The organism is Campylobacter sp. JMF_14 EL1, assembly GCF_027737585.1.
Classification (GTDB): domain Bacteria; phylum Campylobacterota; class Campylobacteria; order Campylobacterales; family Campylobacteraceae; genus Campylobacter_B.
This window is the reverse complement of record NZ_JAOVTW010000003.1, coordinates 1-57,671: the sequence shown is the minus strand read 5'-3', so window position 1 is coordinate 57,671 and position 57,671 is coordinate 1. Positions and strand designations below refer to the sequence as shown.

The following is a 57,671-nucleotide window of genomic DNA, read 5'->3' as shown; positions in this document are numbered from 1 at the left end:
CAAGCACGGTGCCGTCGTGTTCGCACCAGTTTAGCAGTGAGCTTTTGCGATAAATCAGCCCCTTTTCATACATTTTTATGAAAAATTCCTGCTCCCATTTTGTATAAAGCGGATCAGAAGTAGCTAATAATCTACGCTTTGAAAAGCTAAAACCAAGGCGGTCTAGCTCGTTTTTCATATAATCAATATTTTCGTAAGTCCATTTTTTGGGGTGAATTTTGTGTTTAATCGCTGCGTTTTCTGCTGGCATACCAAAGCTATCAAAGCCGATTGGTTGGAGCACATTGTATCCTTGCAAGCGGTAGTAGCGTGAGAGCGCATCGCCGATAGCGTAGTTTCGCACATGCCCCATGTGGATACGGCCACTTGGGTATGGAAACATCGAAAGAATATATTTTTTAGGTAAGCTATAATCGTCCTTTGGCTCTGCTTCGCCCTCATCGTTCCAAATTTTTTGCCATTTTAACTCTATCTCTTTGCTATTATAAGCCATTATTACTCCTAAAATTCATCTTTTGATTTAGCTGATTCTACGGTGATTAGCACTAATGAGAAAATCACAGCAATCAGCGCGCCGATACAAAGCGCGGTTATGACAGAGAGATCGCCTGGATGAACTATCATAAGCACAAACGCTGGAATTAGGTGCAAATCAGCCACAAGCGAGCTTGCGAAAAGCTCGGCTGAGAGCATATTGCGCACACCGACTTTAAGTAGCGTAGAAACCGCATTAATACTAGCAGCGATAAAGAGCAAAAGCTCGTGTCTTTCGTAGATAAATCCAGCGATTGTAGTCGCACTCATCAAAGCAAAAAATATGTATGTTACTCTTCCCCAGTTCATTTTCTATCCTTATACAGTGCCTTTTTCATACATTGCGCGCATTTTTTCTTTTTCTTTGGCGCGTCGTTGTTTATCAGCCAAAAACGCGCGGTATTTTTCCACATCGAATCCGAATAAAATCAAAAGCGGTGCAGCGATGAAAACCGAGCTAAATGTTCCAGCCACGACGCCAACAAGCATAACAAGGCTAAATCCATGTATCATAGCCCCACCCCAAACGAACAAAATCACAATTACAAGCAAGGTCGTAAATGATGTCAAAAATGTCCTTGAAAGCGTAGCTGAGATTGATTCGTTGATAACCTCGGTTAGCTTAATGGATTTGCTAGTGCGCACACCCTCTCTAATCCTATCGAAAACGACGATAGTATCGTTTAGCGAATAACCCATAATCGTAAGAAGTGCGGCTAAAATTTCAAGGTTAAAATCGATTTTAAATAGTATCAGCGCACCACATGCGATAATGACATCGTGCAAATCCGAAATCACCGCCGCAATCGCAAATCTCCACTCAAAGCGAATTGTGATATAAACCAAAATCAGCGCAAACGAAACGCAAAGCGCCATAATTCCCTTTGTGCGTAGCTCGCTACCGACCTTTGGACCCACCACATCGACCTTGCGAACCTCGAAATTTCCACTTCCTTTTAAAATTTCCTTTGTCGCCAAAGCTGGATTATCGCCAAGTGAATCGCTACTGCCAGAGTATCTAATAGTAACTTCTTCTTCGCTTCCAAACTCTGTTACATTGATATTTCCCAAATTTGCCGCTTCAAAGCGAGTTCGAATTTCATCAAGCGGGGCTTTTTGATCATATTTGACCTGAATTAGCGTTCCGCCACTAAAATCAATACCATAGGTAAAACCTTTGACTAAAAATAATCCAATCGAACCTATAATTAAAATCGCAGATATCACAAATGCGATATGTCTAAATTTCATAAAATCATAAATTTTATCACTATCAAATACCTGCATTTTGCGCCTTTCTGACCTTGTAACCTAGCCAAAATTTCGTATTTTTGCTCTTTTCCATTTTGCCCATTACCATCTCAAACATACCATGAGTGCCCAAAATCGCAGTAATCATCGAAGCAATAATACCTATACTCATAGTTACCGCAAAGCCCTTAACAGGGCCTGTGCCATACGCATACAAGGCAGCCGAAGTTATCAGTGTAGTGATATTTGCATCTACAATCGCGCTCATAGCGTTTTCGTAGCCTTTGGTGATACTTTGGCTAATGGAAGCTCCCGTTTTTAGCACTTCACGAATTCTTTCGTTTATGATGACATTGGCATCGACTGCCATACCCACGGTAAGCACGATACCAGCCATACCAGGCAGGGTCAGTGTCGCCCCAAACAGCGCCATAAACGCTATCAAAAATAAAATATTTACAATCAAAGCGATATCTGCAAACACGCCCGCCATACCATAATATAAAACCATAAAAATCAAAATTACAATCGCCGCGAAAGTTAGGGCTTTCACGCTTTGATCTATGCTATCTTGTCCTAGGCTTGGTCCGATACTGCGTGATTCGCTCACGCTAACAGGCGCCAAAAGCGCACCAGAGCGTAGTGCAATCGCCACATCGTGGGCTTCTTGCACGCTAAATCCACCACTGATTTGTCCGCTTCCACCACCAATTCGCTCATTAATGCGTGGAGCTGAATAAACCTTGCCATCAAGCACGATTGCAAGGCGTCTGCCGACATTTTCGCCTGTAAAATCGCCGAAAATTTGCGCGCCTTGTGAATTAAGCGTGAAATTTATGATCGGTTGATTTGTGTTTTGATCGAAAGCCACCCTAGCATCGACTAGCATTGCTCCGTCAAGGACTGGAATTTCGTTGATTAGGTATTTATATTCTGGATTTTTCGCGTCATGGTAAATTACATCGCCGTAGCTTTTGGCCTCTTCTTCGCTCATCGTTAGGGCTCTGTCTTGGCGAATTTCATCAAGTGCCATGAGTTGCAAATGCGCTGCTTTGGCGATTAAATCTTTGGCTCGTTGCTCCTCTTCTGAGCTCTTAATTCCAGGAAGCTCGACTAGAATATAGCTCTCGCCCTGTTTGGCGACCGTTGGCTCAGCAAGGCCGAATTGATCCAAGCGATTGCGTATGGTATCCACAGCCTGAGCGATCGCGTATTCTTTGGTGCTAGCGATCTCTTCTGGCGTTAGGCTTACGCGGTATTTCTCGCCAGTTTTGGCGATTTCAAGCCCACTAGCAGCAGAGTGTAACAAAGCGTCAAATTTAGGCGCTTCATCAGGGTCTAAAATTTCAAATTCGAAAAAATCGCTATCAAGCTTCAAGCCGTCCATTAGCAAATCATCGCGCTTAGCAGCGTAATTTACGCTAGCTGCGATTGATTTGATTTTCGAAGTTATCGCCTCGTCGCTTTGGACTTCGAGCAGCATGTGAAGACCGCCCTGCAAATCAAGTCCGAGGTTGATTTTATCGCCCTTTTCGCTCTGCAAAATCGAAGGCATAGCAAAAATCAAACTAAAAATTGCCGCTACTAAAAAGGCAATCAAACGATATGTAATCTTACTACGCATCTAACCTTCTTGCGATATAAAGTTTGTCTAGTTCGACGATAACATCATCATTAAGCTTAACTGTGATAAAATCCTCACTTGTTTTTACGACTGTGCATTTTAGTCCGCCACTTGTGACGATTTTATCGCCCTTAGCGAGCGCATCAACCATAGCTTTATGCTCTTTTGCTTGTTTTTGTTGCGGTCTGATTAGCAAAAAGTAAAAAATCCCAACAAAGACAATTAGAGGTAATAATGTTCCAAAAAGACTTCCTTGTTCCATCGTTTTCCTTTGTAAAAAATTTAAAAAGAGAGTATTTTACATTAAATAAAATAAATAACGGCTTTTTTCTTGCGCTTGGAGTTTCAAATTTTATATTTGTTGAAATTTTAAGCCAAAATTTAGGTGGAATTTTATCGCTTGTGGCTGAATTTTTCTCGCCACTAATCGCGATTTTTGCGCTATTTGTGCTTTTAAAAAGCAATAAGCAAATTTGGTTTTGGTTTGGGTTTTTTATCGGCGCGATTTGGTTTTATTGGATTAGTTTTAGCCTGATTTATTTTGGACTTTCGTTTTTAATCCCGGTCGAAATTTTAGGAATTTGCCTGATTGCGGGGGCGATTTTTCGTATTTTTGCCATTTTTGATGAGCCGATAGCGCGCGCGCTCTGTTTGGCGGGGCTGAAATTTATCCACCCATTTGGCTTTGATTGGCTAAATTTCGAGCTTTTGTTTTCACATGGAATTTTTAGAGCCGAAATTTTCGCTTTTTGCGCGATTTTGGCTGGAATTTGCATTTTGATAAAATTCAGGCACAAAGCCAAAATTTTGCTTTTTTGCGCTTGCTTGATTTGCGCGCTAGAATTTAAAGAAAAACAAGCCGAATTTTTACCACTTAAAATCAAGCTTGAAAACTCGCAAATTTCGCAGTTTGACATCTGGGACGAGGAGAAAATTTTAGGCGCGATTAGAGAAAATTTAGCCAAAATCGACGAGGCGATAGAAAGTGGCTACGAGGCGATAGTATTGCCAGAGAGCGCATTTGCACTCTATCTAAACAGAGAAAAAGAGCTAAGCCAAATTTTGATAGAAAAATCACAACAAATCACTATCGTAGCTGGTGGCGAAGCCTATGAAAACTCCAAATTTTACAACAGCGCGTATGTTTTTGAAAACGGGAATTTGCACAGATTCGATAAGCATATTTTGGTTCCTTTCGGCGAGCAAGTGCCCCTGCCTGCGCCAATTAGAGATTTTATAAATAACACATTTTTAGGCGGGGCTAGCGATTTTTCGATTGCGCCAAATTTTAGCTTTTATAAAATCAAAGAAATTCCCGTAAAAAGCGCGATTTGCTACGAGGCTACAAGGGGCGAGTTTTACAGCGATAACCCAAAATTTGTCGTGGCGATTTCAAACAACGGCTGGTTTATCCCCAGCTACGAACCGCACCTGCAACGCCTAATAATCCGCTATTACGCCACGCTAAGCGGGGCAAGTGTGTATCACGCCATAAACGCAAGCCCTAGCGAGATAATCACACCCAAAAAACTATGGGTGAAAAAATTTTTGGCATTATTTAAAACGGCGTAAAAAGCTATTTTTAAACGAGTTTTAGATAACATAATCAAATTTTTTCAAGGAGCATTAAAATGGCAAAATTTAATCGTGTGCTCGTTAAATTTTCAGGCGAGGCACTGGCTGGAAAAGATGGTTTTGGAATAGATAGTGAAATTTTAAAATTTATAGCCAGAGAGATTAAACAGCTCGTCGATAACGGTATCGAGGTAGGTATCGTAATCGGTGGCGGAAACATAATCAGAGGCGTAAGCGCGGCAGCTGGCGGTATCATCAAACGCACAAGTGGTGATCACATGGGCATGCTAGCAACCGTAATCAACGCAATCGCTATGCGCGAGGCACTCGAATACAACGGCATAGATGTGCGCGTGCAAAGCGCGATAAAAATGGAAGCGATCTGCGAAACCTTCATCATCGGCAGAGCCAAAAGACATTTGGAGAAAAAACGGGTCGTAATCTTTGCAGCAGGCACTGGAAATCCATTTTTTACCACTGATACAGCAGGCACTTTGCGCGCGGTCGAAATCAGCGCAGACGCGATTATCAAAGCGACAAAGGTAAATGGAATTTATGACAAAGATCCGCATAAATTCGATGACGCAGTGCTTTTAAATACCATTACATACGATCAAGCCTTGCACGATAATATCAAGGTCATGGACGATACTGCAATCGCCCTAGCCAAGGACAACAAACTTCCAATCATCGTATGCAATATGTTTGAGAGCGGAAATTTACACAAAATCATCAATAACGGCGATTTAAGCCAATGTTCAATCGTAAAAAACTAAAAAAGGAGAATTAATGAGAACAGAACAAATCATAGCAAAAGCGTTGAAAGTCACAGGAGGCGATCGCTACAAGCTATCACTAATGACTACTAAACGCACAGAAGAGCTTGCCGCTGGGGCAACTCCGCTTGTCGAAAACATCGACACACGCAATATGAAATTTGCAGATATTGCGATTTTAGAATTAGCAGAAGGTAAGATTACCCTAGATGGAATCATTGACAAGGATTAGTGACGGCTATTTAGAAAGCCTTATCGAAGATATTGTCGAAACAAAGGAGATCGAGGACGCCAAACGGCTACTTTATAGCCTAAAAGAGCCGACCCCGCTACTTGTAGATGCGATAAATTTATGCGTTACGCAGCATGAGGGGCAGTTTCGCAAAAGTGGCGAGCCATACGCAATCCACCCGATTTTAGTGGCGTGTTTCGTCGCATTTATGGGCGGCGATGACGCTATGGTCATTTCTGCACTTTTGCACGATGTGGTCGAGGATACGGATTTTAGCACCGAGCAAGTCGGGGATAGATTTGGTGAAGATGTCGCAAAAATCGTAGAGGGTATGACAAAAATCGTAAATATCCGTGAGGATAAACTAGCCCCTTCTGGCGATAAAAACGCTAAACTTCGCACTACGGCTCTGACATTTCGCAAAATGCTGATGATCTCTATCGAAGATCAGCGCGTTTTGGTGGTCAAACTCTGCGATAGGCTCCATAATATGCTAACCCTAGAAGCACTCCGCCCAGATAAACAAAAACGCATAGGCGAAGAGACACTTCTAGTTTATGCGCCAATCGCGCACAGGCTTGGAATTTCATCTATCAAAAATATCTTAGAAGATTTGAGCTTTAAATATGTAATGCCAAAAGAATACGCCACAATCGCAAACTATGTCGAAGAGCACAAACAACAGCTCCAAATAAATTTAAGCAAATTTAGCGAAACGATTAGCGAATATCTGCTCACAAATGGATTTAGCGAAAACAGCTTTGAAATTCAAAAGCGTATGAAGCATTACTATTCGATTTACCTAAAAATGCAAAGAAAGGGCATTTCGATTGAGGAAGTTTTGGATTTGCTAGCTATCCGCATAATCGTGCAAAAGCCGATGGATTGCTACCTAGCACTTGGCGTAATCCATACCAAATTTAACCCCTTAATTTCGCGATTTAAAGACTATATCGCCCTACCTAAACAAAACGGCTACCAGACGATTCACACTACCGTTTTTAACGACAGCATGATAGTCGAGGTCCAAATTCGAACTACCGAAATGCACAACACAGCCGAGCTTGGCGTGGCTGCGCACTGGAAATACAAATACTCCGGTTCGCTAAATCCTAAGCTTGATTGGATTAGCGATATTGGCTTGCAAGAAGCCGATGATTCAAACGCCGATGATTTATACGAATATGCCAAAGATAGCCTTTATATCGAGGATATCGCAGTATATTCGCCAAAGGGCGGAATTTTCACACTCCCACGAGGCGCGACTGCGCTTGATTATGCTTATGAAATACACTCACAAGTCGGTCTTAAAGCCGTCGAAGCCTTTGTCAATCGCATAAAAGTCCCGCTTCTAACCGAGCTTCAAAACGGCGATATCGTCCATATCATCACAGGAAACAACCCGCACTATCGTTGCAGCTGGCTAAATTCTGTCAAAACAGGCAAGGCAAGAGCCACAATCAAGGCATTTTGCAAACAAAAAATTCGAGATGTAAATCAAGAAGTAGCAATCAAAATTTTAACTGCGATTTTCGCCACGACCGAAGAGAGCGTGATAAACTGGGTAGAAAAAGAAAATTTAATCAAAAAAGTCGGCAAAGCAAGCTATGATTCGGTATTTTTGAAAGATGTCGTAAATGCGCTGAAAAAATACCCGCTCAAAGAGAAGCTTTTCAATATGAAATTCCGCGATAAATACAGCGTCGAAAAGCAAAAATTCGACAATATCGTGGTGTATTCAAACTACAAAATCAACGAAGTAGAGTTTGATTATTGCTGTAATCCTAAGCGTGGAGACGATATCATCGGATTTCGCAACGGACACAATGTCACAGTTCATCACAAGCTTTGCGAAAGAGCGGCAAATTTGATGAAAAGCGATGAGATGATTTTCGTCAAATGGACGCGAAACGCGCCACACAGATACAAAATCATACTAAACATAGAAAACAAGCGAGGCTCGCTGGCTGAGTTTTTAACATATTTGGCTAAACTAAGCGTCGATTTAGTTTCGATAAATTTGAACGAAAACAACGAAGCTGTGTCTGATTTTTTCGAAATCATTATAGAATTAAACGAAAATTTAGACCACACTTATATCAAAGACAGATTAAAAAATAGATATAAAATCGCTGATTTTATATCATTAGATGATGTGTATAAAAACTAATAAAAGGGAGAATAAATGGCTGACATTAAAGATATAATGGCAAATTTCAAACGCGGAGTAAGCGAGATAATAGGCGAAGAGCAAATCGAGGCTTTGATTACTAAATTTTACGAGAGTGGCGAAACATTTTTGGTAAAAATCGGCATGGATCCAACAGCACCTGATTTGCATTTAGGACACACTGTCGTGCTAAACAAACTCGCATTTTTGCAACAACACGGCGCAATCGTGCAGTTTTTGATCGGTGATTTCACGGCTCAAATCGGCGATCCAACAGGCAAAAGCGAAACTAGAAAAAAACTTCCTCACCATGTCGTAATGCAAAATGCCAAAACCTACGAAGAGCAAGTTTTTAAAATTTTAGACCCAGAAAAAACAAAGGTAATGTTTAACTCAGAATGGACAAATCGCTTAGGCGCTAGCGGTGTAATCGAGCTATCAAGCACATTTAATGTAGCCAGAATGCTAGAAAGAGATGATTTCGAGAAACGCTACAAGGCCGAAATGCCAATTAGCATTAGCGAATTTTTATACCCGCTTTTGCAAGGCTATGATAGCGTATGTATGAAATGCGATATCGAATTTGGCGGCACTGATCAAAAATTTAACCTTCTTATGGGACGCCAACTCCAAAGAGTTTATAATGTAGGCAAAGAACAAGCCGTCGTTATGATGCCACTTCTTGTAGGCACTGACGGGGTAAATAAAATGAGCAAGAGCCTAGGAAACTATATCGGCGTAACAGACGCTCCAAACGATATGTATGGCAAGGTAATGAGTATCAGCGATGATTTGATGTGGGATTGGTATAATCTACTATCACAAAAAAGCAACGAAGATATCGCACTAATCAAACAATTCGTAGCAGACGAAGCTGTGCATCCAAAAGCCGTAAAAGAGGAACTTGCCACAGAAATCGTTACGAGATTTTATGATGAAGATGTCGCATTAGAGGCAAAAGAGGAATTCGATAGAGTTCATGGCGGAAACGAGCTTCCAGCAGAAATCCCTGAATTTAGCGTTTCAGCCCCAGCGTGGATTGTAAAGGCTCTGCTTATTTGCAAGCTAGCCACTTCTAGCTCAGATGCAAGACGCCTAATCAAATCAAACGCCGTCAGCGTCGATCAGACCAAAATTTCAGACGAGCAACTCCAACTAAGTGCTGGCGAATACACCTTACAAGTAGGAAAGAAAAAATTTGCTAAATTAAAGGTAAGATAATGAGCGTTAAAATCGGCAAATACGAGATCAAACACCCTATTATCCAAGGCGGAATGGGGCTAGGGATTAGCTGGGACAAGCTAGCTGGAAATGTCAGCTTAAATGGCGGTTTGGGCGTGATTAGCTCGGTAGGGACTGGATATTATGACGACCTTAAATTTTCAGAAAAGTGTATCCACGATAGACCATTTTCTTCGCTAAATTTTTATAACAAAAAAGCCCTTACTCAAATCGTAAAAAACGCTCGCGAAATCTGTGGCGACGCACCACTAGCGATGAATATCATGTGCGCGGCTAATGATTATGAGCGCATTGTAAAGGATTCTTGCGAAGCTGGGATAAATATCATCATCAGCGGGGCTGGACTTCCTACGAATTTGCCTGAATTTACCGCTGATTTCCCAGATGTCGCGCTTATGCCTATCGTTTCATCTGCCAAGGCTCTAAAAATCATAGCCAAGCGTTGGAGCGGCAGATACAACCGCCTGCCTGATGGCGTCGTGCTAGAAGGCCCACTAAGTGGCGGTCATCAGGGCTTTACCTACGAGCAATGCACTGACCCAGAGTATCAGCTAGAAAAATTAATTCCACAAGTAAGAGCCGAAATTGATAGCTGGGGCGAATTCCCGCTATTTGCAGCGGGCGGAATTTGGGATAAATCCGACATAGATCGCGCCAAAAGCCTAGGCGCAAACGGCGTTCAAATGGGCACTAGATTTATCGGCACATTTGAATGCGACGCCCACGAGAAATTTAAAGAGGTCTTACTAAAAGCCACAAAAGAAGATATCAAACTTCTAAAATCCCCAGTAGGCTACCCTGCGCGCGGAATTCATACGAATTTGCAAGATATGATTGCCTCTGGAAGCGCACCGAAAATTTCATGCGTTAGCAACTGCGTGGCACCTTGTGAGCGTGGCAAAGGCGCCAAACTCGTCGGATACTGCATAGCAGATCGCCTAAGCGACGCCTATCTTGGCAGACAAGAGAGCGGGCTGTTTTTCACAGGCGCGAACGGCTGGAAGCTAAATGAAATCATTTCTGTAAAAGAATTAATGGAAAAACTCGTAAATGGCGAAGATAGTTAAAATTTTATGCGCTATTGTTTTTAGCGTGAGTTTCGCATTTGGCGCGAACGCCAGTAGCGTTTTTGCGAATTTTGACAAAAACTATGTCAGCGCTAGCAAAACCGCGAAAAAAGAGCTTCACAGCGAGCTTAAAAAAATTTATTCCACCACTTCAAATAAAGATAAAAAAACTAAAATCAACGCCCTAAAACGGCTAACTTATAGTAGCGAGGTGCTTGGGTATTCAAACTACTCTGTGTATAAATCCGAGCTAGAAAAACTAGGCGCCAAGGCCGATTACAAGCCAGCTATCACGGACGCTAAAAAAACTTTAAGCAAGGCTGATTTGGAGTTTTTAAATTCAGGCAAAATCACGCCAAATAGCACGAAAATCGACAAATCAAAACCCTTGATTTTGCAATCAATCAATAACGATGAAAATAGCGTCAGGGTGAAATTTAATAGAGATTTAGACCACAGCGAGTATAAAAATTTCGTAATTAACAAAGATAAAATTTATCGCTATGTCCTAGACTTCAACGCCAAAAATAGCTCGCACACCACGAGATTAACGGGCAGTTTCGTAGATGAAGTTCGCACTTCGCAGTATAACGACAAAATCGCCCGCGTCGTGCTAAATCACAACCAAAAATTTAACCCAAAGATTGAAATTTTTGGCAATGAGTTAATCATCGCCAAAGCAGGGACTAAAATCGCTATGCCAGCGCAAAATAGCACAAAAGCTACTCAGGTAAATTCAGCCAAAAGCGAGGCAAGTGCCACAAATAAAATTTACAAATCTACAAAAGGCAAACTAATCGTCATCGACCCAGGCCATGGTGGCAAAGATAGTGGCGCTATCGGAAATGGTTTGAAGGAAAAAACTATCGTTCTTGCAACCTCCAAAAAGCTTGGCGCACTGCTTCAAAAACGCGGTTACAAGGTGCTTTATACCAGAAGCAACGATGTATTTATCAACCTCAAATCCCGCACAGCTTTCGCCAACAAAAAAAATGCCGATATGTTTATCTCGGTGCATGCAAACGCCGCGCCAAACGCCAAACAAGCGCCAAATTTCAGTGGCGTGGAGACATTTTTTTTAAGCCCAGCCAAATCAGAGCGTAGCAAAAATGTCGCAGCATTTGAAAACCAAGGCGACATGGAGGATATGAACGCATTTTCGCAAGAGACATTTTTAAATTTCTTAAATAGAGAAAAGATAATCGCCTCAAACAAGCTTGCAATCGATATCCAAAGCTATATGTTAAATTCCGTCCAAAAAAGTTACAAAAGCAAAGACGGCGGTGTCAGAGAGGGGCCGTTTTGGGTGCTAGTGGGGGCTACAATGCCAGCTGTGCTCGTAGAAATGGGCTATATCTCACACCCAAGTGAGGGCAAAAACCTAGGCACCTCTGCATACCAAGACCGCATAGCCCAAGGTATCGCAAACGGCGTAGATGCGTATTTTCAAAAGAATAAGTAATGAAATTTATCAACGATGCACCATTTAGTGAAATTTACGAGGATTTTTATTTTAATTTCAAAAATCCTCTTGGCGAGAGTGAATATGTCTTTATAAGCGCGCTAGATTCGGCGTTTGCTAGCAATGCGCCTATCATCGTGGGCGAGCTAGGATTTGGCGTGGGGCGCAACTTTTTGCTCTGCGCAAAAAAGGCGCTTAAATTTAACAAACGCCTACACTTTGTCTCAATCGAAAAAAATCCGCTTAGCAAGGACGAATTAGCCCAAATTTGGGCGAAATTTGGCGAACTTTCATCAGTTTCTAAAATTTTAATCAAAAAACTCCCGCCCCTTACCAATGGAATTCACCGCATAAATTTTGGCAAAAAAATCACGCTTGATCTTTGCATTGGCGAGGCTAGCGAGCTAATCAACGAACTTGATTTCAAGGCCGATGCGTGGTTTTTAGACGGATTTTCACCTGCGAAAAACGAAACCATTTGGAGCAAAGAGATTTTTGCCGCCCTTACACCACTTTGCAAAAAGGGCGCGATTTTAGCGACATACACAAGCGCTGGCTGGGTGGCAAAATCACTGCGCGAGGCAGGGTTTTTCGTCGAGAAAACAGACGGATTCGACACCAAACGCCACATGATTAGGGCGAAATTTTTGCGCGAAGATGATGAAGTAGAAAATTTTTATTTTGCCAGAAAGCACCCGCAAATTTTGCCAATACAGTTTTCAAATTTCGCCGATTTATCCGCCACGCACTGCCTATACGACCCTAATTCATACGACGAAGAGCGCGCACCGCAGGCGCAAACCCCCACAGCGATTGTCGTGGGAGCTGGAATTGCTGGGCTTTGCACGGCTTTTAAGCTTAAAAAAGCTGGTTTTAGCGTCAGCGTGATAGATAAAAGAAGCGAAGCTGGGCTAAATGGTAGCGGGAATTTCACAGGCGTGTGCGCTCCGCTAATCACCAAAGAGGGCGTGAAGCTTGGAGAGATGCACATACACGCATTTGATTTGGCTCTTAGCTTTTATGCCAAACACGCTCCCAAAAAGCTAGCTAGCCTGCTTGGGGCGCAGGATTTTGCCTATGATAGCGAGCTTTTAGCAAGGTATCAAAGCGCAGGAAACCCCGAAATTTACGAATTTAAAGCGCACTCAAAACCATATCCAAGCATAATGATAAAAAACGCCGTCCTAGCCCACCCGCACAAGCTCTGCAAACATTTCGCCAAAAAACTCGGCGTCAAATTTAACCACGAAATGCTAAATTTCAAAAAGCAAAATGAGAAATTCGAAGTGATTTTAAAAGACCGCGCAAGCCTATTTTGCGATATTTTAGTCCTTTGCGCAGGAAGCGAGAGCGAGGAATTTTTCGGTCGCGGCGCAGTATCGCAAGATGCCAAATTTAACCTAGATCCTAGCGTGCAAATCAGCTCCGTGCGCGGTCAAACCACGCTAATTCGCCCGCTAATCAAAACCAAATTTCCACTCAGTGCCTCTGGCTACATCTGCCCAGCCGTGGGCAAAAAGCAACTAATCGGCGCGACTTACGATAGGAAGTGCTACCACGACGAAGCAAGAGCGATTGACGATGTCAAAAATCTAGAAAGCGTTGGCGAGTTTTTGAGCAAAAAAGCCAAAATCATCGGCTCTAAGGTCGGATACAGGGGATATAGTGGCGATAGATTTCCGCTAATTGGCCCAGTATGCGAGCCAGAAAGTCTGGCGCGAGATTTCAAAGATTTGCCATGGAGCAAAAACAAAAAATCCGCCAGACGCGCCAAATTTATCCCAAATTTATATCTTAACACAGCGCACGGCGCACACGGGCTAAGCACCGCAGTTTTGGGCGCGGAGCTTATATGCGATTATGCACTTTCTCGCCCGCTTTGCGTGCCACGCTCGATCGCAAATGAGCTAATGCCATCGCGCTTTTTGATTCGCAAACTCAAAAAAGGACTAATCAAATGAAAAAACTAATCCTAATAATTCTAATCCTTTTTGCCCTCGGCGCACTCGCACTTTACGGCATTTCGAGGACAAATCCAAATTTGTTTGCCGAGATTAAAATTTTAGCTATTTTGCTAAATACCGCGCTTTTTGCCATTGCGCTTGTGATAATCGCAATCAAAGAAAAGGACGCCGTGCGCTTTCCGTTTCTCACGGCTGTGGTTTTGGCGCTGTTTTCTGGGCTCATAAACGGCGCGATAATCTTTAAAAACCGCTACTATATCATCGCAACGGCGGTTTTGTTTATCGTTTTTGTGGTGTATTTGCAGATCAAACACCGCAGATTTTCGAATAAAATTTACAAAACCGAAGAATAGGTAAATTTTAATTCAAAAATAAATTTTGATAAATTTTAAATTTAGCGAATTTGAAATTTTAAAATTTCCCCATTTCGCTGGCGCAACCCCAAAACACTGCCCCGAAATTTCGTATTGTAAAAAAGGCGTTTTTGGCGCATGATTTGTCATTGCGAGCGCGCACCGCGCGCGTGGCAATCTACGAGTAAAAATTTCTACCGCTAAATTTGCTGTCATTGCAAATACACCTTTTTAAAAAAAATATTTATTAGTTCTTGATTGCATTGATTAAAATCGGTAGTATTATTTGAGTTGCAAAAAACTGAGCTAGAACGCTGTTCTTCGCCAAATACTTTTATGACTATTTCTCCTAGCCAAGAGTGAAAATTTTGATAAATATAAACACTATTTGCTAAAATTTTATTAGAATTTCTATCTTTTAAAAAGCCGGTGTAATAGTATTTTATATTAAAAAAATTTTCAATAAAATTTGTTTGTATGTCTGGGCTTTCTACACATATATTATTTTTTTGATAACCAAAATTGTAACATTGTTTAAACTCAATTTTTGAGAGTTCGCTTGCATAAATTTCTTTTCTAGCCACACATTTATCTTTAAATAAATTTTGAAATTTTGGCTTAACTGATTTCGCCGATAAAAAGCAGTTTTGAGAATTTTCATCTGCCAAATAAATTCTAAAATATTTTCCGTTTGTTGTTTGGTTTAAATCATTTATCTCTTTATAATCTATATAATCAACATTTTTTAAAACAACCAAATTTTCAAAATTTATTTCATAATTATCTAGTTCTAGCCAAACGGCATTTGACCCAAGCAAAGGAAATCTTATAGGATTAAATTCCTCATTTATTTTTGCTTCGCCCATATAGTAACTATTTATTTGAGATTTTTCATAAATATTTATTTTTGCGTTTTTGTATCCGTAATAATGGAAAACCGCCGAAATAATTATTAAGTCGCCAAAAAATATAAGAAACAATACAGCAAATATTTTAATAAATTTTTTCATATTAAAGTCCTCACTCACACTTCTTACTCTGCTCTGCGATTAGGCTAAACTTTTTAAGTGTGAAATTTGATTTTAGTATATGAGCTTGTAGCTCTGATTTAGCTTTTCTGCCCTGCGCCTCGTCCCGACCTACCATGCTTCGCACGCCACCGCGCGCTCGAAATGACAGCAAATTTAGCGCAAGGAATTTTAAAGTCGTAGATTGGCGCGCACGGTATGCACTCGAAATGAAACTAAATTCGCGCTTTGGTAATTCTCACTCGTAGATTGCTTCGATGACTTCGTCATCTCGCAATGACAATGGCGAACAAATTTGCATAATTTGCAAATTTCGGGTCAGTGTTTTAAAAGCCCCGCTAGCGGGTTATGATAACCCGCTAATTACGCCATCATCGCTGATTTTCATATCCAGCGCGCTAGGGTGTTTGGAAAGTCCGGGCATTAGCATGATTTTGCCAGCCACAGCCACGATAAACTTAACCCCCGTGCGAATCTGCAAATCTTTGACCCGCAGGCTAAACCCGCACGCGCGACCTAGCGCCTTTTCATCGTCGCTGAAACTATACTGCGTTTTTGCAATACATACATCATAATTTTCAAGCCCAAGCGCGCGAATTTGCTCCAACGCCCCAAGTGCGGCCTCTTCAAAAACAACCTCTTTTGCGCCGTAAATTTTCGTGGCGATTTTTTCGATTTTGGTCTTAATATCGTCAGTTTTATCGTAAGTATAGTTGATATTTTTTAGGATTTTGCACTCGGCAAGGACTAATTTTGCTAAATCAACAGCCCCAACTGAGCCTTTGGCGAAATTCTCACAAAGCGCCATTTTTACACTGCGCGCAGTGCAGTAATTGCGCACGAACTCAATCTCTTCGTCGCTATCAAAGCTAAATTTATTCAGTGCGACAATCGGATTTAGACCGAAATTTTGCAAAATTTCAATATGCCCGCCTAAATTTTCGATTCCCACCATAAGCGCTTCTAAATTTGGTTTAGTGATTTCGTCTTTGGCTGCGCCGCCATTGTATTTGAGCGAGCGAATCGTAGCCACCAAAACCACCGCATCAGGGGCGATACCTGCGCGCGGACATTTAATATCAAGGAATTTTTGCGCGCCAAGCTCAGAGCCAAATCCAGCCTCAGTTACGACAAAATCGGCTAGGCTCATCGCCGTTTTTGTAGCGATTATCGAGTTGCACCCGTGAGCGATATTAGCAAAAGGCCCGCCATGCACGAAAGTAGGCGTATGCTCGATACTTTGGAATAAATTTGGCTTAATCGCCTCTTTTAATAGCACGCTCACAGCCTGCTCGCAACCCAAATCCCGCACAAAAATCGGCTTATCATCTTCATCGTAAGCCACCATGATATTTGCGATATTTTCCTTCAAATCTGCCAAATTTTTCGACAAGCACAAAATCGCCATAATCTCGCTAGCAGCGGTGATATTAAAGCCGTCTTTGCGCTCTACGCCGTCAAATTTACCACCCTGCCCCACGGTGATTTGGCGCAGTGCGCGATCGTTCATATCCATGCAACGCTTCCAAAGCACGGTTTTGATTTTAAGCGGATTTCCTTGATAAATCGAGTTGTCGATAATCGCGCTGATTAGGTTGTTTGCGCTAGTAATGGCGTGAAAATCGCCCGTAAAATGCAAATTTAACTCCTCCATGGGTGCTAGTTGCGAGTATCCACCACCTGCTGCACCACCTTTTATGCCAAATACTGGACCCAGAGAGGGCTCACGAAGTGCCAAAGCCACGCTTTTACCCAATGATTTTATCGCGTCAGCTAAGCCAATCGAGGTCGTGGTTTTACCCTCGCCATACGGAGTCGGACTAATGGCTGTAACTAAAATCAGCTTTGCGCTGTGTGCGCCGTTTTTAGCGTGTCTGTCGCTATACTCGCGCCCCGAAATTTTCGCCTTATAAAATCCATAAGGCTCGATTTCATCTTTTTTGAGGCCCAGTTTTTTGCCGATTTTTGTGATTTTTTTAAGCTTTGCATTGTGCGTAATTTCGATATCGCTTAACATTTTTTCCCCTTAAATTTTAAATTTTATAAATCAATCTCAATGCCGATTGGGCAGTGGTCGCTACCTGTGATATCAGCGCGGATAAAGGCGTCTTTGAGGCGCGAACGCAAATTTTGCGAGATAAAAAAATAATCAATCCGCCAGCCGACATTTTTAGCGCGTGCATTGAAGCGGTAGCTCCACCACGAATAAGCATTTTTTTCATCGCCATGAATTTCGCGGAAAGTATCGATAAATCCGTGATTTATCACCTCATCGATCCATGCTCGCTCGATAGGCAAAAAGCCAGAAATTTTAGAATTTGACTTTGGATTTGCTAAATCAATTTCCCTGTGAGCGGTATTGACATCGCCACAAAATATCACGCCAAGCCCCTGCGCGACCAGCTCGTCGATATAGCGCAAAAAATCAGCGTAAAATTTCATCTTGTATTCTAGCCTAGCCTCGTCTTTTTGACCGTTTGGGAAGTAGATATTTAGTAGCACCACATCGCCAAATCTATGCTCCAAAACCCGCCCCTCATCGTCGCTAGCGAAGTTGCATTTGCTAACCTTGCTAGCAAATTTAGCTAGGCTCGCCACGCCAGAATACCCAGCGCGCGTGGCTGAGTTTGTATCGATTTGCGAAAATCCAAGCTCATAAAGCTCTTTTGGGATATTTTCTGCGCCCGCTTTTATCTCTTGCAAGCCCAAAAAATCAGGCTTCTCGCTATCTAGCCACGCAAATGCGCCCTTGCCAAGCACGGCTCTAAGCCCATTTACATTCCAGCTCATTAGCTTCATTTTTACCCTTTAATTATCAAAATTTGGCTATGATTATGCCTAAATTTAACTAAAATTTAAAAGGAAAAAAATGAGAAATCAGCCAAAATACAAATTTTTCGCAAACTGGGGCTATGCTTTGGCGGGGCTAGTTGAAATTTGGCGTAGTGAGCGGAGTTTTAGGCTAGAAATTTTTGTTTTTGCGCCACTTTTGGTTTCGCTATTTTTTTGGAATTTTGGCTTAGTTTGGAATTTGGCTTTGGTTTTTGGCGCGGTTTTTACGCTGGTTGTCGAGTGCATAAACTCATCAATCGAGCGCGTGGTTGATTTAGCAAGCCCTGATTTTCACCCGCTTGCAGGGGCTGCCAAAGATACCGCCAGCACCGCTGTAATGCTTACTCTAAGCCTAAATTTCGCCCTGTGGGTATGTGCGATTTGCGGTAAAATTTTTGGCTAAACACTGCACCGAAATTTTAAAATTTAAAATTTTTTACGCCTAATTTGTCATTGCGAGAATTTTGCGTTAGCAAAATTCGTGGCAATCTACGACTTTAAAATTACTTGCGCCAAATTTGCTGTCATTGCGAGAAAACGAAGTTTTCGAAGCAATCCAGGGAAATTTAAATTCAAAATTCAACCCAAATTTAGCATTGAATTATTTTTTAAATTTTAAGCAAAATTTTGCTTTCTCGTAAGGGGGAAGGGGGCTTGAATTGCGAGGTCGCGCCCCTTCCCCCTTACAATCCCCTAACCCCCGACGACGCTTTACAAGGTGGCTAAATTTTAAAAAGCGTTGCTTTTTAAAATTTAGCTGGTTTTATTTTTCGGAAATGCTTCGCATTTCTTTACTTGTAAAATCAACGAAAATTTCGCTAAAACCTCGCCCTTTCTGCCCCGACGCTCGTGGGCTCGCCGTGTCCCGAGTATAAAACCACCTCATCTGGCAGGGTAAAAATCTTGCTCTCTATGCTAGCTTTTAGCGCGCTATAATCCCCGCCCGGCAAATCCGTGCGCCCAAAGCCCGCGCGAAAAATCAAATCCCCACAAAATGCCAAATTTTGCCCCTTACTATAAAACACCACGCTATCGCTCGTATGCCCTGGCGCATAAATCACAGCTAGCTCGCACGCCCCGCTAGCTAGCGCGATCCTTTCGCCATCTTTTAGGGGCGTGAAATCCTCTATGATTATCTCTTCGCCCGTGAAATTCGATAGATTATAGTCTGGCTCGCCCAGATACACGCCTGCGTTTTCGTGCGCGAGTATCGGCGCGCCCAAAGCCCGCGAGAGCTCGCTAGCTGCGCCAATGTGATCAAAATGTCCGTGCGTGAGCAGGATTTTTTCGATTTTGAAATTTCTCTCTTTTATAATCCCCAAAAGCTTGCTAGCTTGCGCCCCAGGGTCGATTACAAACCCTGCCCCACTCGCCTCGTCAATAAAAAAATAACAATTCTCGCTGATATAACCTGCCACTTCCACGCATAAAACCATGTTTTCTCCTTGAATTTCTCCAAATTTTACGCTCTTAAATTTAACCAGCCATTAAATTTAGCCAAAAATTATCCTTGATTTACCAAAATGCAGTAAAATACGCGCTTTTGCAAATTTTTTCAAAGGAGAGCTTATGAAAAAGCTTTTAGCCGAGTTTCTTGGCACATTTTGGCTAGTATTTGGCGGTTGCGGAAGCGCGATTTTCGCCGCATACAACATCGGATTTGTCGGCGTTTCAATCGCCTTTGGTTTGACCGTGCTAAGCGGTGCTTACGCATTTGGACACATTAGTGGCGGACATTTTAACCCAGCAGTTTCAGTGGGCTTGCTATGCGGTGGCAGATTTAAGGCTAGCGAATTAGCAGGCTATGTCATCGCGCAAGTCCTAGGCGCGATAGCAGCAGGCGGTGCGCTATATCTAATCGCAAGCGGAAAGGCTGGATTTGACATCAGCGCAGGATTTGCGACCAACGGATACGGCGAGCACTCACCAAACGGATATTCAATGCTAAGCGCGCTAATCGCAGAAACCCTGCTAACTGCGTTTTTCTTAATCGTCATCATGGGAGCGACTGACAAGCGCGCACCAAGTGGCTTCGCACCGATTGCGATCGGTTTAGCCCTCACACTAATCCACCTAATCTCAATCCCAGTTACAAACACCTCAGTTAATCCTGCCCGTTCAACTGGCGTGGCACTTTTCCAAGGTGGCTGGGCGCTTAGCGAGTTATGGCTGTTTTGGGTAGCGCCAATCATCGGTGGCGCAATCGGCGGAATTATCTACAAAACTTTTTTGGAAAAAGAGTAAAATTTCGCTAAATTTGGCGTAAATTTCGCCTCGCCCCTTGTGAATTTTCGCAAGGGGCTTTTTAAATTCTTAAATTTCCGCTTCGCAACCCCCAAACACTGCCCCGAAATTTTGTAAAGAAATGCGAAACATTTCAGTAAAATAAAATCAGCTAAATTTAAAGCTTTGCTTTAAATTTAGCCACTTCTAAGGTTTTACAGGGGTGGGGGTTGGTAAAGGGGAGGGTAGCGTCTCCTAAAAAGCGCGCCCTCCCCCTTACAGAGAATTTCAAAATTTCGCCTAAAATTTAAAAAATAATTCAATGCTAAATTTAAGTATAATTTTGAATTTAAATTTCTCTGGATTGCTTCGCTTTCTGCGAAAGCTCGCAATGACAGCAAATTTAGCGCAAGGAATTTTAAATTCGTAGATTGCTGCGTCGCTGTAAAACAGCTCCTCGCAATGACAAATTAGGCAAAATTTACGCTTGATTTGTCATTGCGAGAATTTGCGTAGCAAATTCGAAGCAATCTACGAATTTAAAATTTCGGGGCAGTGTTTGGGAGTTGCGAAGCGGAAATTTAAAAATCAAAATTTTAAAAAGCAAATTTTAAAAATTAAAATTTTAAAAATCAATGCAATCTTGAATAAAAAGTCGCTTGGAGGGGAATTCCATAGCGCAAAGGCGGGCGTTTTTGTAACCGCGCTTTTTAAAAACACAGCCCAAATCGATATTCGCGCTGTAATCATTGATAAATGGCTCATCTTGTGGCGTGTGGCCATAGACATTGAAAATGCCCGTATTATCGGTGTAATCATCGCGCCCGCTTAACACATGCGCCTCAAAATCGTCCTTTACAGCCCCAAAATCGCGAAATTTCCACATATTTCCCACAGCCGAGTGCGATACCACGAGAGAGCGAGAATTTTCGTCGAAAATGTCGTATTGCAAAAACACAGGCAAGCTTTGCAAATACTCTAAATGCTCGTTTAAAAGCGCGCTAAATTCGGGCGCAAAATACGATTTCATCGTATCGCTGCCGCCACTTTTGGCAATCCAGTTAATGTCATCACTTGCGCCAATTACGATTTCGCGGTCTCTCACGCACCTTTGCGCGCTGGATTTTGCTAGCAAAAATCTGCGCTCGTGGTTTCCGCGCACGCAGTCATAGCCGTGCGAGCGCACAAACTCGATGACTTTGGCGCTATGAGGGCCGCGATCGCACAAATCGCCCACGAAGCAAATTTTGCTATCAAATTTCGCTGGCAAGCGCGCAATCAACGCCATTAAACTCTCATAGCAACCATGCACATCGCCGATAATGTAGATATTTTGCATAAATTTACCTTTGAATTTTTAAAAGAATTATATTCGAATTTTTAAAATTTAAAATTTAAAAAAGGTCAAATTTAACCCAAATTTGGGTTAAATTTGAAATTTACGCTACCACATTTGGGAAGTCAAACACTACTTTTCCGCTTTTTATCGTTAGCACGCACGCACCTTTTAGCTCTTTGCCAAAAAGTGGTGAATTTTGTGATTTTGATTTATTAAGTTTCGCGTCGTAAGTGTATCTTAGCTCAGGGTCGATTATAGCGATATCGGCTAGCTTTCCGACAGCGATTTCGCCTTTGCCAAAGAGTTTTAAAATTTGGGCTGGATTATACGAGGTGAGAGCTACCATTTTTTCATAATCAATCACGCCCTCATCAACTAATTTTAGCGTCAAAGGCACAAGCGTTTGAAGCCCTAAAATCCCAAACGGAGCCTTGTCAAATTCGACAAATTTATCGTCCCAGCTATGCGGTGCGTGATCTGTGGCGATGACATCTATTAATCCGCTTTTTAACCCCGCTCGCATAGCCTCTACATCGGCATTTGTGCGAAGTGGCGGAGACATTTTGAAATTCGTATCATAGCCCATAAGTTCGCTCTCATCATAAGTGAAGTGGTGTGGCGTAACTTCGCAGGTTACATTAATGCCCTCTTTTTTGGCTTGATCGATGAGTTTTAGCGACCAGGCTGAGCTGACATGCGCCACATGCAGGTGTCCGCCCGTTTTTTTGGCAAGCAAAATATCGCGCGAAACCATAATCTCCTCTTTTTCACTTGCCATGCCTTTAAGCCCTAGTAGCGCGCTCACCCTGCCCTCGTTCATCACTCCACCATGACAAAGTGAGCAATCCTCGCTGTGATTTATGACAAAAGAGCCAAAATGCGCCGAGTATTCGAGGGCTTGTCGCATGACTGAGCTATCTGTAACAGGAAGTCCATCATCGCTAAATGCCACGCACCCAGCCTCGATCATATCGCCCATTTCGACGATTTTCGCCCCTTTGCAATCCTGCGAAATCGCTCCGATTGGAAGCAGGTCGATTAGCCCCCTATCGCGCGCTTTTTTAATCATTGCCTTTGTGATTGCAGAATTATCATTTACCGGGTTTGTATTTGCCATAGGCATAGCGGTCGTTACGCCCCCTGCTACGGCTGTTTCGCTACCAGTGATGACATCATCTTTATACTCAAAACCCGGATCTCTAAAATGCACATGCATATCAATTAGCCCCGGCATGACAAGCTTGCCAGTCGCGTCGATGACTTTATCTGCGCTTGGCTCGTCCTCGCATAGGGCGCAAATTTTATCATCTTCTATTAAAACATTGATTTTTTGGGTTTTATTGTGATTGATAACGGTGCCGTTTTTGATTAAAATTTTCATTATAAGCTCCTATTTAAATTTATTGTATGAAGCACCGCCATACGCATGGCTGCACCGTTTTCGACCTGATCGAGAATGCAAGTAAATCGCGGATCGTCCGCGACATCTGAGTTAATCTCCACGCCACGATTTATCGGACCTGGGTGCATGATAATCACACCCTCTTTGGCTACTTGCATGCGCTTAGCAGTTAATCCAAAAAATTTACTATACTCCCTAACGCTTGGGAAGCTTGGCTCACCGTCTTGGCGCTCTAATTGAATTCTTAGCATTATTATCACATCTGCGCCCTCGATCGCTTCCTCGACGCTTTTGCAAATCCTGCACCCAAACGCCTCGCAGTCTCTTAGCATCATCGGAGGACCAAAGAGTCTGACATTTATGCCTAGTTTTTTCATCGCCCACGCATCAGATCTAGCCACGCGAGAGCGGAAAATATCGCCGATGATAGCGACTTCTAATCCTTCAAATTTGCCCTTGGCTTCGTGGATTGTGAGCAAATCCAAAAGCGCTTGTGTCGGGTGCTCGTTTAGTCCGTCTCCTGCATTTACAATCGAGGCGTCGCAGTTAGAGGCGATAAATTTCGCAGCACCGCTACTTGCGTGGCGCACGACAAAAATATCACTGCGCATAGCTTGCATATTTTTTATCGTATCGATTAGAGTTTCGCCCTTTTTGGTGCTACTTGAACCTGCGCTGAAATTTATGGCGTCCGCGCCAAGGCGTTTGGCGGCGATTTCAAAGGAAATGCGCGTTCTAGTGGAGTTTTCAAAAAAAGCATTAATCACGGTTTTTCCACGCAAAGAGTCTGATTTTTTGATATCTGAGCGGTTTAGAGCTTTGAAATCCTTCGCCAAAGCGATGAAATCGTAAATATCGTCTGCGCTTAAATCTTGCGTGCTAAGCAGGTGCTTTAATTTATACATTTTGCCTCCTAAAATGGTTAAAATTTTCGCTGTATTTTACGCAAATTTGACTTAAATTTTTAAATCCTCGCTCTGCGAATTTTCATAATGTTTTTCAATTTTTTTGCCATTATTAATCATATCGCCAAAGATATTTAAAATCTGCCCGAAGCTCGAATTTGCGTCCTTTGCTAAATCCATTAAATCCTTTTCGATCCCGCCTAGTGAGCCATTTAAATCGCGCACGATTTTCTCGCCTTTTTTGGCTAAATCCTCTAATTTATCCGCGTTTTTTTCGGCAAATTCGTTTAAAATTTTCGGTGCTTCCTTGCTTAATCTTTCCAAATTTTCGCCCAAAATTTTAGCCGTTGCGGCAAATTCATCAATCGTTTCGTTGATGTCTTTTGAAATTTTACCCTCAGGCTTTGGCACTAGCTCGATTTGAACCTTTGGTTTAGCGTTTTGGCTCAAATTTGCCTCTGGCGCAGGCTCGCTTGAAGCGACGCTTCCTGGCGCAGGTTTAGGGGCGCTTTCGCTAGCCGATAAATTTTTATCCAAATTTATCTGTATTTTTGGCTCATTTTTCTCAACCATTTTTTGAGATTTTTTTTCGATCTCTTTCTCGATATCTAGGCCGTTTTGGCTAGATTTGTCGCTGTCACTGCACGCGCTAAACATAAGCGCGCAAGCAAGCAAAATTCCACATTTTTTCATACTCTCTCCTTAGTTTAAAAATAAATCACTTCTTAATTTCAAAAGCAGGCAAACTGCGATATTTGCGGCCTCTTCGCGGATATAGTTGCGATCTCCGTTTAGGTGAAATTTGCCGATTATCTGTCGCCCACCAAGCTCTTTTGCCCCGATAAATACCGTTCCTACGGGCTTTTCATCGCTTCCGCCCCCAGGTCCAGCTATCCCGCTAATGGCTAGGGCAAAATTCGCCCCCGAACTCTCCAATGCCCCGCCAAGCATACCTGCGACGCATTGCTCGCTCACTGCGCCGTAATCTTGCAAAACCTCATCGCTCACATCTAGCCACGCGCGCTTTATCTCGTTTGCATAGCTTACCACCGAGCCGTCAAAAATATCGCTCACACCGGCTATTTCGCCAAATTTAGCCGCCAAAAGTCCAGCCGTGCAACTCTCTGCAAATGTGATTTTTGCCCCGATTTCTCGCAATTTCTCCACAGCGTGAGAGATGAAATTTTTAGGTGCGATAAATGAGTTTGCGTAATATTTACTCACGCTGTCTAAAAATTTATCCAGCGCGCCAAATTTCTGCTCGCTAGCGCGCACAAAGAGCAAAAATGAGCTGTATTCACTGATGATAAATGAAATTTTATAGCTTAACGCTAGGCTTTCAAGTCTAGCTTTTGCGCTCGCATAGTCTGTGTCAAATAGATAAAACCCCTCGCCCTCGTTTAGGGGATCTTGCAAAATTTGGGGCAGTTTTTGCAAGGGGTCTGCTTTTAACACATTTACAAGGCAACCCTTAATATCTAGCAAAAAACTATCCTTTACCACAAATTTAGCTGCTGAGGGGGCTAGCGTGCCACAATCTTTAAGCTCCAAAGTATCAAGCGTAAGCGTGGAGAGAATTTTCCCTGCGATTGCATAAGCCACTTTTGTCGCAAAAATCGTGATATAATCGTATTTGCCGAGCATTTTTTCTATCAAAAATGGCAAATTTTTATCGTTTTCATTTATAAATTTAATATCATCAATCACGCCGAAAACCTGCTCGTATTCGCGCAAAATATAGCTAAAAAATGGCGGATTGTAGCGGATAGCTTCGCCGATGATTAAAATCACATTTTTCATAAATTTCGACCTTTAAATTTTTGCCATTATAGCATAAAAAATTCTTGCATTTTCAGTCCTTTTTAAAAGCCTTTTTGCTACACTTACCAAATTTTTTAAAACACAATTAAAGGTTTTTTATGGATTACAAAGAAACACTTTTTCTCCCTACTACGGACTTCCCTATGCGAGGCTCACTCCCAGCGAACGAACCAGCGCGATTTTCTAGCTGGTATAACGAGCGAGCAATTTATGAAAAAATGAAAGCCAAACGCAAAAACGCGGGCGTTAGCTTTAATATCCACGACGGCCCACCTTATGCCAACGGACACCTGCATATCGGCCATGCGCTGAATAAATTTTTAAAAGACATTATCACAAAAACCCACTATTTTTTCGGTGAAAATATCCGCTATGTCCCGGGCTGGGACTGCCACGGCTTGCCGATTGAGCAACAAGTAGAAATCAAAATGGGCGACGCGAAAAAATCAGCTACCAAACACGAAATTCGCGAGCTTTGTCGCGCACACGCGAAAGAATTTATCGATATCCAAAGAGATGAATTTAAAAGCCTTGGCGTAATTGGGGATTGGGAAAATCCATATTTGACACTGAAATTTAACTTCGAAGCTGAAATTTACAAAACCCTTTGCAATATCGCTAAAAAAGGCATTTTAATCGAACGAAGCAAGCCTGTGTTTTGGAGTTGGGCGGCAAAAAGCGCGCTAGCTGAGGCGGAGGTCGAGTATAAGGACAAAGAGGATTATTCGATTTATGTGGCTTTTGATTTAAGCGATGAAGCAAACGCCAAAATCGGCGCAAAAGGCGCAAAAGCCGTGATTTGGACGACTACGCCTTGGACACTTCCAGCAAACGGCGCAATCAGCCTAAATCCAAACGAAACCTATGTCCTAACAGCCGAAAATTTCATACTTGCAAAACCGCTTTTAGAAAATTTAATCGGCGCAGGTATCACAAATGGCGAAATTTTAAAAGAATTTAGCTCAAAAGAGTTAGAAAATTTATACGCAATCAACCCGCTAAATGATAGAAGCTCAAAATTTATCCTAGGCGAACATGTTTTAATGGACGGCGGAACAGGCTTAGTTCATACTGCCCCAGGACACGGCGAGGACGATTATTTCGTGGGCTTAAAATACGGCATAGAGGTGCTAATGCCAGTCGATGAGGCAGGGTGTTTTGATGAAACACTGCGCGCGAAGGGGCTATTTAGGGCTGGCGTCGTAGATGAAATGGTCGGCATGCACATTTTCAAAGCAAATGAAAAAATCGTCGAAATTCTTGGCGATGCAGTGGTAAAAGTCGGCAAATTTACCCACTCATACCCACACTGCTGGCGCACGCACAAACCAGTAATTTACCGCGCTACAAAGCAATGGTTCATCGCTATGGATAAGGAATTTAGTGGCGGAAAAACACTGCGCCAGATCGCGCTTAGCGAAATCAAAAAAATCAAATTCTACCCAGCCACTGGCGAAAATCGCCTTACAGCGATGATTGAAAACCGCCCTGATTGGTGTATTTCAAGACAGAGAGATTGGGGTGTGCCGATTGCGTTTTTCCGTGATAAAGCGACAAAAGAGCCGATTTTCGATGAAAAAATAATGGATCATTTATACGAAATTTTCAAAGCCAAAGGCGCCGATGCGTGGTGGGATAGCGAAATTTGCGATCTTTTACCACAAGGTTCTGGCTACAACCCTGAAAATTTAGAGAAAGTTACCGATATTTTAGATGTTTGGTTCGATAGTGGCTCTACTTGGAACGCCGTGCTAAAAAGCGGCGAATACGACGCAGGCGCATTTCCAGCCGATATGTATTTAGAGGGCTCAGACCAGCACAGAGGCTGGTTTCAAAGCTCACTTTTGCTAAGTTGCGCTGTAAATGAGTTCGCTCCGTATAAAAGCGTCCTAACTCACGGCTTCACCGTCGATGAGAAGGGTCAAAAAATGAGCAAATCCGTGGGCAATATCGTCCTTCCACAAAAAGTCGCCAAAGAATACGGCGTGGAGATTATGAGATTATGGGTTGCGCTAAGCGATTATTCCACAGATTTGAAAATCAGCGAAAATATCCTAAAACAAGTCAGCGAGCAATACCGCAAAATTCGCAATACAATTCGCTTTTTGCTAGCAAATGTTAGCGATTTAGAAGAGCTTGAAACCTCAAATTTCACAACCCTTGATAAGTGGATTTTAACCCGCGCAGTAAGGACTTTTGGCGCGGTTGAAGAGAGTTTTAGAGAGTATGATTTCTCAAAAGGATTTAACCAACTTCTAAATTTCCTAAGCGCAGATTTAAGCGGAATCTACCTTGATATCATCAAAGACCGCCTTTACTGCGACCATATCGACGAACCAAGACGCCGCAGTGCGCAAAGTGCGCTAGTGCTAATCACCAGAGCGCTACTGCCTCTGATTGCGCCTACGCTAACTTACACAATCGATGAAGTAATGCAATACGCGCCAAGTATCGTTAAAAACGGCAAAGAAGACGCTTTTGATTTGGTTTATGCGCCGATTGAATTTAGCGATTTTATCGAATATGATGAAATTTTAGAGCAATCAAGAGAGAAATTTTTCGAAATCATCGACGCCCTCAAAAAAGATAAAATCATCAAATCGACCCTAGAACTCGCTTTGCAAACTAGCTCAAATGAAATTTTATCTTACGATATTTTGGGCGTGAGTGATTGGTTTATGGTAAGCGATGTAACCTCACTAGATGGCAACAGCGACAATGCTTTGGCAGAATTTCGCATAGGCGATGAAATTTTCCGCCTTGTAAAATCTGATAAATTTAAATGCCCAAGGTGCTGGAAATTTAGCGCAAAAGAGGAAGATTGCCTATGCCCAAGATGTGCAAAGGTGCTAAATGCTTAGTTCGCCTCAACATTTTAGTATAGTAGTTCTCACAATCGCGCTAATCTTTGTCTGTATAGGCGTGGGGATAAAATTTGTAATAAAATTTAAGGATAAAAAATGATAAGTTTAAAAGAGGCTTTGAAACTGAGCCCTAGCGAAATTTTGGCACTTCGCGCAGATTTAAAAAGCCAAATCATAGCCAATAAAAACCTTGGCGCGTATGTCGAGCAGCTAAATGGCGAGGAATTAAACGAAAGTGGCGCAGGTGTGCCAATCGCGATTAAGGATAATATTCAAGTCAAAGGTTGGAGCGTAACGGCAGGTTCTAAAATCCTGCAAGGCTACATTGCGCCTTATGACGCAACCGTAATCAAAAAGCTAAAAGAGGCAAATTTAGCTCCATTTGGTCGCACCAATATGGACGAATTCGCCATGGGAAGCACAACAGAGAGTTCGTATTATGGCAAAACTCTAAATCCGCTCGATCACACTCGCGTCCCAGGCGGAAGCAGTGGCGGAAGTGCCGCTGCTGTGGGAGCTGGACTTGCAATCGCAGCCCTTGGAAGCGATACTGGTGGCTCTATCCGCCAGCCAGCAGCCTTTTGTGGTTGCGTGGGATTTAAGCCAAGCTATGGCAGGGTTAGCCGTTACGGCCTTGGGGCGTATTCATCTAGCCTAGATCAAATCGGACCGATTACAGGAAATGTCGAGGACGCGGCGATTTTATACGATATCATCGCAGGACACGACACTATGGATAGCACAAGCTACGCTGGCGAGTTTATCAGCACGGCTGATAAATTAAATAGCGAGCGCAAACTTACAATCGCAGTTATCGAAAACTACCTAAACGAGGCTAGCGATGAGATTAAAACTGCGCTAAATTTGGCAATCGAGAAGTTAAAAAGCTTCGGACACAAGATAATTTATAAAAATTTGCTAAATTCCAAATACGATATCGCCACATACTATATCATCGCCACAGCCGAAGCTAGCGCAAATTTAAGCAGATATGACGGCGTGCGATACGGAAACCGCGCAAAGGCGTCAAATTTAAACGAACTTTACGCAAACACCCGCGGTGAGGGATTTGGCGACGAGGTCAAACGCAGAATGCTTCTAGGAACATTTGTGCTAAGTAGCGGTTACTACGACGCTTACTACATAAAAGCGCAAAAAGCCAGAGCCTTTATCAAGGCTGAATATGAGGAAATTTTAAAAGAGGCTGATTTGATTTTTATGCCGATTGCGCCTGATGTGGCGTATAAATTTGGCGAGTTAAACGACCCGCTAAAAGCTTATCTTAGCGATATTTACACAATCGGCGTAAATTTAGCAGGACTTCCAGCGATTTCCGTGCCAGTAGCTAGAAATTCACAGAATTTAAATATCAGCGCACAACTAATAGGACGCGCTTATGACGAACAAACGGTGCTTGATGGCGGGTTAAATTTAGAAACAATCGTAAGGGGTTAAGATGAAAATTTTGAAAAAAGCTTTGACATTTGAAGATGTTTTGTTGGTGCCACAATACTCTGAAATTTTACCAAAAGATGTAGATTTAAAGACAAAATTTACCAAAAATATCACTCTAAATACGCCACTTGTGAGTGCTGCTATGGATACGGTTACTGAGTATCGCACAGCTATCATGATGGCTCGCCTTGGTGGGATTGGCGTAATCCACAAAAACATGGATATCGAAAGCCAAGCCAAAATGGTTAAAAGAGTGAAAAAAAGCGAGAGCGGCGTCATCATCGATCCGATTTTTATCAAAGCCACAGCCAGCGTGCAAGATGCGCTAAATTTGATGGCTGAATACCACATTAGCGGAATTCCAGTCGTCGATGACGAGCATAAATTAATCGGAATTTTAACTAACCGCGATTTGAGATTTGAAAGCGATACCTCAGCGCGCGTTGGCGATAAAATGACTAAAATGCCACTAATCACGCTCAAAAAGGGCTCGACGCTAGATGACGCTGAGAAAGTTTTCCGCAACACCAAGGTAGAAAAACTTCCGATTGTTGATGAAAACAACCATTTAGAGGGATTAGTTACCATTAAAGATATCAAAAAACGCATCGAATACCCTCTTGCAAACAAAGACGCTTATGGCAGACTTCGCGTAGCAGCCGCCATTGGCGTAGGTCAGATTGATCGCGCAAAAGCCCTTGTCGAAGCAGGTGTAGATGCGATTGTAATGGATTCTGCTCACGGACATACCAAAGGCATCATAAACACCCTAAAAGAGCTTAAAAAACAGCTAAATGTCGATGTCGTAGTAGGAAATGTAGCAAACCCAGAGGCTATCAAAGATATCGCCGAAGCTGGCGCAGACGCGATAAAAGTCGGTATCGGACCGGGCTCAATCTGCACCACTAGAATCGTCGCAGGTGTGGGCGTGCCACAATTTACCGCAATTGTAGATTGCGCAAACGAAGCGGCTAAATTTGGCGTTCCAATCATCGCAGACGGTGGTATCAAATACTCAGGCGAAATCGCCAAAGCCCTAGCAGCGGGTGCTAGCTCAGTAATGATGGGAAGCGTGCTAGCTGGGTGCTACGAAACCCCTGGCGAGCTAATCACTTTCCAAGGTCGCCAGTATAAGACATACCGCGGTATGGGCTCAATCGGCGCTATGCAAAAAGGAAGCTCTGATAGATATTTCCAAGAAGGCACCGCCAAAGAAAAACTCGTCCCAGAAGGCATCGAAGGACGCGTCCCTTATGCTGGTATGCTAAAAGATGTAATCTTCCAGCTAGTCGGTGGTCTAAGAAGCGCTATGGGGTATTGTGGAAGCAAGGATATCCCTACCTTGCAAGAAAAAGCTGAATTTGTCGAAATCACAAGCGCAGGACTTAAAGAGAGCCATGTCCATGATGTCATCATCACGCAAGAAGCGCCAAACTACCGAGTTAATCAGTGAAAATCCAAACCAAAACCCACTATTTTGACGAACCGCTCTATTTAGAGAGCGGTCGTGTTTTTTCTAAATTTCACCTAGCTTACGAAACTTACGGCGAGCTAAATTCTGATAAATCAAATGTCATTGTCATCACACACGCTCTAACCGGTAGCGCACACGCTGCTGGCAGATACGAAAATGAAAGCAAGGCTGGCTGGTGGGACAGCCTAATCGGCGATGGCAAGGCAGTAGATACGAGCAAATTTTTCGTCATCTGCATAAATATCCTCTCATCGCCCTTTGGCTCGACCTGCCCGCTAGATATCGACGATAGCACCGGCAAGGAGTATCGCACACGCTTTCCCGTGCTTGTAATCTCAGATGTCGTAAAGGCGCAGGTTAGATTGCTAAGCGAGCTTGGGATTTCGCGGGTAAAAGCCGTAATCGGCGGGAGTTTAGGCGGTATGCAGGCTCTGTGCTACGCAATCGAATACCCAAATTTCGCCGAAAATATTTTCGCACTAGCCACCACTTATGCGACGCAGCCTTGGGCAATCGCCTTTAATAAAATCGCAATCAGCGCGATTAAGAGCGATCCAAATTTCAAAGGCGGGTATTATGACAAAGACGAAATCGCCAAATCAGGCCTAAATGGCATGGCGGTAGGTCGCATGGCTGGGCATATTAGCTTTTTAAGCCCTGCTTCGATGAACGAAAAATTTGGGCGAAATTATGTAGAAACTGACGGACTTTACGAGCTTGACGGCAGGTTTCAAGTAGATCGCTACCTAGACTACAATGGGGTAAATTTCTCTCATCGCTTCGATCCGCTATGCTACCTTTATATCGCAAAAATGATGAATCTTTTCGATTGCACGAGGCATTATGGCTCGCTAAAAAACGCCATGGCGCAAATTCGCGCGAAACTATTTTTGATTTCGTTTTCTGGCGATATTTTGTTTCCGCCAAATTTAATGGAGGAAATGTATAAATGCATGATTGATCTTGGCGCGAAAGAGCGCGTGTTTTACACGCAAATCGACAGCGATTACGGGCACGACGCATTTTTAGTCGAGGTGGAAAAATTTGACTATATCATTAAAAGGGTTTTAGATGCAAGATAATTTCGAAGAAAAAATGAAAAAAATAGGCGAGCTAATCGAGAGCTTAAACGACAAAGACATCACGCTAGATCGCTCCGTAGAGCTGTATAAAAGCGGAATTTGCCTGCTAAAAGAGGCGAAGGAAATTTTAGAAAACGCCAAGCTTGAAATCACGCAAATAAACGAAGGTGTGCAAAATGATTAAAATCTGCGCTCTACAACTCGCCACGCTTTCGATGAGCGAAAATCGCATTGATTATTATATGAAAATAGCCCACGACAATGGCGCAAAAATCGTGGTTTTGGGCGAATACACGCTCAATTCGTTTTTTACCGAGCTAAAACACATGCCAAGCTCAATCACGCAAAAACAAAGCGAACACAAAATGGAGCTAATGCAAAATTTGGCCAAAAAATACGATTTACACATCATCGCGCCTATAATCCGCCAAAGCAGTAGCGAGGCTGGCGAAATCGCATGGATCAAATCCTGCGCGCATTTTAGCCCCTCTGGCGTGAAATTTTACGATCAAACTATGCTGATAAACTACTCGCACTGGAACGAGGACGAGTTTTTCCTAAACGCCAAAATTCACGAAAATGGCAAATTCGAGCCACTGATTTTCGAGGTCGAGGGTGTGAAATTTGGCGTTTGTTTTGGGTTTGAAGCGCATTTTGATATGGTGTGGCAGCGCTTCGACCACGAAAGCGTAGATTGCGTGCTAATCCCCACAGCTTCGACATTTGAGTCAAATTTGCGCTGGGCAGAACTGCTTAAAATGCGAGCCTTCACGCACTCTGCGTATATCGTGCGCACAAACCGCATAGGCGAGGCGAAATTCGGCGATATGGACTTTAAATTTTATGGCGGCAGTTTCCTAGCGAATCCTTACGGCGAGATTATCAACGAATTGCGCGATGAAGAGGGCGCGCTAATGTGCGAAATAGACCCAACAATCGTGCGCGAAGCTACGGAATTTTGGGGCTTTAAGGCAAATTTGAAAAACAAAGGCTTTGCGTGAAATTTTTCCACAGACAAATCCAGCTCTGGGGCGAGGATACCCAAAACTCCCTAGCGCAAAAATCCGTGCTGATTATCGGCTCTGGCGGGCTAGGAAGCTCATTTGCGTATGCGCTAGGAGCCAGCGGGATCGGGCGGATTGACATTGTCGATTTCGACACAGTGTCGCTTCATAATATCCACAGGCAAATTTTATTTTCGCTTAGCGATGAGGGACGATACAAGGCCGATATTTTTAAAGAGCGCGTGCAGGCTCGATACGATGGAGTGCGTGTGAATACACACAAAATGAAAGCTGATGAATTTTTTGCGAATTGTGCGGATAAATTTGACCTGATTTTAGATGCGACTGACAATCTCGCCACCCGCGCGCAAATCGACGAGTTTGCCAAGCAAACTGCCACGCCATGGGTGTTTAGCTCGGTCGATAGCTTTCAGGTGCAGGTCTGCTTCGTAAGCGAGGCGAATTTCAAATTTTTCCCCAACTTAAACGCCACGCCAGCTGGAATTGCTGCGCCGATTGTGATGTTTGCAGCGAGTTTTGCGGCAAATTTAGCTTTGCGCTATTTAGCGGGTTTGAGCGTGAAAAAAGACACGCTTTATTATCTAAATTTTTTCTCGGGCGAATTTGAAACCAAAAAAATCGCTCTTGTTTAAGGCAAAAAATGGTTATACTCATAACGGGCGCTTCGCACACGGGCAAAACGCTTTTAGCACAAAAAATGGTTGAAATTTATAAATTTTCGTCTTTTTCAATCGATCACCTAAAAATGGGGCTAATTCGCTCAAAAAATACAAATCTTACCCAAAATGACGATGAAGCACTAACGCCCTATCTGTGGCAAATCGTGCGTGAAATAATCAAAACTGCCATAGAAAATGGGCAAAATTTAATTATCGAAGGTTGTTATGTGCCGTTTTCTTGGCGGAGCGATTTTAGCGAAAAATATTTGTGCCAAATTCGTTTTATAGCCCTAGCGATGAGCGATAAATTTATCGATGAAAATTTTGATAAAATCAAAAAACATAGCTGTGATATAGAAAATAGGCTTGATGATACGACCTGCACAAAAGAAAATTTAAAAGCGGATAATCAAAATTTTATAAAGGGCTTTTTAAACAACGGCGAGAAAATCGTTTTAATAGATGATGATTACGAAAAAACTATAAGTAAGCTTTAAATTTAAAATTTAGGCTAAATTTGAAGCCTTAATTTCATTTATTATACGGATTTCTAACTCATACCAGCCGTATTCGTCGCTACCGAATTTGGCTGTAAAAAGTGGCTTGAATTTCAAATCGCTTCTGAAATTTTGCCCGTTTTTGAGCTCATTTGAGCGGAAAAACAGAAATAAATTTACACTTTTTGCGATTTCATTTAGCAAATTTTGCCCGCCTTCTATCATCACTAAGCCCGAATTTAAGGCTATTTTCAAATCATTTGCGATCTGCACATTTCGACCCGCAACGCCAAAAAGCGGAATAGTTTTATCAAATTCGCTTTGCCTAGAATAAATAAAAATATCTGGATTTTTCCCACCACAAATCAGCCTAGTATCGAGCTTCGGGCGATCTGTGCGCACGGTATTTCCGCCGATAAGCAAAGCGTCGCAAACATTGCGTAAATAGTGCGAAAATGTGAGAGATTTGGCGTTTGAAATTTCACCAGAAATCACGCCGTTTGCAGAAAATGCGAGTTTAAAAAAGCTAAAATTCCCGCCATTTTGCCACTGCAAAAATGGCTTTAAAAGCGCGCCACACTCATCTTTTAAAACGCCAAATTCCACTTCCACGCCACTTTGCGCTAAGATTTCGCCACCACCACTAGCTTTTTCGTTTAAATCCGCCACGCCGATTACGACTTTTTTAAAGCCTAAATTTTTAAGCAAAAGGGCGCATGATGGCGTTTTGCCGATATGGGCGCAGGGTTCAAGCGTAACAAAAGCAGTGGCATTTTTAAGTAAATTGCCGTGATTTTGCGTAATAAATTCATAAACGAAATTTGCGTTTAGATTTTTAAACTCTAAAATTTGATTTGCAAAGCGTGATTTTGCGGATACTGCCCCGAAATTTTCGAAAAAATCGCCGTAGATTAGATTTTGCGGATTTTTGCAAATTTCGCTCAAATCCACGCCAAATTCGCTTTCGTAAATTTGCAAAAATTTATTTAAAAATTCATCGCTTATCTCGCAAAGTGCGACAAAAACGGCGTTTGCTTCGGCGTGTAAGAGTCCAGCTTTTTTATGAGAATTTATACTTAAAATTTTGCCTTGCGTATCAGCGACCACGCACCCCACAGCAGGATTTGGAAAGGTTAAAATTTGGTATTTCCACGCTTCATTTAGAGCCAAGCGCATATAAAATTCGTTAGTCATTTTCCAATCTTTTTAGCTCATCACAACCAAGCTTATAACCCAAATCGCACGCTTTTTTATAATTTTCCTTTGCCACAAAAATATCTTGCGAAGCGCCTTTTCCAAATTCATACATAGTTCCCAAAACACCGCAACTTTGTGGCACTTTTTCATCACAAGAATACTCTAAAAGTTCTTTTGCTTTGTTATAATCTCTATCGATAAAATCATAGTTTTTAAGAAAATTTTCTAAATTTGCACAATTTTCGCCGTCGTTAAATTTGCAACTTTTTTCATAAAATTCGGGCGAATTTTGGACATCACTCGCCATATTTCCGACCAAATATAAATATCCTAAACTTCCACAACCATAATTATTTTTAAGATTTTCACACGCTTTTTTATAATATTTATACGCTTCTTTTAAATTTATTTCAAAACCAAATCCATTTTCGTAGTGAAAACCAATCGAATTGCAAGCATTGCTGTTATTTAAATCACAAGCTTTTTTATAGTATTTATTGCCTTTTTCGTAATTTTTCTCATCGTAAGCGTAAATTCTTCCTAGATAATAACAGCTTTCATTATTTTCGCCTGCACAGCCCTTTTTTAGGTAATTTTTGCCTTTGGCAGTGTCAATTGGGATTTTGATTGTTTTATCTAATCCCATGTAAATCATCCCTGAAAGATAGCAAACAAACGACTCGTTTAATTCGCATATTTTTTCCGCATATTTTGTAATTTTCTCATTATCTCTTGGCTTCTCTATGCTGTAATTAACAATTAAAGCCGCACAGCTTATAGTGTGATTTAAATCACAGCCTTTTTTGAAATATTTATTTGATTTTTCGAGCTCTTTATTTGTGCGATAAAAATCCCCTAGTTGATAGCAACTTTCGTTTTGGTCTAAATCGCAACCCTTGCCTAGATAATATGCACCCTTTTTTAAATCGACTTTGTCCTTTTCTAGCACATCGTCTGCACCAATATAAAGCAATCCCGCAAAAAGACATCCAGTTGGTTCGTTAAATTTATCGCAAGTATGAGCCGATATTTTGGCGGATTTGTATATTTCCTTTGGCTCATTTTGAAAATAACTAGCCCGCAAGCTATTGCAAGCCCTCACCTCGCCCAAATCACATGTTTTTTCAAAATACTCTCTTGCTTGTGTGATTTTATTTTCATTTTGCATAATCAAGCCTAGATTATTACAACTTGGCATAAAATCTTTTTGGCAGGCTTTTTCATAATATTTTTTTGCTTTTTCTAAATTTATTTTTGTGTTGTTATCGCCAATTTCATTGCAGTAGCCGACATTATGGCACGATGCAGTGTCACCTAAATAACAAAAAATAATTCTTTGTTTTTCATAACTTAAAAAGAAAAAAAATACAATAACAAAAAGATAAATAAATTTTTTCATTTATTGCCTTGAAATTCGATTTAAATTTGAAAGAATTTTACCACTCAATATAAGTTTTCGCCTTTTTTATGTCGCTAAATTTAATGCAAATTTCGCCGTCAGTAGTATCTAAGTATAAATTTTCATCTTCGAATTTAAGAATTTTTCCGCAAATTTTATCTTTTTCGCTCGTGGTTATTTTAACTAACTCGCCCACGCTTTTGCTAAAATGCTCCATTTTGCTTAGTTTGCGCTCCAACCCAGGGCTTGATACTTCTAAAAAATACTCGCCCGAAACAGGCGGTTCGACATCAAAAATCGGAGATAAAATGCGACTTAGTTTTTCGCAGTCTTCTAAGCTCACGCCACCAGTTTTAGTCACAAAAACTCTATAAATCGTTTTGCCGTTTTCGCTAGCTGTTTCGCAATCGTAAAATTCCAGCCCACACTCGCTGGCAAGGGCGTTTAAATCAACCATTTTTATTTAAATCCTTACTAATTTTTTCAAACAAATCGTCCATTTTGTTTTGGTATTCGAGTCTATCGTCGAATTTGAAGTGAAGCGCAGGTGAGCGAAACCAGCCTTCTGCTTCCATACAGTGGTTTTGGATAAAACGGCTTACTTTTTTGAGTTTTGCCAAGATTAGCTCTTGCTCCCTTTCGTCTAAGCCCATTTTATCGAGATATACAAAGGCGTCATAGCGTCCTCTTTTGCACTCGACATCGGTTACGCAAAGCCCGTGCAAAAACTCATCATCAAGCTGCGATAAAGCCTGTGGAATCAGCTCTTTTAGGACACTTGCGGTTCGTAGTCGTCTTACTTCGTGAGCGTTCATAAATCACCTTTATAGCGTGGCTTGTTCTTCTTTTTCTTTGAAGCTTTCGATGAAATCCCCAACGCGCATATCGTTGTATCCGTCGATACCGACACCACACTCAAAGCCCTTAGCGACCTCTTTTGCGTCATCTTTAAAGCGTTTTAGTGAGCTTATGTTTCCTTCGAAAACCACCACACCATCGCGGATTACGCGGATTTTAGCTCCCCTTTGGATACTACCTTCTGTAACCATACAACCGGCAATCTGTCCGATTTTTGGCACATTGATGACTTGGCGAATTTCAGCTTGACCAAGGTCTTCTTCTCTGATAATCGGGCTCATTAATCCGCCCAAAATCGCCTTAACATCGTCAAGCAAATTATAAATGACATTGTAAGTTTTTATCTCTACACCGCGCTCTTTGGCTTTTTCTTTGACTTCGCCAGTAGGCCTGATATTAAAGCCTAAAATCACGCAGTTTTCACTCGCACTTGCTAGTCCTACATCGTTTTGCGTGATACCGCCTACGCCTGAGTGGATAATGTTTACCTTAACTTCGTCGTTGCGAAGTTTTTCCAAACTTGCCTTAATGGCTTCAAGAGAGCCAACCACATCGGCTTTTACGATGACAGGAAGCGATTTTAACTCGCCTTCTGCGATTTTTGCGCTTAGCTCGTCGATTGTAACCTTTGTCGATTTTGATAGCTCTTTTTGGCGTTGGTGCTCGTAAATTCGACTCGCATACTCTCTTGCTTCTTTATCGCTTCCCACGCCAATTAGCGTTTCCCCGGCTTCCGGGACTTCGCTAAGACCGATGATGACACCACACTCGCCAGGAGCAATCGAGCTTAGCTTTTTGCCTTTATCATCGTTTAGGGCTCTAACCTTTCCATACGCCACACCCGCAACTACCGTATCACCCACTTTTAGTGTGCCGTTTTGCACGATGACGGTGGCGACAGGACCACGACCCTTTTGAAGTGAGCTTTCTATAATGGTTGCTTTTGCTTGGCGAGTTTTATCGGCTTTTAATTCAAGCAAATCGGCTTGAAGCAAGACGATTTCAAGTAAATCTTCAATTCCCATACCTGTTTTAGCCGAAATCGGCACAAATTCATAGCTTCCGCCCCACTCGGTCGGCATTATATCAAGTTCTGCAAGTCCTGTTTTTACTAAATCAGGATTTGCGTTTTCTTTATCCATTTTATTGATAGCGATGATTATCGGCACGCCTGCTGCTTTCGCATGATTTACGGCTTCTTTTGTTTGCGGTTTTACGCCATCATCTGCCGCAACCACGATAATAACAATGTCGGTAACTTCCGCACCGCGCGCACGCATAGATGTAAATGCTTCGTGTCCCGGGGTATCGATAAATGTGATATTTCGTCCGTTTTTCTCGACCATATACGCACCCACATGTTGCGTAATACCACCTGCTTCGCCGCTAACGACGCGCGAATTTCTAATGAAATCAAGCAAACTAGTCTTTCCGTGATCGACATGCCCCATAATGGTAATCACAGGCGCTCTTGTGGTTAAATTTTCTTCAACTACTTCATCTTCGTAAGCCTTGACATAGTCGAATTCCTCGGCTTCATTTACGATATTTACCTCAATGCCAAATTCTTCTGCCAAAATTTCAATTGCATCTTCGTCCAAAAAGTCGTTTTTAGTCGTCATCATACCAAGCAAAAATAGCTTTGAAATGATTTCGCTAGGCTGTTTTTTGATTTTTTCGGCAAATTCATAAACACGAATTTCTTTTGGAATATTTACAGAAGTTACGCTCTGCTCGTCATCTTTTTTGACGACTTTTTTATGTTTTTTGCGACTTCCACGACTAATGCCTGTATCATTGCCGTAAAACTGCGTTTGCGAACCTTTGTAGATATTTGGTTGATTTTTGGTTTTTGTTTTGTTTTCGACTTGGATAGGCTTAACGGTCAAATCAGGCAAAACTACCATATCTTCATCATCATCTATAACAATATCGGCTAGTTCGTGGTCGCTAACCAAATCGATTTTTTGGGTATCTTCTTTTTTAGAAACAGCGATTTTTTTCTTTTCGGCTTTTTTCTTTTTTAAATTTAACTCAGCGTTTGAGAAAATCGCCTCCAAGCTAGCGCTTACCTTTTCGCGACTTTCGCTTGGTTTTTCTATCTTTGGTGCTTCGGTGTCTTTTTTCTTTTTGACTATCACCAAACCACGGCGCTTTTGCAAACTCTCGCTAGCTAGGCTCTCGCCACTATTTATTTGAGGGGTTTGCGCTTCGGGCTTGGATTTTGGCTCGGTTTTAACTTCGGCTTTTGCTTCGATTTTCGTTTCGCTTTTTGGTTGAGAGTGCGGCTTTTCCTCTTTTGGCTCAGGTTTTGGCTCAGACTTTGGCTCTTTGCTTTGAGAATTTTCAGCCTTTGGCTCTGTTTTTTTGCTCTGAGTTTTTTTAGGCTCATCTTTTTTGGTTTCGCTCTGCTTTTTTGGCTTCGCAGGGGCTTTTTTAGCACTGGATTTTGGCTTTAAAGACTCTGGCAAAATTCCTGTTTGAATATACTCATATATAGCCGCTGCTTCTTCGTTGCTTACCTTATTTGACGCGGTTTTGACCTTAGTATAGCCCATTTCTTGCGCTTTTTCGATGATGTCTTTGCTTGCGTATCCAAGCTCAGCCGCGATGTCACTGATTTTAACTCCCTCAGCCATTTAAAACCCTCTCCTTAATAATCTCAAAATTTTCATATTTTCTAAATTTTGATAAATATTTAATAATTTTTTCTTTTTGATTTATACATTGATTGCAAATATAAAATTGCCGTTTTGAATTTTCTTTTTTGAAATTTTGCACAAAGGCATTAAGCCCCGCCTTAGCAAATCTACCTCTACAAATAACGCACATTCTTATCGGTTTATTCATAAAATTATATCTTACTTTTTCTTAGCTAATATTAAAGCCGTTATTATCTATATTTAAAATTTCTACCTTGAAATTTTTAAACTTATCCGCCAGCGCATTTTTTATCTTTTGCGCATCGCTAGCATGGGCTAAATTTAAAAATGTCGAGCCACTACCGCTGAGCGAACTCATAATCGCGCCATTTGCGTAAGCCACTTCGCGCACGCTAAATAGCTCAGGTAGCGCGCTCATACGCACCTCCTCGTGCATTTTATCCACACAAGCAAGCCTTAGGCTATCATAATCTTTTTTCATAAAACACGCCGTCAAAAACGCAGCGTGCGAAAGGTTGCTCACGCAATCTTTGATAGTAAAACTCTTAGGCAATTTTCCGCGAGATTCGTTTGTAGGCATTGGCGTATCCGGGATAACGACGATAGCCTTGATATCAGCGTCGATCTCGCATTTTTGCGAATAGACATTTTTGCCAGAAGTTATGCTCGAAACAAACCCGCCATAAGTCGCCGGGGCGATATTATCAGGGTGGTTTTCGTATTCTAGGGCGAGATTTAAAATTTTGCCCCTATCTACGCTAAATCCGCGCATATAATACGCTGCCGCGATTGCTCCGACTATCACAGCCGATGAGCTTCCAAGACCGCGCGAAAATGGGATATTGTTTTGAAATGAAATTTTGAAATTTTGGTTTGGATTTCCGCCTAGTTTGGTATAAATTTCGCGGAAAATGTTTAAAAACGCATTATTTTTTTTAAGCCACGCCTTTTCGCTTCCATATCCGTTTAGCGAGATACAATGAAAGCTATTTTCGCAAATCTCTACTTCGTTAAAAAGCTCTAAACTAAGTCCTAGTGCGTCGAAGCCTGGTCCCAAATTTGCGCTGGTGGCGGGAATTTTTATAATCAAATTTTCTCCTAAACTGCATCAATAATGTAATTTGGTAGTATATCATTGCTTTTATTTAAAGTTGATAAATTTTGCGGTAATTTCATAGGAGCAGGCTCTAATTTTGCCATTTTTATCTCGCCATTTTCGTAAATGTATGAAAATGCCTTGTTTGCCCTGATTGGCGAAAATCCATTTAGCTCAAATCCACTGACCGCGTAAAGTGGCAAATTTAGGGCGATACTAAGCGTTTTTAACATTACAAAGCTAACTTTTATGCCCATAAAAGAGCCGGGTGTATTCGCATAGATAAGCTCTGAAATTTTATACTCTTTTAAAATTTGAGAAAATTTTTCTACCAAAAATTCATCGGCTTTTTGCCCTGGCGCGCTAGAAAATTCTAAAATTTTGTCATTTTTCTCGTAAATACCGACAAGCACGGGCGAAGTAAGTGCTACGACTAAAACGCTGATTTCTTTGATGACTTGCCCTTACGCGAAAGCTTTTTGATACTCTCTCACGATTTGCGCGTTTAGCTCGACTAATTCGTAATTTTTAGCGTCGCTAAATACAGCCTCGGTGAGCTTGTGATTTAAATCATGGCTTCCAGCAAATGATGTGTAATCGCCTAAAATAGGCGCTCCACTAAGTGCCAAATCGCCAATAGCGTCTAAAATTTTATGGCGGACAAATTCGTTTTCATAGCGCAAACCCTCTGGGTTTAAAATTTTATTATCGTCGATTACGACGGCATTTTCTAGGCTTCCACCAAGTGCTAGCCCCATAGAACGAAGCGCTTGAACATCTTTTAAAAATCCAAAAGTTCTAGCCCTAGAAATTTCTTTAATATAAGCCTTTTTGCTAAATTCAAAGACATGGTGCTGTGTGCCGATAATCGGATTTGCAAATTTAATCGTATAATCAAATTTAGGCCTTGCACTTGGGCTTAGACGGACAAATTTATCGCCCTCTTTGACCTCGACATCGCGTTTGATGATAATGACTTTTTTATTCGTATCTAGCTCTTTGATCCCAGCCTCGTCCAAAAGCATACAAAAACTCGCCGAGCTTCCGTCCATTACAGGGATTTCGTTCGCATCGACGATAATGCGGATATTGTCGATTCCATAGCTTGAAATCGCGCTCATTAGGTGCTCTATCGTAGAGACATAGCCCTTTTCATTACCCACGACAGTGGCCATTTGGGTATTTACGACATTTTGGGGCGTTGCTTTAAAACTAATTCCAAGGTCACTTCTATAAAATACTATTCCGCTACCTGCTTCCAAAGGCTCCAATGTAAGTCTGATTGGCTCACCTTTATGCAATCCGATACCGACACTATGGACTTTTTTAGCTATTGTTCTTTGTCTCATTTTTCCCTCATTTCATTAATTTTTGCATTATAGCGAAAAATTTGAAATTTATTTTCCTTTTTCGATAACTTTTTTCGCACTTTCGAGCACATCGCTCACATTATCCTTGATCCACTTCGGATCCATCCACTCCTCCGGCCTTACTTCCACGCCCTGAACCACTATACCAAAGTGCAAATGATCGCCAAAGGCAAAGCCAGTGGCGCCAGTTTGGGCTAAGATATCGTTTGGTTTGACCTGATCGCCCACGCTAAGGGCTGAATTCGAGCAGTGCGCATACACGCCATAAACTCCAAAACCATAATAAACGCCCAAATTTAGGCCATAAATTCCATTATCTTGCAAAAACACGACCACGCCATAATTACTCTCTTTGATATCTGCATTTGCCACGCTAGCAAGATCAAGCCCCATGTGCCAGCTCTCGCTAACTTGCTCGCTGTTTAAGAAAAACAGCCTGTGATCGGCGAAACTCGCTACCGCAGCGCCCTTTGCAAGCGGATAAAACGGACGAAGCGAAAACTCGCTTATCATATCCTCATGCACCCTGCTCGTAAATGCGTGCAAATCCTTGGCGTTTTGCTCTCTGAGAGTTTCATTTACAAATTTAAATTTATCCAAATCGCTCATAGAGTTGAAATTTTGCGCATGTTGGCTGGCTAGATCGCTGACCTTGCCTGAGAGAAAATTTTCGCTAAGTTTGATTTGCGAAACCTTGTATTTTTTATCGCTGTAAAAGTAGCGAATCTGCGACGAGCTGACATTGCCAGCCTTGTCGGTTGCTACGATTTCTGCGCGAAATTCATCTTCGTTTGCCGGCCAGGCTACAAGCGAAGCGTAATACCCCTCTTTGACAAACGGCGTAGCTTTGAAAATTTTGCCGTAATTTGTGCGTATGAAAACCTCATCTAGCATTTCATCGCTAGCGCTAAAAACAACCACAGCCGAACCGCCTTTGGTGATTTTATACGAATTTGCGACCAAATTTATCAAAGGTTTTTTGTTGTCGATGATTATATTTACGACTTTATCGGTTTTGTTACCTTTGGTGAAATTCCACGCGCTAATATCGCCAGCTTCGATGTGTAGTTTGTATTTTTTATCTTTGTTTAGGATTAAATTTTTTGGAAATTCAACTGCAATTTCTAGCTCTTTTTGGCTTATGCCATACTCTTCATCTTTTAGCGGAGTTAAATTTTCCCCGTCATTTAGGCTTACTTTTATTGATTTTACACCTGTGTCATCTGAAATTTTAACCTTCAAAGGCGAGATTAAATTCCAGTAAATTTCATCTGCAATTTCGATTTTAGGGGGATTTTGTTCAAATTTAGGCGAGGTTAAAAAATGAAAAACTCCATAAGCTATCGCCAAAGTTAGTATTAAAAAAATGAAAATTTTAGGATTTATTCTGCTTCGATTTCTATACATAAATTACCTTGATTTTAAATTAAAGCCTGATTTTACTGAGTTTTTGTAAATCGTAAGTAAAGGATTGGTTAAATTTCATTAAGGTTAAATTTTGGGTAAAAGTGAAATTTACCCAAAATTTACGCCAAATTTTAGTTAAATCTAGCTCCAATGCTAAATTCGAAACTATTTGTCTTATCGTGTGGTTTTTCGTTAAGCGGTTTTGTGAAATACAACTGCAACGGCCCCATTGGTGTGAGCCACTCGATACCAGCACCTGCGCTATATCGCTCTTCCTCGTTCCAGTCATTGTCGCCTATCATACCATAATCGAAAAATGTTACAAGGCGCATTTTCATACGATCGATTAGCGGGAAGCTTAGCTCGACTGAGTTGTTGAAGCTTTGCATACCGCCGGTTTCGACATAACGGCAGCTACCATTGGCTACGCAAATTTCTTTACGCGGAATCGATCTAGAATTATATCCTCTCACCGTTCTAATACCGCCTAGGAATAGTTTTTCGTTGATTGGAAGTGGATCGCCTCTATCCCAAACATATCCAGCCGCAGCTTTGTAGCGGAAAATCAAATCGTAATCGATATAATCGCGCAATCCAAAGTAGTAATTAAAGCTTCCTTTTGCTTTGGTAAATTCAATATCTCCGCCAAGTCCAGCGTATTCTAAGCTAGCAGTCGCGATGATACCGCTTCGTGGCAGATAGTAATCATCTGTGCTATTGTATGTAAGCGCTGGTGTAATCGAGCTTTTAATGCTTTCGTGGTTACGATAACCAGCGGCTGCGTAGTATTCGTTTAGCCCTTCGATTTCTGTCTTTTCTAGGTAGTATGTCAGACTTGCGCTTAAATTTCGTCCTAGCTTTCTGCCAAGCGTCAAGGCAAATCCATAAGATTTCTCCTCGTAATCGTCCCAGTCATAGTCATTAGCAAAGACCATACCGCCCAGGCTGTATTCTGAATCGAAAATTCTAGGATTTGTAAGGCTCACTCTACCGCTTAATTTATCATCTGATTTTTCTACCGATACTGAGCCACTTAGTCCTGTTCCAAAGACATTTCTATCGCTAATTCCACCACTTAGTAACAATCCATCATCGCTACCATATCCGATACCACCTGTAATCGAGCCGGTTGGGGTTTCTTGGACTACGACTTCTAAATCTAGTTGATCATCGCTTACCCTAGTTTCTTTGATTTCGACATTTTCAAAATATCCCGTGCGTTTAAGAGCCGCGATAGAATCAGCATAATCAGTTCTGCTAAATAAATTTCCCTCAGTTAGATACATTTCGCGTCTAACGACTTTATCTTCTGTTTTGTCGTTGCCAGAGATTGTTACATTTCTGATATAGACTTTATTTTCAGGTATGATTTTATAAGTTATGCCTATGGTTTTAGCCTCTCTGTCTTGATCGGTTTGTGGGACGACCTTGACATAAGCATATCCTTGATCGGCGACTAAGGTTTCGATTTTTTGGATATCACGACGCATCCAGTCTGAATTCATCGTGTCGCCCTTTTCGAGTTTTAGATCGCTTATGACCTTTTCTTTATCCATAGTTACATTTTCTGGGCAGTCGATATCTATACTGCTGACCTTATAACGCTCGCCCTCTGTTACATAGTATGTCAAATCCGCGGTGTAATCGCCAGTATCGGCATTTACGATTGGGGCAGATACCCTAGCGTCGAGGTAGCCTTTTTTGTAGTATTCTTCTTGGATTCTATTTGCGTCGTTTGGCAACTCATTAGCTTTTAGCTGTCCATCGTTAAAGCCCCATAGCCAGCCAAATACTTCGCGTTGTTTGTTTGAAACAGCTGGTTCGATATCATCGTAATCTAGTTTTTTAGCGCCGACTAAATTTACCTTTTCGATGATGATATTTTCGCCTCTATTGACATCGACTATGACATGCACGGCGTTTCCTTCGCTATCAAGCGGTTTTGGGGTAACTTCGACAACAGTGTCAAAAAAGCCCTTTACTTCGTAAAATTGCTTGATTCTAGCGGTGGCGTTTTTTGCCAAAACCTCATCATAGACCTGTCCTGGGCGAAGTCCGATTAGATTTTTGATAGCGTCTTGGTCGTTTGTAACGACATTTTTGATATCGACTTTGGCCACGCTTGGTTTTTCTTTTACGCTAATTGTTACATTTCCGCCCTGTTCGCTGATATACACATCTTCGAAATAGCCCTGAGCAAAGAGATTTGAGATCGCTCGGTTTGTGTTTTCGCCTGTGATTTGATCGCCTATTTGTAGGCCAGAAATAGCAGCTGCAACTTGCGGAGATAGGTGTTTTAAACCCTCGAATTTAATAGTTTGGATTTGCGCTGCGCAAGCAACAGAAACCCCACCTAATAATAAAAACAAACTTTTTCTCATAAAATTTTACCTAGAAATGAAAATAATTGCGTATAATAGCATATTAAAATTAATCAAAAAGAATTTACAAAGGAAAATTATGAAAATAGGCATTATAGGTTTAGGTTTGATAGGTGGCTCGCTCGGGCTTTGTATGAAAAAATCAAAGATTATTAGCACGGTTAGCGGATACGATATTTCTAGGGAAAACGAAAAAGAGGCCTTGGAGTTGGGGCTGGTGCATGAAATTTTAAGTATCGAAGAGATGAAGCAAAAATGCGATGTGATTTTTCTCGCAATCCCAGTCGAGGCGATTATCACGACGCTAGCCCAGCTAAAAGACGCGCGCAAGGAAACCACAATCATCGATTTAGGAAGCACAAAATTTAAAATTTTGCAAAGTTGCCCGCCAGAGATTAGAGGAAATTTTATCGCCGCTCACCCTATGGCAGGCACGGAAAACTCAGGCCCAAGCGCGGCGTTTTCGGAGTTACTAAATGGCGCAGTAGTCGTCATCTGCGACGATAACAACGCCGATGAAATACATGTCAAACGCGCGGTTGAAATTTTTTCGTTTGCGGGTATGAAGATTGTCTTTATGGACGCGCTCAGCCACGACCACCATGTGGGGCTCATCTCGCACCTGCCACACGCGATTAGCTACTCGCTCGTAAATAGCGTCTTAAAAGAGGAAAACCGCCGAAATATCATAAATTTAGCCGGCGGAAGCTTCACCGGCATGGCAAGAATCGCCAAATCAAGCCCTGAAATGTGGATCGATATCTTCAAACAAAACAAAGAAAATTTGTTAAAATCAATAGAGTCTTTCAAAAAAGAGCTTCAAATTTGCACCGATATGATCGAAAACGAAAAGTGGAGCGAGCTAGATAGCTGGATGCACAGCGCAAGGACACTGCGCGAGATTTTGTAAATTTGCCTGATTTGTCGCGCAAGCAATCTACGAGTTTGAAATTTATCTAAATTTTACTAGATTGCAACGCTAGGCTCGCAATGACGCGGTTGTAATATTTTGGTTATTTTTCATCACTACAATGGTTAATTAAAGGATTAAAATGATGAAATTTGATAAAAATATAAAATTCGGCGGGCAAGGACGCCCACCCTACGATACTCTCTCGAATATGTTGAATTTCCCATTTTTGTCTCCTTTTCTAGCTATAAATATGGGTAATAGCTTTTTTTAATGTTATCAATGTTTATTTTTTTAATTCTAAAAAACCACTCTTTTAATTGTTTATAGTCATTTTCGCTGAATATATATACTAAACAATATCTACCAAATCTAAGTGTGTTATACACATGAGGTTCAACATGAAATTCGCTCGCAATACATAATGCAGGAAATGGAGTAAAATTTGAAAAATTATTATTTAATCTAAAAAATATAGCTTTTTTAATACATTCAGCCAAATATATAAAAAACAAAAGCACTAAAATAATGGGTTTTACAAACCCACATATTAAAACTAACACAAAAAATAAAAAAAAGAAAATTTTTGATGTAGTTATGCCATTTTCTTCACACCAAGCCCAAAATGGTTTTGATAAAAATTTATCCATTTCTTCAATTTTAACAATTCGTTGCAGTTCATTATATTCATAAAATTCTATTGTTTGAGATTTAAATTTTATAAAGTTATCATCTCGCAAAATATGCTTTGTATAAAGAAAATTATATCCAAAAATACAAACTCCAATAAGTATTATAAATATAACTACATTTGCAGGTTCAACAAATTTTTCAGTAATCATTTCATAAATCATAAATGGAATAAAAGGCACAATACAAGTTGTAAGTAAAAATGTCGAAGTAAAAAATTGTTCGTAATTTTTTATAATAATCGGCTCTTTGTCATAATCTCTCAAATTCTTATTTTTATTAAAAATATCGTTTTTGAAATTTCTGTTTTCCAAATTTAATCCTTTTTATAAAATCTCGGTCAGTATCGTTGATACTGAATTTTTAAATTTACAATTTTAAACCATTTCTGTTTTTGTGGCACCAAATTTAATCCTTTAAATTCATTGCCACAAATTTAAAATTCAAGGTCAGTGTTGTTGTAAAATTTCAAAACTTCGTTCAATGATAAATTTAGGTTAAATTTTGCTTCGAATTTTACTGGATTGCACGATGAGCGCGTCATCTCGCAACGACAAAAACCAAAATTTAAAAAAACTCCAAAATTTTATCTCGCATTAAATTTGCATTTTCTATGTGATTTATCTCTTCGCGAAATGCGCTAGCGTTTGCGTAGCCTTTGGAGTATTCGTGCAGGTGTTTGCGGAAAATCGCCACACCATGCGCCCCATAGTGCGCTATCATCTGCGCAAAATGCTCCAAAATAATCTCTTTTTTCAACTCTGCGCTCGCACTTTGCCCCTGCTTAATCTCGGCGAAAACCCACGGGTGCCCGATACTTGCCCTGCCTATCATAAGCCCGTCTGCGCCGGTCGTGCTTCGCACAAATTCGGCATTTTGCGAGCTAATGTCACCGTTGGCGATGAGCGGGATTTGCACGGCACCTTTTGCCTGTGCGATTGCGTCGTAATCGACCTGCGCGCTGTATCCACCAGCCCTCGTGCGCCCATGCACCGCGATAAAATCAGCTCCGCCTCGCTCCACCGCGCGCGCGATATTTTCGATATCAACGCTAGCAAAGCCAAGCCTAACTTTCGCGCTTACGAATTTTTTGTTTGAGTGGGTTTTGATGATTTCTAAAATTCGGGCTATCTTGTCCAAATCCAGCAAAAGCGCCGAGCCTGAGTTTTGCTTCACGACCTTTGGCACAGGGCAACCGCAGTTTAAATCAATCCCGCAAAATCCGTCAAATTTATTCAAAATCAAAACCGCCTTTTTTATCACCTCTTCGTCGCTTCCGGCGATTTGGACGAAAAACGGCTCTTCTGCTTCGTTTTTTTCTAACATTTTTAGGGTTTTGTCGTTTTCAAACACCAGCGCATTTGCGCTAATCATCTCACTTATCGTCGCATCTGCGCCGAATTTTTTCACCACACCGCGCAGTGGCGGATCTGAAAACCCAGCCAAAGGGGCTAAAAAAAGCGGTTTTGTCTCGAAAAATTTATTTAAATTCATTGATTGTGTAAAAATGGCGCGAATTTGCAAATTTACAAAATTTACAAATTCGCGCCCCGAAATTTAGAATATCAGCGAAGCTGGCACTGATTTGCCATTGTCGCGTAAAAATAACAAAATTTGGAATTTATCAAATTCGTCGCCGTCGCTCATGTGGAGCTGCTCTCTTAGCTCATCAATCATACCAAGCTCATATAGCGCATACAAATACGCCTCTGTCGCGCTTGAATTTTGGTTTTTGAGCCTTTCAAAAAAGGTTCTGTATTGCTCCGGATTTAGGTGGTCTTTGAGCTTTTTGGCAAAATAAATGAAGTCTTTGTCGCTGAATTCATCGCTATTTATGAGATTAAACAGCTCCTCGCTACTGACCTCAAACTCGCTATCATCAGCAGCTCTTTCTACGATACGCTTGATATCGTCGGTGTCTTGGAATTCTTTATAGGTTTTAATCGCGCTATAATCGCCCTTATCGACTAAAATTTTATATGCTTTTTTAGTGATTTGATCGTTATAAACGCCCTTTGTTTTTAAAATTTCGCGCGCATAATCAGGCTCAGCGTCAAGGCGGTTTAGTTCGTTTTGTAAAAACATACCGTTTGATTTAGGAAGTTTGTATTTTTTCAGATCCACGACCTCGCCGTTTTTTACCTTTTCGACGACATCAACTATCTCTTTTAGGCTTTCGTTTTTGATATCAAGCTCGCTACTATCATACCATGGAGATAAAATTTTAGTTATATCGCTTGGATCTTTGAAAAACTCTGTTTTGAAGTTTCTATTTGTTTCAAGCCCTAATAAAACCTCTTTTGTCATCTCGTCATACGAGCTTACATCTTTTTGTATAGCGCGGTTTTTGCGATAAACCATAAAACCATAAAAGCCCAAATGACAAAGCGCTAGTATCATATACAAAGCTAATGGTAGCACCACCCACACAGCCACAGGCAGTGTGAGAGAGTATCCAAGCACGCTTAGGGTGTAGCTCGCGCTTTCTTGCGTGAAAATCACAGCTGCGATGATACCGATATATATCACTGAATATACAAAAAATTGTTTTGCCTTCATCATTATCTCCTTTGTGCTTTTTCGGCAAGTTCTTTGCAAGAAATACATAGTCTTGATTCTGGGCGGACTTTTAGCCTTTCTGGGCTGATTGGCTCGCCACACTCCAAACACTCGCCATAAGTGCCGTTTTCAATGCGTTCTAGCGCAGAGACTATTTTATTTAGGCTCTCTCTTTGTTTTAGCCCAATCGAATACTCAATCGTCAAATCCGTATCCATGCTAGCTACATCAATCTCATCTGTCGCGCCGTGCTCTCTAAGCTCTTCGATATCTTTTGTCGCACTGTTGATATTAGCGCTTAGCTCGGCTTTTCTTTCTTCTAAAAGTTTTTTGTAAATTTTCAACTCACTTTTTTTCATTTTACCCTCACTTATGGTATGGATGATTTGCATTTATACAAAGCGCACGAAAAATTTGCTCAAAGAGCATAAGCTTTGCAATTTTATGTGCCAAAGTTAGCTTTGTTAGGCTGATGATTTTATCGCATTTGCCCTTAAAATCATCGCTTAGCCCGTAAGCACCGCCTATGAAAAATGAAACCAAATTTTTCCCGTCTAAAATTTTAGCAAATTCCATACTATCAAGCTCTTCGCCCCTCTCGTCAAGGGCGATATTATAACCTTTTAATCTAGGCATATAAACCTCGTCATACGCCCTAAGTGCGCTGGCTCTATCGATTGTCTGAGCCTTTGCGATACTAGCGTTAAAGAAAATTTCATCTTTTATGCTAGCAAATTTAGCCGACATTTTGCGATATTCGTTTAGCTCGCTCGCAAATTCGTCGGTGCCTTTTTGTATAGAATTAACGATAATCTGCACTATTCGTCTTCTTCGCCGTGCGTATCAAATAGCCCCTCATCGCTACTATCATCGAGTTGGACTGGGGTATTTGTTAGCATATTTACCATATCGCTTAGATACTGACGCATTTGCGCTCTTGGCACGATAGCGTCGATTAATCCATGTTCTAGCAAAAATTCTGAGCGTTGGAAACCCTCTGGCAAATCTGCTCCGATTGTTTGTTTGATGACCCTTTGACCAGCAAAGCCAATCAATGCACCCGGTTCAGCGATGATGATATCGCCTAGCCACGCAAACGACGCACTAACTCCGCCCATCGTAGGATCTGTCAAAACAGAGATAAATGGAATTTTATTTTCGCTTAAAATTTTAAGCGCAGCCGAAGTTTTGCTCATTTGCATTAGCGAATATGTGCTTTCTTGCATTCTAGCTCCACCGCTAGCTGATACGATAATCAAGGCTTGCTTTTTATCAAGCGCGCGTTTGACGGCTCGCACGATTTTTTCGCCCTCTACCGAGCCAAGGCTTCCACCCATAAAATTAAAATCAAAAACGACCAATTGCACAGGTTGTTTTGAAATTTTGGCCTCGCCAGCGACGACAGCACTCGATCTGCCTGTCTTTTCCTGCCCCTCGCTTATGCGTTTTTTGTATGATTTTTTATCAACAAATTTAAGCGGATCAACGGGTTCGAGGGTTTTATCGCACTCTACAAACGAACCTTCATCGCAGATTAGCGCGATTCGCTCATCTGCGCTAAAACGCATGTGATAGTTACATTTAGGACAGACATGGTGGTTTTGTTCCACCTCCTTAAAATACATCAAAGAAGCACAACCAGGACACTTAACCCAATGCGCAGGTGCCTCAGAAGCTTCTGGTTGGGCTCTACGAATCTTTGAAAACAAATCTCCAAAATTCATAATATTCCTTTAATTTTGCAAAATTAAACTCTCAATTTTAACCTATTTTTCTTTATTTAAATTTAAAATTTCGCTAGAATATAACCATGCAAGGATTTATATTAAAAGTCACAAAAATCAAAGACGAAGATTGTATAGTAGATGTGCTCTGCTCTGACGCCTTGGTGCGCGCGTATCGCTTTTATGGTGCCAGACACCCAAATATCACACAAGGATACAAAATAGATTTTGAGCTAGTCTCAAACCAAAATTTCCTTCCGCGCCTAAGCAATGTCATGCACCTAGGATACGGCTGGCTCGCAAATAGAGAAAAACTCATTTTTTGGCAGCAATTCATCAGACTACTTGGCGCGCATTTAAAGGACGCAAACGAGCTTGATAAATTTTACTATGAGCTTTTAAATTCCGCTGCTTCGCGCTTTGGCCGCCAAAATCCACGCCGAATAATTATCGAAAGTTACGCTAAAATTTTAGAATTCGAGGGCAGACTTCACAGCGAGCCATTTTGTTTTTTATGCGATGAAGAGATTAGCGGCGCAGTATCACTCACACGCGGATTTTTGCCCGCTCACGAGCATTGTTTGCACCAAAAAGGCTTTAAATGGGGCGAAATTTTGGAATTTTTGCAAAGTCAAAATTCGCTAAATTTAGAAGATGACGCAGTTGAAAGGCTGTATGCTATCACGCTTCAAGGCTTCTAAATTTTGCTTATTTGCTTAGTTTTTTATACTCCGAGCATGAAATTTTATCGCCCATAGCGCAGGCTCTGGCGTAGTAGTTTTTCGCCCCCTCGATATCGCTTTGACCTTGGAAAATAATGGCTAAATTTCGGCACGAAGTCGCGACATCTAGCTTGCAAAGTCTATCTGTGTAAAAAATCGCTGATTGGATATTTTCAGGCGTGCCCTGGGCTTTAAAATACAAATTCACCAAGGTTTCGCAAGAATCCTTATTGCCGTTTTTGCAGTCATTATCCAGCCTTGCCACGGCTTTTGTGTTTTCCAGCGTCACAAGGGCATTTTCGCAGTATTCGTCCTCACCATTTTTGCATAAAAACGCGCGAATTTCACTTAATCTTTTTTTGTTTTTATTCGAAGCAGAGTGCAATCTCTCAGCCCCTTTGCACGAAAGGACATTTTTTTGCTTACAGCCGTTTTCGTATAAATTCAAGGCTGCATTTTTATCCGCCTTGATTCCAAGGCCGTTTTCTAGCATTTGCGCGTAAGCTACGCAGGCATTATCGTGCTTTTTATCGCACGCTTTTTTAAAAAACAAAACCGCGCCCTCGTCGTCTTTGGCAGTGCTTTGCCCCATATAAAGCAAAAGTCCCACCTCATAGCACGCCTGCGCATCGCTCTTTTCGCACGCGATAAATTTCGTATCTTCGATAGCAAATAAATTTGAGAAAAACAAAAAGATTAAAATTAGTTTTTTCAAACTAACCCCTTTGAAGTGAAATTTGGGCTAAGCTTAGCCCAAATTTATTAATAAATAGTTTTAATTACGACGCGTCTATTTGGTTTGAGGCACTCTTTTAGCGCGGCACCTTTTTCGCCCGGGCAGAATTTAACCTGATCTGCCTCGCCCATGCCGATAGCTTGGATTTTGCTAGCTGGGATTCCATTTGCGATAAGCTCGTTTTTGACCATATTTGCGCGTTGTTGTGATAGAGTTTTGTTATAAGCGTCGCTTCCTAGCGGATCAGTGTAACCATAGACCTTGACGCTTCTTACCATATTTACATCGATATCTTTGGCGACAGCTGCGATTTTTTCGTGGCCCTCGGCTTTGAGATTGTCTTTGTCGAAGTCAAACAAAAAGTCAGATTCTAGCTCGACATTTTGGTTCGGTAGCTGCACAGGGGCTACATCGGCACAACCTTTTGGATTATAAAATGTGCTTCCTACGCGATAATCTTTGTCGTAGATGATTTTGAATTGGCAAATTTTATCAGGATCGCCAGCTTTTTTCTTTAAATTAAATACATAATCCCACTCTCTAACCGCATACAAGCCCTCTTGGTGGTGCGGGTGACCGATTAGGAAATATACTTGATCTTTGCTCATACCCTTTTCTACTTTGCCTAAATTTTCGGCATTTGGGTGAGTTGGAGCGTCAATCCATGTTTTGTTCATATCTAGGAAAGTCACATCGTCCCATTGCATGACGCCGTCTTCTGGGATATTGTCGCTTACATGAGTGGTGCAACCACTAAAAAATAAAATTCCAGCTAAGCTTAGAGCTGATAGTAATGATTTTTTCATTTTTTACCCTTTAAATTTAAAAAAAGCGAAACCGAAATTCATCGGTTTCGCACTAGGCTACCTTAGAAGTGGAAGCCCAAAGACGCGCCTGCGCCAATGTTGTCTTGTGTATCGACTGAGATAGATGATTTAAATACCCATTTACCATTGTCTGACATTTTTGATAGACCGATAGATAGAGCACCCTCATCTTGGTAATATCCAGTACCCACACTTAGCATACCCTTACCAGGAATTGTAGATTGCGGTAGGTTGCCGATAGCGATAGCAGAAGCGATACCAGCCCTAGCCTCATCTCTAACATTGTCAATTTTTTTGTCCAAATTATCAATTCTTTGATTGATATTTGTTATGTTGTTACCCAAATGCTCGGCGATACCCTCGATAGCAGAGTATAGTTGTGAGCCGTTGATCGCATCGGTGCTGTCTTTGCTGATTAGACCAGGTGCGACATTTTGGATACGGCGAGTTTCATTAGCATTGCCCACACTTACTACGCCTTTGACTTGGTTGCCACCAGCGAAATTTTTCATACCAATTACGACATTTTCGCCAGCTGCGTTTTTCGCAGTTACACTATCACTAGTATAAGCGTTATTTGTGCCTTTACTTCTAGTGCCTTCGCCAACATAAGCTGTTCTGCTACCTAGGAATAATGAGTCTGCAACTGTGCTAGTTACATTGTTACCCATTACAAATGTATCTTTTGTGGATACATTGTTATTATTACCGACCACATAGCTTCCATCGGCCCCTGCTGCTACGGTATTTGGATCACCAAATGCACCTGAGTTGTTAGCATAAACTTTGTTACCAGTTCCAACTGAGATTGATTGTTTTCCGCTAGCTTGTGCGCCATTACCGATAGCGATAGATTGAACGCCACTTGCATTTGCATTATCACCAACCGCTAATGATGATTTACCACTAGCGTCTGCTTGATAACCAATAGCTGTCGCATGTCCGCCACTGGCTGATGAATCGACAGTATTCTTCCTTTGTTCTTCTGGTTTGAAATTTTCATCTTCATTTGTATGGAAGAATTTAATACCTTGCTCGTTCATCTTAGAAATCGCAGTTACGACATTGTTTGTAACATACTCACCTTTATCTTTGACATTGTAAGTTTTTAGCGTTACAGTTTTGCCTTTTTCATCTTTTGTTTGAACTACATTGTTAAATGTATTGCCATTCTCATCAGTGTAGTTTTCAACAGTGTAATTTCCAACTAGCTCTTTTAATTGAGATACATTAACTGCGTCAGTTGGAGCCTTACCAGCTGCTACATTTTTGACTTGAACCGGACCTGTTTTCTCGCTACCGTCAGCATTATAAGTAACCATACTTACAGTGCCGTCAGAATTTTGTTTAGTAGCGACTTTCAAGTCATAGTTCTTACTACCGTCAGTATTTGTTGTCTCTGCAATTTTTACAGAGCCATTTTTTGAACTAACAGTATTTGGAGCTTTAATTTTGCCTTCAACCGCTTTTAACTGAGATAAATTGACAGCATCAGTTAATTCAGTGCCAGCTGCAACATTTTCAATTTTCTTACCACCCATATCGACTTTATTCTTAGTTATAGTTGGACCATTTGCAATAGTCAAACCATCGTTGTTGATAGTAGTATCACCAGCTTTCACACTTCCATCTTTTCCCAGGTCAATATTTTGAGCAAGCTTAATAATCAAATCGCCACTAACATTTTCTACACCGATATTGCCCTCTGTCAATGTAGCACTAGCTGCGGTGTTGCCCTTAATATTTAGCGTTTCGTTAAGTTTTTTACTTACTACATCGCCTTTATCACCTTTAAATTTCAAGCCGTCATTTAAAGTAGCGACAGTCTCAGGATTACCACTAGCATCTTTGTAGGTAATTCTAGTATTAGTTGTGCCGTTTTGACCAGAGCCAGCAGGATCAACTTTGGCTACCGTAATATCTGCACTTACAGCGTCATTTCCATCTTTACCGTTAGTAATCTTAATGTGACCTTCACCAGTATTGTCATCTGCAAAGATTTCTACGCCAGCTTTACCATTTTTGTTATTGACTGTTACAGCACCGCTTTCTGCACTATCACCCAAGCTAAGTTTATTAGCAAGTTTTAGGTCGTAAGTAGTGTTATTATCACTAGCAGCAAGTTTTAAATTGCCATCTGTGTAAGAGCCATCATCAGGTGCTTTTGTGCCACCATTGACAGTAACTTTTGTTTTATTACCCTCTACGCCTTTTTTGAGTTGAGATACATTGACTGCGTCTGTATCAGCTTCACCAGCTTCGACATTGTGAATTTG

The 57,671-nt window shown here is 41.5% G+C and carries 54 protein-coding genes and 1 pseudogene (1 of these 55 running past the window's edge); 21 read left to right on the top strand and 34 right to left on the bottom strand.

The window, feature by feature from the left end:
- The 5 genes in view from leuS to yajC are tightly spaced (at most 9 nt apart) and all read right to left on the bottom strand, a layout consistent with a single transcriptional unit that may run on beyond the window.
- On the bottom strand, positions 1-493 hold the start of the coding sequence (leuS, locus tag OFN73_RS05420; protein ID WP_270862575.1) for a leucine--tRNA ligase. 1,940 nt of this gene lie to the left of the window's left edge; only the first 493 of its 2,433 coding nucleotides appear in the window; its start codon is at positions 491-493; the stop codon falls past the left edge of the window.
- 8 nt (positions 494-501) lie between these two features.
- Positions 502-843 (bottom strand): DUF6394 family protein, encoded by a 342-nt coding sequence (locus tag OFN73_RS05415; protein WP_270859281.1) that lies wholly within the window; start codon positions 841-843, stop codon positions 502-504.
- A 9-nt stretch (positions 844-852) separates the two neighbouring features.
- On the bottom strand, positions 853-1,821 hold the full coding sequence (gene secF, locus OFN73_RS05410) for a protein translocase subunit SecF (RefSeq protein ID WP_270862574.1): 969 nt from the start codon (positions 1,819-1,821) through the stop codon (positions 853-855).
- Positions 1,808-3,409 (bottom strand): protein translocase subunit SecD, encoded by a 1,602-nt coding sequence (gene secD / locus OFN73_RS05405; protein WP_270862573.1) that lies wholly within the window; start codon positions 3,407-3,409, stop codon positions 1,808-1,810. The genes secF and secD overlap by 14 nt, the downstream gene beginning before the upstream one ends.
- Positions 3,402-3,671 (bottom strand): preprotein translocase subunit YajC, encoded by a 270-nt coding sequence (gene yajC / locus OFN73_RS05400; protein WP_270862572.1) that lies wholly within the window; start codon positions 3,669-3,671, stop codon positions 3,402-3,404. Before yajC ends, secD begins: the two co-directional genes overlap by 8 nt.
- Here yajC and OFN73_RS05395 point away from each other — a divergent pair.
- From OFN73_RS05395 to OFN73_RS05355, 9 genes and pseudogenes are all read left to right on the top strand, one after another.
- Positions 3,644-4,981 carry an apolipoprotein N-acyltransferase gene (locus OFN73_RS05395; protein WP_270862571.1) on the top strand — a complete coding sequence of 446 codons (1,338 nt, stop codon included), beginning with the start codon at positions 3,644-3,646 and terminating at the stop codon, positions 4,979-4,981. The genes yajC and OFN73_RS05395 overlap by 28 nt on opposite strands.
- Positions 4,982-5,040: 59 nt before the next feature.
- On the top strand, positions 5,041-5,760 hold the full coding sequence (pyrH, locus tag OFN73_RS05390; protein WP_270859276.1) for a UMP kinase: 720 nt from the start codon (positions 5,041-5,043) through the stop codon (positions 5,758-5,760).
- Positions 5,761-5,773: 13 nt separating this feature from the next.
- Positions 5,774-5,992, top strand: a complete 219-nt coding sequence (locus tag OFN73_RS05385) for a DNA-directed RNA polymerase subunit omega (protein WP_270859275.1) — start codon at positions 5,774-5,776, stop codon at positions 5,990-5,992.
- The gene (locus OFN73_RS05380) at positions 5,970-8,162 is read left to right on the top strand and encodes a RelA/SpoT family protein (protein WP_270862570.1); all 2,193 of its coding nucleotides are present in this window, start codon (positions 5,970-5,972) and stop codon (positions 8,160-8,162) included. Before OFN73_RS05385 ends, OFN73_RS05380 begins: the two co-directional genes overlap by 23 nt.
- A 15-nt stretch (positions 8,163-8,177) precedes the next feature.
- Entirely contained in the window at positions 8,178-9,383 is a 1,206-nt protein-coding gene (gene tyrS, locus OFN73_RS05375; protein WP_270859273.1) for a tyrosine--tRNA ligase, read from the top strand.
- Entirely contained in the window at positions 9,383-10,471 is a 1,089-nt protein-coding gene (locus OFN73_RS05370; RefSeq protein ID WP_270862569.1) for a nitronate monooxygenase, read from the top strand. Before tyrS ends, OFN73_RS05370 begins: the two co-directional genes overlap by 1 nt.
- Before the next feature lie 703 nt (positions 10,472-11,174).
- Positions 11,175-11,933: pseudogene (locus tag OFN73_RS08160) on the top strand (N-acetylmuramoyl-L-alanine amidase family protein); the annotation flags it as partial.
- Positions 11,933-13,894 carry an FAD-dependent 5-carboxymethylaminomethyl-2-thiouridine(34) oxidoreductase MnmC gene (gene mnmC, locus OFN73_RS05360; protein ID WP_270862567.1) on the top strand — a complete coding sequence of 654 codons (1,962 nt, stop codon included), beginning with the start codon at positions 11,933-11,935 and terminating at the stop codon, positions 13,892-13,894. The pseudogene OFN73_RS08160 and the gene mnmC, both read left to right, overlap by 1 nt.
- Complete coding sequence (locus OFN73_RS05355; protein WP_270862566.1) at positions 13,891-14,250, top strand: hypothetical protein; 360 nt, start codon at positions 13,891-13,893, stop codon at positions 14,248-14,250. Before mnmC ends, OFN73_RS05355 begins: the two co-directional genes overlap by 4 nt.
- Before the next feature lie 12 nt (positions 14,251-14,262).
- Here OFN73_RS05355 and OFN73_RS05350 read toward each other — a convergent pair whose 3' ends face one another.
- The 4 genes from OFN73_RS05350 to OFN73_RS05335 all read right to left on the bottom strand — a co-directional run bounded on the left by OFN73_RS05350 (position 14,263) and on the right by OFN73_RS05335 (position 18,077).
- Complete coding sequence (locus OFN73_RS05350) at positions 14,263-14,466, bottom strand: hypothetical protein (protein ID WP_270862565.1); 204 nt, start codon at positions 14,464-14,466, stop codon at positions 14,263-14,265.
- On the bottom strand, positions 14,463-15,260 hold the full coding sequence (locus tag OFN73_RS05345) for a hypothetical protein (RefSeq protein WP_270862564.1): 798 nt from the start codon (positions 15,258-15,260) through the stop codon (positions 14,463-14,465). The genes OFN73_RS05350 and OFN73_RS05345 overlap by 4 nt, the downstream gene beginning before the upstream one ends.
- 364 nt (positions 15,261-15,624) lie before the next feature.
- Positions 15,625-17,295: a formate--tetrahydrofolate ligase gene (locus tag OFN73_RS05340; protein WP_270862563.1), complete on the bottom strand. Its 1,671-nt coding sequence runs from the start codon at positions 17,293-17,295 to the stop codon at positions 15,625-15,627.
- A 23-nt stretch (positions 17,296-17,318) separates the two neighbouring features.
- Complete coding sequence (locus OFN73_RS05335) at positions 17,319-18,077, bottom strand: exodeoxyribonuclease III (protein ID WP_270862562.1); 759 nt, start codon at positions 18,075-18,077, stop codon at positions 17,319-17,321.
- Between the two features lie 70 nt (positions 18,078-18,147).
- Between OFN73_RS05335 and OFN73_RS05330 the strand changes: the two genes are divergently transcribed.
- Positions 18,148-18,513, top strand: coding sequence for a diacylglycerol kinase (locus tag OFN73_RS05330; protein WP_270859265.1), 366 nt, complete (start codon positions 18,148-18,150; stop codon positions 18,511-18,513).
- 415 nt (positions 18,514-18,928) lie between these two features.
- Here OFN73_RS05330 and OFN73_RS05325 read toward each other — a convergent pair whose 3' ends face one another.
- Positions 18,929-19,546: an MBL fold metallo-hydrolase gene (locus OFN73_RS05325; RefSeq protein WP_270862561.1), complete on the bottom strand. Its 618-nt coding sequence runs from the start codon at positions 19,544-19,546 to the stop codon at positions 18,929-18,931.
- A gap of 133 nt (positions 19,547-19,679) precedes the next feature.
- Here OFN73_RS05325 and aqpZ point away from each other — a divergent pair, with 133 nt between their 5' ends.
- Positions 19,680-20,354: an aquaporin Z gene (aqpZ, locus tag OFN73_RS05320; protein WP_270862560.1), complete on the top strand. Its 675-nt coding sequence runs from the start codon at positions 19,680-19,682 to the stop codon at positions 20,352-20,354.
- 604 nt (positions 20,355-20,958) lie between these two features.
- Here the strand turns inward: aqpZ and OFN73_RS05315 are convergent.
- From OFN73_RS05315 to OFN73_RS05295, 5 genes are all read right to left on the bottom strand, one after another.
- The gene (locus OFN73_RS05315; protein ID WP_270862559.1) at positions 20,959-21,672 is read right to left on the bottom strand and encodes a metallophosphoesterase; all 714 of its coding nucleotides are present in this window, start codon (positions 21,670-21,672) and stop codon (positions 20,959-20,961) included.
- Between the two features lie 100 nt (positions 21,673-21,772).
- The gene (locus OFN73_RS05310) at positions 21,773-23,053 is read right to left on the bottom strand and encodes a dihydroorotase (RefSeq protein ID WP_270862558.1); all 1,281 of its coding nucleotides are present in this window, start codon (positions 23,051-23,053) and stop codon (positions 21,773-21,775) included.
- Positions 23,053-23,979: an aspartate carbamoyltransferase catalytic subunit gene (locus OFN73_RS05305; RefSeq protein WP_270862557.1), complete on the bottom strand. Its 927-nt coding sequence runs from the start codon at positions 23,977-23,979 to the stop codon at positions 23,053-23,055. Before OFN73_RS05305 ends, OFN73_RS05310 begins: the two co-directional genes overlap by 1 nt.
- Before the next feature lie 51 nt (positions 23,980-24,030).
- Positions 24,031-24,672, bottom strand: a complete 642-nt coding sequence (locus tag OFN73_RS05300; protein ID WP_270862556.1) for a hypothetical protein — start codon at positions 24,670-24,672, stop codon at positions 24,031-24,033.
- Between the two features lie 9 nt (positions 24,673-24,681).
- Positions 24,682-25,779 carry a CinA family protein gene (locus OFN73_RS05295; protein WP_270862555.1) on the bottom strand — a complete coding sequence of 366 codons (1,098 nt, stop codon included), beginning with the start codon at positions 25,777-25,779 and terminating at the stop codon, positions 24,682-24,684.
- A gap of 119 nt (positions 25,780-25,898) precedes the next feature.
- Between OFN73_RS05295 and ileS the strand changes: the two genes are divergently transcribed.
- From ileS to OFN73_RS05255, 8 genes are all read left to right on the top strand, one after another.
- Positions 25,899-28,661, top strand: a complete 2,763-nt coding sequence (gene ileS / locus OFN73_RS05290) for an isoleucine--tRNA ligase (protein ID WP_270862554.1) — start codon at positions 25,899-25,901, stop codon at positions 28,659-28,661.
- 99 nt (positions 28,662-28,760) lie between these two features.
- On the top strand, positions 28,761-30,119 hold the full coding sequence (gatA, locus tag OFN73_RS05285; protein ID WP_270862553.1) for an Asp-tRNA(Asn)/Glu-tRNA(Gln) amidotransferase subunit GatA: 1,359 nt from the start codon (positions 28,761-28,763) through the stop codon (positions 30,117-30,119).
- A gap of 1 nt (position 30,120) precedes the next feature.
- Entirely contained in the window at positions 30,121-31,572 is a 1,452-nt protein-coding gene (gene guaB, locus OFN73_RS05280; protein WP_270859254.1) for an IMP dehydrogenase, read from the top strand.
- On the top strand, positions 31,569-32,675 hold the full coding sequence (metX, locus tag OFN73_RS05275; RefSeq protein ID WP_270862552.1) for a homoserine O-acetyltransferase MetX: 1,107 nt from the start codon (positions 31,569-31,571) through the stop codon (positions 32,673-32,675). The genes guaB and metX overlap by 4 nt, the downstream gene beginning before the upstream one ends.
- Complete coding sequence (gene xseB, locus OFN73_RS05270) at positions 32,665-32,859, top strand: exodeoxyribonuclease VII small subunit (RefSeq protein WP_270862551.1); 195 nt, start codon at positions 32,665-32,667, stop codon at positions 32,857-32,859. Before metX ends, xseB begins: the two co-directional genes overlap by 11 nt.
- Entirely contained in the window at positions 32,852-33,676 is an 825-nt protein-coding gene (locus tag OFN73_RS05265) for a carbon-nitrogen hydrolase family protein (protein ID WP_270862550.1), read from the top strand. The genes xseB and OFN73_RS05265 overlap by 8 nt, the downstream gene beginning before the upstream one ends.
- Entirely contained in the window at positions 33,673-34,332 is a 660-nt protein-coding gene (locus tag OFN73_RS05260) for a HesA/MoeB/ThiF family protein (RefSeq protein WP_270862549.1), read from the top strand. Before OFN73_RS05265 ends, OFN73_RS05260 begins: the two co-directional genes overlap by 4 nt.
- Positions 34,333-34,340: 8 nt before the next feature.
- The gene (locus tag OFN73_RS05255; RefSeq protein WP_270862548.1) at positions 34,341-34,856 is read left to right on the top strand and encodes an adenylate kinase; all 516 of its coding nucleotides are present in this window, start codon (positions 34,341-34,343) and stop codon (positions 34,854-34,856) included.
- A 9-nt stretch (positions 34,857-34,865) separates the two neighbouring features.
- Here OFN73_RS05255 and ribD read toward each other — a convergent pair whose 3' ends face one another.
- From ribD to bamA, 10 genes are all read right to left on the bottom strand, one after another.
- Positions 34,866-36,050: a bifunctional diaminohydroxyphosphoribosylaminopyrimidine deaminase/5-amino-6-(5-phosphoribosylamino)uracil reductase RibD gene (gene ribD, locus OFN73_RS05250; protein ID WP_270862547.1), complete on the bottom strand. Its 1,185-nt coding sequence runs from the start codon at positions 36,048-36,050 to the stop codon at positions 34,866-34,868.
- Positions 36,043-37,452, bottom strand: a complete 1,410-nt coding sequence (locus OFN73_RS05245) for a tetratricopeptide repeat protein (protein WP_270862546.1) — start codon at positions 37,450-37,452, stop codon at positions 36,043-36,045. The genes ribD and OFN73_RS05245 overlap by 8 nt, the downstream gene beginning before the upstream one ends.
- A gap of 37 nt (positions 37,453-37,489) precedes the next feature.
- Positions 37,490-37,909 carry a ribosome maturation factor RimP gene (gene rimP / locus OFN73_RS05240; RefSeq protein WP_270862545.1) on the bottom strand — a complete coding sequence of 140 codons (420 nt, stop codon included), beginning with the start codon at positions 37,907-37,909 and terminating at the stop codon, positions 37,490-37,492.
- On the bottom strand, positions 37,902-38,267 hold the full coding sequence (gene rbfA / locus OFN73_RS05235) for a 30S ribosome-binding factor RbfA (protein ID WP_270859239.1): 366 nt from the start codon (positions 38,265-38,267) through the stop codon (positions 37,902-37,904). Before rbfA ends, rimP begins: the two co-directional genes overlap by 8 nt.
- 9 nt (positions 38,268-38,276) lie before the next feature.
- A complete protein-coding gene (gene infB / locus OFN73_RS05230; RefSeq protein ID WP_270862544.1) occupies positions 38,277-40,949 on the bottom strand; it encodes a translation initiation factor IF-2 in 2,673 nt (890 codons plus the stop codon).
- A 232-nt stretch (positions 40,950-41,181) separates the two neighbouring features.
- Positions 41,182-42,063: a homoserine kinase gene (thrB, locus tag OFN73_RS05225; protein WP_270862543.1), complete on the bottom strand. Its 882-nt coding sequence runs from the start codon at positions 42,061-42,063 to the stop codon at positions 41,182-41,184.
- A gap of 8 nt (positions 42,064-42,071) precedes the next feature.
- Positions 42,072-42,482 (bottom strand): glycoprotease, encoded by a 411-nt coding sequence (locus OFN73_RS05220; RefSeq protein WP_270862542.1) that lies wholly within the window; start codon positions 42,480-42,482, stop codon positions 42,072-42,074.
- A gap of 51 nt (positions 42,483-42,533) precedes the next feature.
- Positions 42,534-43,418 (bottom strand): UDP-3-O-acyl-N-acetylglucosamine deacetylase, encoded by an 885-nt coding sequence (lpxC, locus tag OFN73_RS05215; protein ID WP_270859235.1) that lies wholly within the window; start codon positions 43,416-43,418, stop codon positions 42,534-42,536.
- A 48-nt stretch (positions 43,419-43,466) separates the two neighbouring features.
- Entirely contained in the window at positions 43,467-44,846 is a 1,380-nt protein-coding gene (locus OFN73_RS05210; RefSeq protein WP_270862541.1) for a M23 family metallopeptidase, read from the bottom strand.
- A 131-nt stretch (positions 44,847-44,977) separates the two neighbouring features.
- On the bottom strand, positions 44,978-47,227 hold the full coding sequence (gene bamA / locus OFN73_RS05205; RefSeq protein ID WP_270862540.1) for an outer membrane protein assembly factor BamA: 2,250 nt from the start codon (positions 47,225-47,227) through the stop codon (positions 44,978-44,980).
- Between the two features lie 79 nt (positions 47,228-47,306).
- Here bamA and OFN73_RS05200 point away from each other — a divergent pair, with 79 nt between their 5' ends.
- Complete coding sequence (locus tag OFN73_RS05200; RefSeq protein ID WP_270862539.1) at positions 47,307-48,137, top strand: prephenate dehydrogenase; 831 nt, start codon at positions 47,307-47,309, stop codon at positions 48,135-48,137.
- 245 nt (positions 48,138-48,382) lie between these two features.
- Here the strand turns inward: OFN73_RS05200 and OFN73_RS05195 are convergent, their stop codons facing one another.
- The 6 genes from OFN73_RS05195 to accD all read right to left on the bottom strand — a co-directional run bounded on the left by OFN73_RS05195 (position 48,383) and on the right by accD (position 53,110).
- A complete protein-coding gene (locus tag OFN73_RS05195) occupies positions 48,383-49,141 on the bottom strand; it encodes a hypothetical protein (protein ID WP_270862538.1) in 759 nt (252 codons plus the stop codon).
- Between the two features lie 253 nt (positions 49,142-49,394).
- Positions 49,395-50,321, bottom strand: a complete 927-nt coding sequence (locus OFN73_RS05190; protein ID WP_270862537.1) for a tRNA dihydrouridine synthase — start codon at positions 50,319-50,321, stop codon at positions 49,395-49,397.
- A 63-nt stretch (positions 50,322-50,384) separates the two neighbouring features.
- Complete coding sequence (locus tag OFN73_RS05185) at positions 50,385-51,386, bottom strand: LapA family protein (RefSeq protein ID WP_270862536.1); 1,002 nt, start codon at positions 51,384-51,386, stop codon at positions 50,385-50,387.
- A 2-nt stretch (positions 51,387-51,388) separates the two neighbouring features.
- Positions 51,389-51,745 (bottom strand): RNA polymerase-binding protein DksA, encoded by a 357-nt coding sequence (gene dksA, locus OFN73_RS05180; protein WP_270859227.1) that lies wholly within the window; start codon positions 51,743-51,745, stop codon positions 51,389-51,391.
- 7 nt (positions 51,746-51,752) lie between these two features.
- Entirely contained in the window at positions 51,753-52,205 is a 453-nt protein-coding gene (locus OFN73_RS05175; RefSeq protein WP_270862535.1) for a 23S rRNA (pseudouridine(1915)-N(3))-methyltransferase RlmH, read from the bottom strand.
- On the bottom strand, positions 52,205-53,110 hold the full coding sequence (gene accD / locus OFN73_RS05170) for an acetyl-CoA carboxylase, carboxyltransferase subunit beta (protein ID WP_270862534.1): 906 nt from the start codon (positions 53,108-53,110) through the stop codon (positions 52,205-52,207). The genes OFN73_RS05175 and accD overlap by 1 nt, the downstream gene beginning before the upstream one ends.
- An 86-nt stretch (positions 53,111-53,196) precedes the next feature.
- Between accD and recO the strand changes: the two genes are divergently transcribed.
- Entirely contained in the window at positions 53,197-53,811 is a 615-nt protein-coding gene (gene recO, locus OFN73_RS05165) for a recombination protein RecO (protein WP_270862533.1), read from the top strand.
- Positions 53,812-53,818: 7 nt separating this feature from the next.
- Here the strand turns inward: recO and OFN73_RS05160 are convergent, their stop codons facing one another.
- The 3 genes from OFN73_RS05160 to OFN73_RS05150 all read right to left on the bottom strand — a co-directional run.
- On the bottom strand, positions 53,819-54,547 hold the full coding sequence (locus OFN73_RS05160; protein WP_270862532.1) for a tetratricopeptide repeat protein: 729 nt from the start codon (positions 54,545-54,547) through the stop codon (positions 53,819-53,821).
- A gap of 47 nt (positions 54,548-54,594) precedes the next feature.
- Entirely contained in the window at positions 54,595-55,374 is a 780-nt protein-coding gene (locus OFN73_RS05155; RefSeq protein ID WP_270859222.1) for an OmpA family protein, read from the bottom strand.
- A gap of 62 nt (positions 55,375-55,436) precedes the next feature.
- Positions 55,437-57,671: YadA family autotransporter adhesin (locus OFN73_RS05150; RefSeq protein ID WP_270862531.1), on the bottom strand; the 2,235-nt coding region annotated here is incomplete at its 5' end.

Coding starts and splice junctions, on each gene's coding strand:
- OFN73_RS05315 (WP_270862559.1), bottom strand. CDS start 21,672: ATGCAAAATATCTACATTATCGGCGATGTGCATGGTTGCTATGAGAGT.
- infB (WP_270862544.1), bottom strand. CDS start 40,949: ATGGCTGAGGGAGTTAAAATCAGTGACATCGCGGCTGAGCTTGGATAC.
- OFN73_RS05305 (WP_270862557.1), bottom strand. CDS start 23,979: ATGTATAAATTAAAGCACCTGCTTAGCACGCAAGATTTAAGCGCAGAC.
- mnmC (WP_270862567.1), top strand. CDS start 11,933: ATGAAATTTATCAACGATGCACCATTTAGTGAAATTTACGAGGATTTT.
- ribD (WP_270862547.1), bottom strand. CDS start 36,050: ATGACTAACGAATTTTATATGCGCTTGGCTCTAAATGAAGCGTGGAAA.
- dksA (WP_270859227.1), bottom strand. CDS start 51,745: ATGAAAAAAAGTGAGTTGAAAATTTACAAAAAACTTTTAGAAGAAAGA.
- OFN73_RS05340 (WP_270862563.1), bottom strand. CDS start 17,295: ATGTTAAGCGATATCGAAATTACGCACAATGCAAAGCTTAAAAAAATC.
- rimP (WP_270862545.1), bottom strand. CDS start 37,909: ATGGTTGATTTAAACGCCCTTGCCAGCGAGTGTGGGCTGGAATTTTAC.
- secD (WP_270862573.1), bottom strand. CDS start 3,409: ATGCGTAGTAAGATTACATATCGTTTGATTGCCTTTTTAGTAGCGGCA.
- OFN73_RS05185 (WP_270862536.1), bottom strand. CDS start 51,386: ATGAAGGCAAAACAATTTTTTGTATATTCAGTGATATATATCGGTATC.
- tyrS (WP_270859273.1), top strand. CDS start 8,178: ATGGCTGACATTAAAGATATAATGGCAAATTTCAAACGCGGAGTAAGC.
- ileS (WP_270862554.1), top strand. CDS start 25,899: ATGGATTACAAAGAAACACTTTTTCTCCCTACTACGGACTTCCCTATG.
- aqpZ (WP_270862560.1), top strand. CDS start 19,680: ATGAAAAAGCTTTTAGCCGAGTTTCTTGGCACATTTTGGCTAGTATTT.
- bamA (WP_270862540.1), bottom strand. CDS start 47,227: ATGAGAAAAAGTTTGTTTTTATTATTAGGTGGGGTTTCTGTTGCTTGC.
- OFN73_RS05300 (WP_270862556.1), bottom strand. CDS start 24,672: ATGAAAAAATGTGGAATTTTGCTTGCTTGCGCGCTTATGTTTAGCGCG.
- OFN73_RS05155 (WP_270859222.1), bottom strand. CDS start 55,374: ATGAAAAAATCATTACTATCAGCTCTAAGCTTAGCTGGAATTTTATTT.
- lpxC (WP_270859235.1), bottom strand. CDS start 43,418: ATGAGACAAAGAACAATAGCTAAAAAAGTCCATAGTGTCGGTATCGGA.
- OFN73_RS05415 (WP_270859281.1), bottom strand. CDS start 843: ATGAACTGGGGAAGAGTAACATACATATTTTTTGCTTTGATGAGTGCG.
- OFN73_RS05380 (WP_270862570.1), top strand. CDS start 5,970: ATGGAATCATTGACAAGGATTAGTGACGGCTATTTAGAAAGCCTTATC.
- OFN73_RS05335 (WP_270862562.1), bottom strand. CDS start 18,077: ATGAAGCTAATGAGCTGGAATGTAAATGGGCTTAGAGCCGTGCTTGGC.
- accD (WP_270862534.1), bottom strand. CDS start 53,110: ATGAATTTTGGAGATTTGTTTTCAAAGATTCGTAGAGCCCAACCAGAA.
- OFN73_RS05385 (WP_270859275.1), top strand. CDS start 5,774: ATGAGAACAGAACAAATCATAGCAAAAGCGTTGAAAGTCACAGGAGGC.
- OFN73_RS05245 (WP_270862546.1), bottom strand. CDS start 37,452: ATGAAAAAATTTATTTATCTTTTTGTTATTGTATTTTTTTTCTTTTTA.
- pyrH (WP_270859276.1), top strand. CDS start 5,041: ATGGCAAAATTTAATCGTGTGCTCGTTAAATTTTCAGGCGAGGCACTG.
- OFN73_RS05255 (WP_270862548.1), top strand. CDS start 34,341: ATGGTTATACTCATAACGGGCGCTTCGCACACGGGCAAAACGCTTTTA.
- guaB (WP_270859254.1), top strand. CDS start 30,121: ATGAAAATTTTGAAAAAAGCTTTGACATTTGAAGATGTTTTGTTGGTG.
- OFN73_RS05345 (WP_270862564.1), bottom strand. CDS start 15,260: ATGAAAAAATTTATTAAAATATTTGCTGTATTGTTTCTTATATTTTTT.
- secF (WP_270862574.1), bottom strand. CDS start 1,821: ATGCAGGTATTTGATAGTGATAAAATTTATGATTTTATGAAATTTAGA.
- gatA (WP_270862553.1), top strand. CDS start 28,761: ATGATAAGTTTAAAAGAGGCTTTGAAACTGAGCCCTAGCGAAATTTTG.
- yajC (WP_270862572.1), bottom strand. CDS start 3,671: ATGGAACAAGGAAGTCTTTTTGGAACATTATTACCTCTAATTGTCTTT.
- OFN73_RS05210 (WP_270862541.1), bottom strand. CDS start 44,846: ATGTATAGAAATCGAAGCAGAATAAATCCTAAAATTTTCATTTTTTTA.
- xseB (WP_270862551.1), top strand. CDS start 32,665: ATGCAAGATAATTTCGAAGAAAAAATGAAAAAAATAGGCGAGCTAATC.
- OFN73_RS05200 (WP_270862539.1), top strand. CDS start 47,307: ATGAAAATAGGCATTATAGGTTTAGGTTTGATAGGTGGCTCGCTCGGG.
- OFN73_RS05310 (WP_270862558.1), bottom strand. CDS start 23,053: ATGAAAATTTTAATCAAAAACGGCACCGTTATCAATCACAATAAAACC.
- OFN73_RS05370 (WP_270862569.1), top strand. CDS start 9,383: ATGAGCGTTAAAATCGGCAAATACGAGATCAAACACCCTATTATCCAA.
- OFN73_RS05355 (WP_270862566.1), top strand. CDS start 13,891: ATGAAAAAACTAATCCTAATAATTCTAATCCTTTTTGCCCTCGGCGCA.
- OFN73_RS05295 (WP_270862555.1), bottom strand. CDS start 25,779: ATGAAAAATGTGATTTTAATCATCGGCGAAGCTATCCGCTACAATCCG.
- OFN73_RS05265 (WP_270862550.1), top strand. CDS start 32,852: ATGATTAAAATCTGCGCTCTACAACTCGCCACGCTTTCGATGAGCGAA.
- OFN73_RS05350 (WP_270862565.1), bottom strand. CDS start 14,466: ATGACAGCAAATTTAGCGGTAGAAATTTTTACTCGTAGATTGCCACGC.
- OFN73_RS05190 (WP_270862537.1), bottom strand. CDS start 50,321: ATGAATTTAAATAAATTTTTCGAGACAAAACCGCTTTTTTTAGCCCCT.
- OFN73_RS05330 (WP_270859265.1), top strand. CDS start 18,148: ATGAGAAATCAGCCAAAATACAAATTTTTCGCAAACTGGGGCTATGCT.
- recO (WP_270862533.1), top strand. CDS start 53,197: ATGCAAGGATTTATATTAAAAGTCACAAAAATCAAAGACGAAGATTGT.
- OFN73_RS05325 (WP_270862561.1), bottom strand. CDS start 19,546: ATGGTTTTATGCGTGGAAGTGGCAGGTTATATCAGCGAGAATTGTTAT.
- OFN73_RS05395 (WP_270862571.1), top strand. CDS start 3,644: ATGTTCCAAAAAGACTTCCTTGTTCCATCGTTTTCCTTTGTAAAAAAT.
- rbfA (WP_270859239.1), bottom strand. CDS start 38,267: ATGAACGCTCACGAAGTAAGACGACTACGAACCGCAAGTGTCCTAAAA.